At 69.5% G+C, this 56394-nt stretch carries 50 protein-coding genes (1 of these 50 only partly in view); 21 read left to right on the top strand and 29 right to left on the bottom strand.

Features of this window, described 5'->3' with window-relative positions; genetic code table 11:
• A protein-coding gene (locus ACGFNP_RS59785) for a LacI family DNA-binding transcriptional regulator (RefSeq protein WP_358319360.1) crosses the window boundary here: on the bottom strand, positions 1-523 show its 5' portion. Its footprint begins 527 nt before the window's first position; 523 of the gene's 1050 nt are visible here — the first part of the coding sequence; the start codon lies at positions 521-523; its stop codon lies beyond the left edge, outside the window.
• 224 nt (positions 524-747) lie between these two features.
• Here ACGFNP_RS59785 and ACGFNP_RS59780 point away from each other — a divergent pair, with 224 nt between their 5' ends.
• Complete coding sequence (locus ACGFNP_RS59780) at positions 748-1335, top strand: TetR/AcrR family transcriptional regulator (RefSeq protein ID WP_219532557.1); 588 nt, start codon at positions 748-750, stop codon at positions 1333-1335.
• Between the two features lie 125 nt (positions 1336-1460).
• On the opposite strand, the gene bldC is transcribed toward ACGFNP_RS59780, so the two are convergent.
• Complete coding sequence (gene bldC / locus ACGFNP_RS59775) at positions 1461-1664, bottom strand: developmental transcriptional regulator BldC (RefSeq protein WP_013133571.1); 204 nt, start codon at positions 1662-1664, stop codon at positions 1461-1463.
• A 322-nt stretch (positions 1665-1986) separates the two neighbouring features.
• The gene (locus ACGFNP_RS59770; RefSeq protein WP_358319357.1) at positions 1987-2850 is read right to left on the bottom strand and encodes a hypothetical protein; all 864 of its coding nucleotides are present in this window, start codon (positions 2848-2850) and stop codon (positions 1987-1989) included.
• 111 nt (positions 2851-2961) lie between these two features.
• Between ACGFNP_RS59770 and ACGFNP_RS59765 the strand changes: the two genes are divergently transcribed.
• Both ACGFNP_RS59765 and ACGFNP_RS59760 read left to right on the top strand, forming a co-directional pair.
• Positions 2962-4041: a Leu/Phe/Val dehydrogenase gene (locus tag ACGFNP_RS59765; protein WP_393333919.1), complete on the top strand. Its 1080-nt coding sequence runs from the start codon at positions 2962-2964 to the stop codon at positions 4039-4041.
• Positions 4042-4192: 151 nt separating this feature from the next.
• On the top strand, positions 4193-4417 hold the full coding sequence (locus tag ACGFNP_RS59760; RefSeq protein WP_214643532.1) for a DUF3073 domain-containing protein: 225 nt from the start codon (positions 4193-4195) through the stop codon (positions 4415-4417).
• 231 nt (positions 4418-4648) lie between these two features.
• On the opposite strand, the gene purM is transcribed toward ACGFNP_RS59760, so the two are convergent.
• The 3 genes from purM to ACGFNP_RS59745 all read right to left on the bottom strand — a co-directional run bounded on the left by purM (position 4649) and on the right by ACGFNP_RS59745 (position 7638).
• Positions 4649-5674, bottom strand: coding sequence for a phosphoribosylformylglycinamidine cyclo-ligase (purM, locus tag ACGFNP_RS59755; RefSeq protein ID WP_358319352.1), 1026 nt, complete (start codon positions 5672-5674; stop codon positions 4649-4651).
• Entirely contained in the window at positions 5671-7104 is a 1434-nt protein-coding gene (purF, locus tag ACGFNP_RS59750) for an amidophosphoribosyltransferase (protein WP_358319350.1), read from the bottom strand. The genes purM and purF overlap by 4 nt, the downstream gene beginning before the upstream one ends.
• 129 nt (positions 7105-7233) lie before the next feature.
• Positions 7234-7638 (bottom strand): MarR family transcriptional regulator, encoded by a 405-nt coding sequence (locus ACGFNP_RS59745; protein WP_358319347.1) that lies wholly within the window; start codon positions 7636-7638, stop codon positions 7234-7236.
• A 141-nt stretch (positions 7639-7779) separates the two neighbouring features.
• On the opposite strand from ACGFNP_RS59745, the gene ACGFNP_RS59740 reads away from it, so the two are divergent.
• Positions 7780-8919 (top strand): hypothetical protein, encoded by a 1140-nt coding sequence (locus tag ACGFNP_RS59740; protein WP_393333914.1) that lies wholly within the window; start codon positions 7780-7782, stop codon positions 8917-8919.
• On the opposite strand, the gene ACGFNP_RS59735 is transcribed toward ACGFNP_RS59740, so the two are convergent.
• Entirely contained in the window at positions 8916-9353 is a 438-nt protein-coding gene (locus ACGFNP_RS59735) for a sterol carrier family protein (protein ID WP_393333911.1), read from the bottom strand. The genes ACGFNP_RS59740 and ACGFNP_RS59735 overlap by 4 nt on opposite strands.
• A gap of 167 nt (positions 9354-9520) precedes the next feature.
• On the opposite strand from ACGFNP_RS59735, the gene ACGFNP_RS59730 reads away from it, so the two are divergent.
• Positions 9521-11518: a PhoX family protein gene (locus ACGFNP_RS59730; protein ID WP_393334039.1), complete on the top strand. Its 1998-nt coding sequence runs from the start codon at positions 9521-9523 to the stop codon at positions 11516-11518.
• A 34-nt stretch (positions 11519-11552) separates the two neighbouring features.
• Positions 11553-13451, top strand: coding sequence for an ABC transporter ATP-binding protein (locus tag ACGFNP_RS59725; RefSeq protein WP_393333908.1), 1899 nt, complete (start codon positions 11553-11555; stop codon positions 13449-13451).
• On the opposite strand, the gene ACGFNP_RS59720 is transcribed toward ACGFNP_RS59725, so the two are convergent.
• On the bottom strand, positions 13448-14872 hold the full coding sequence (locus ACGFNP_RS59720; RefSeq protein ID WP_358319336.1) for an MFS transporter: 1425 nt from the start codon (positions 14870-14872) through the stop codon (positions 13448-13450). The two genes, ACGFNP_RS59725 and ACGFNP_RS59720, sit on opposite strands and share 4 nt — an antisense overlap.
• A 69-nt stretch (positions 14873-14941) precedes the next feature.
• Between ACGFNP_RS59720 and ACGFNP_RS59715 the strand changes: the two genes are divergently transcribed.
• Positions 14942-15595 (top strand): TetR family transcriptional regulator, encoded by a 654-nt coding sequence (locus ACGFNP_RS59715; RefSeq protein ID WP_358320798.1) that lies wholly within the window; start codon positions 14942-14944, stop codon positions 15593-15595.
• A gap of 10 nt (positions 15596-15605) precedes the next feature.
• Positions 15606-16352, top strand: coding sequence for a methylenetetrahydrofolate reductase (locus ACGFNP_RS59710; RefSeq protein WP_358319333.1), 747 nt, complete (start codon positions 15606-15608; stop codon positions 16350-16352).
• On the opposite strand, the gene ACGFNP_RS59705 is transcribed toward ACGFNP_RS59710, so the two are convergent.
• Genes ACGFNP_RS59705 through ACGFNP_RS59695 form a run of 3 tightly spaced genes read right to left on the bottom strand, consistent with a single transcriptional unit; the run spans position 16313 to position 20536 of the window.
• Positions 16313-17776: an MFS transporter gene (locus ACGFNP_RS59705; protein WP_393333905.1), complete on the bottom strand. Its 1464-nt coding sequence runs from the start codon at positions 17774-17776 to the stop codon at positions 16313-16315. The two genes, ACGFNP_RS59710 and ACGFNP_RS59705, sit on opposite strands and share 40 nt — an antisense overlap.
• Positions 17777-17822: 46 nt before the next feature.
• Positions 17823-18485 (bottom strand): Crp/Fnr family transcriptional regulator, encoded by a 663-nt coding sequence (locus tag ACGFNP_RS59700; protein WP_358319327.1) that lies wholly within the window; start codon positions 18483-18485, stop codon positions 17823-17825.
• Between the two features lie 32 nt (positions 18486-18517).
• The gene (locus tag ACGFNP_RS59695) at positions 18518-20536 is read right to left on the bottom strand and encodes an adenylate/guanylate cyclase domain-containing protein (protein WP_393333902.1); all 2019 of its coding nucleotides are present in this window, start codon (positions 20534-20536) and stop codon (positions 18518-18520) included.
• A gap of 230 nt (positions 20537-20766) precedes the next feature.
• On the opposite strand from ACGFNP_RS59695, the gene ACGFNP_RS59690 reads away from it, so the two are divergent.
• Positions 20767-21684, top strand: coding sequence for a hypothetical protein (locus ACGFNP_RS59690; protein ID WP_393333900.1), 918 nt, complete (start codon positions 20767-20769; stop codon positions 21682-21684).
• Between the two features lie 53 nt (positions 21685-21737).
• Here ACGFNP_RS59690 and purL read toward each other — a convergent pair whose 3' ends face one another.
• The 4 genes from purL to purS all read right to left on the bottom strand — a co-directional run bounded on the left by purL (position 21738) and on the right by purS (position 25655).
• Positions 21738-23942 carry a phosphoribosylformylglycinamidine synthase subunit PurL gene (purL, locus tag ACGFNP_RS59685; protein WP_393334035.1) on the bottom strand — a complete coding sequence of 735 codons (2205 nt, stop codon included), beginning with the start codon at positions 23940-23942 and terminating at the stop codon, positions 21738-21740.
• Positions 23943-23986: 44 nt separating this feature from the next.
• The gene (gene purQ / locus ACGFNP_RS59680) at positions 23987-24664 is read right to left on the bottom strand and encodes a phosphoribosylformylglycinamidine synthase subunit PurQ (RefSeq protein ID WP_358319318.1); all 678 of its coding nucleotides are present in this window, start codon (positions 24662-24664) and stop codon (positions 23987-23989) included.
• 136 nt (positions 24665-24800) lie between these two features.
• Entirely contained in the window at positions 24801-25187 is a 387-nt protein-coding gene (locus tag ACGFNP_RS59675; RefSeq protein WP_219532620.1) for an ATP-binding protein, read from the bottom strand.
• Positions 25188-25409: 222 nt separating this feature from the next.
• Positions 25410-25655: a phosphoribosylformylglycinamidine synthase subunit PurS gene (purS, locus tag ACGFNP_RS59670; RefSeq protein ID WP_358319312.1), complete on the bottom strand. Its 246-nt coding sequence runs from the start codon at positions 25653-25655 to the stop codon at positions 25410-25412.
• A 226-nt stretch (positions 25656-25881) separates the two neighbouring features.
• On the opposite strand from purS, the gene pdhA reads away from it, so the two are divergent.
• From pdhA to ACGFNP_RS59655, 3 genes are read left to right on the top strand one after another with little or no spacing between them, the layout of a single operon-like run.
• The gene (gene pdhA / locus ACGFNP_RS59665) at positions 25882-26973 is read left to right on the top strand and encodes a pyruvate dehydrogenase (acetyl-transferring) E1 component subunit alpha (protein ID WP_358319309.1); all 1092 of its coding nucleotides are present in this window, start codon (positions 25882-25884) and stop codon (positions 26971-26973) included.
• Positions 26970-27950, top strand: a complete 981-nt coding sequence (locus ACGFNP_RS59660) for an alpha-ketoacid dehydrogenase subunit beta (RefSeq protein WP_358319306.1) — start codon at positions 26970-26972, stop codon at positions 27948-27950. Before pdhA ends, ACGFNP_RS59660 begins: the two co-directional genes overlap by 4 nt.
• An 11-nt stretch (positions 27951-27961) precedes the next feature.
• The gene (locus ACGFNP_RS59655) at positions 27962-29464 is read left to right on the top strand and encodes a 2-oxo acid dehydrogenase subunit E2 (protein ID WP_393333894.1); all 1503 of its coding nucleotides are present in this window, start codon (positions 27962-27964) and stop codon (positions 29462-29464) included.
• Between the two features lie 108 nt (positions 29465-29572).
• On the opposite strand, the gene ACGFNP_RS59650 is transcribed toward ACGFNP_RS59655, so the two are convergent.
• Positions 29573-30538 (bottom strand): tyrosine-type recombinase/integrase, encoded by a 966-nt coding sequence (locus ACGFNP_RS59650; RefSeq protein WP_393333891.1) that lies wholly within the window; start codon positions 30536-30538, stop codon positions 29573-29575.
• A gap of 304 nt (positions 30539-30842) precedes the next feature.
• Here ACGFNP_RS59650 and ACGFNP_RS59645 point away from each other — a divergent pair, with 304 nt between their 5' ends.
• Positions 30843-31394 carry an RNA polymerase sigma factor gene (locus tag ACGFNP_RS59645; RefSeq protein WP_393333888.1) on the top strand — a complete coding sequence of 184 codons (552 nt, stop codon included), beginning with the start codon at positions 30843-30845 and terminating at the stop codon, positions 31392-31394.
• Positions 31391-32251, top strand: coding sequence for a hypothetical protein (locus tag ACGFNP_RS59640; protein ID WP_393333885.1), 861 nt, complete (start codon positions 31391-31393; stop codon positions 32249-32251). The genes ACGFNP_RS59645 and ACGFNP_RS59640 overlap by 4 nt, the downstream gene beginning before the upstream one ends.
• A 144-nt stretch (positions 32252-32395) precedes the next feature.
• Here ACGFNP_RS59640 and ACGFNP_RS59635 read toward each other — a convergent pair whose 3' ends face one another.
• Genes ACGFNP_RS59635 through ACGFNP_RS59620 form a run of 4 tightly spaced genes read right to left on the bottom strand, consistent with a single transcriptional unit; the run spans position 32396 to position 36099 of the window.
• Positions 32396-33574, bottom strand: coding sequence for an adenylosuccinate synthetase (locus tag ACGFNP_RS59635; protein WP_393333882.1), 1179 nt, complete (start codon positions 33572-33574; stop codon positions 32396-32398).
• Positions 33571-34506: a hypothetical protein gene (locus tag ACGFNP_RS59630; protein WP_393333880.1), complete on the bottom strand. Its 936-nt coding sequence runs from the start codon at positions 34504-34506 to the stop codon at positions 33571-33573. Before ACGFNP_RS59630 ends, ACGFNP_RS59635 begins: the two co-directional genes overlap by 4 nt.
• A 10-nt stretch (positions 34507-34516) precedes the next feature.
• Positions 34517-35371, bottom strand: a complete 855-nt coding sequence (locus ACGFNP_RS59625) for a molecular chaperone DnaJ (RefSeq protein ID WP_393333877.1) — start codon at positions 35369-35371, stop codon at positions 34517-34519.
• Positions 35368-36099: an NUDIX domain-containing protein gene (locus tag ACGFNP_RS59620; protein WP_393333874.1), complete on the bottom strand. Its 732-nt coding sequence runs from the start codon at positions 36097-36099 to the stop codon at positions 35368-35370. The genes ACGFNP_RS59625 and ACGFNP_RS59620 overlap by 4 nt, the downstream gene beginning before the upstream one ends.
• Positions 36100-36242: 143 nt before the next feature.
• Here ACGFNP_RS59620 and ACGFNP_RS59615 point away from each other — a divergent pair, with 143 nt between their 5' ends.
• Together ACGFNP_RS59615 and ACGFNP_RS59610 are read left to right on the top strand one after the other, a co-directional pair.
• Positions 36243-39497 (top strand): fibronectin type III domain-containing protein, encoded by a 3255-nt coding sequence (locus tag ACGFNP_RS59615; RefSeq protein ID WP_393333872.1) that lies wholly within the window; start codon positions 36243-36245, stop codon positions 39495-39497.
• 4 nt (positions 39498-39501) lie between these two features.
• Positions 39502-39795 carry a Dabb family protein gene (locus ACGFNP_RS59610; RefSeq protein ID WP_358319281.1) on the top strand — a complete coding sequence of 98 codons (294 nt, stop codon included), beginning with the start codon at positions 39502-39504 and terminating at the stop codon, positions 39793-39795.
• Here the strand turns inward: ACGFNP_RS59610 and ACGFNP_RS59605 are convergent.
• Both ACGFNP_RS59605 and ACGFNP_RS59600 read right to left on the bottom strand, forming a co-directional pair.
• Positions 39785-40744 (bottom strand): CU044_5270 family protein, encoded by a 960-nt coding sequence (locus ACGFNP_RS59605; RefSeq protein WP_393333868.1) that lies wholly within the window; start codon positions 40742-40744, stop codon positions 39785-39787. The genes ACGFNP_RS59610 and ACGFNP_RS59605 overlap by 11 nt on opposite strands.
• Positions 40744-41277: an RNA polymerase sigma factor gene (locus tag ACGFNP_RS59600; protein WP_358319275.1), complete on the bottom strand. Its 534-nt coding sequence runs from the start codon at positions 41275-41277 to the stop codon at positions 40744-40746. The genes ACGFNP_RS59605 and ACGFNP_RS59600 overlap by 1 nt, the downstream gene beginning before the upstream one ends.
• Before the next feature lie 199 nt (positions 41278-41476).
• On the opposite strand from ACGFNP_RS59600, the gene ACGFNP_RS59595 reads away from it, so the two are divergent.
• Positions 41477-42400, top strand: a complete 924-nt coding sequence (locus tag ACGFNP_RS59595; protein ID WP_393333865.1) for an NAD-dependent epimerase/dehydratase family protein — start codon at positions 41477-41479, stop codon at positions 42398-42400.
• 22 nt (positions 42401-42422) lie between these two features.
• Here the strand turns inward: ACGFNP_RS59595 and ACGFNP_RS59590 are convergent, their stop codons facing one another.
• The 3 genes from ACGFNP_RS59590 to ACGFNP_RS59580 form a co-directional block, all read right to left on the bottom strand.
• Positions 42423-42647 carry a hypothetical protein gene (locus tag ACGFNP_RS59590; RefSeq protein WP_358319270.1) on the bottom strand — a complete coding sequence of 75 codons (225 nt, stop codon included), beginning with the start codon at positions 42645-42647 and terminating at the stop codon, positions 42423-42425.
• Between the two features lie 67 nt (positions 42648-42714).
• Positions 42715-43659, bottom strand: a complete 945-nt coding sequence (locus tag ACGFNP_RS59585; RefSeq protein WP_393333860.1) for an MBL fold metallo-hydrolase — start codon at positions 43657-43659, stop codon at positions 42715-42717.
• Positions 43660-43777: 118 nt separating this feature from the next.
• A complete protein-coding gene (locus ACGFNP_RS59580; protein ID WP_358319264.1) occupies positions 43778-45583 on the bottom strand; it encodes an acyl-CoA dehydrogenase in 1806 nt (601 codons plus the stop codon).
• Between the two features lie 102 nt (positions 45584-45685).
• Here ACGFNP_RS59580 and ACGFNP_RS59575 point away from each other — a divergent pair, with 102 nt between their 5' ends.
• Positions 45686-46495 carry a class I SAM-dependent methyltransferase gene (locus ACGFNP_RS59575; protein ID WP_393333856.1) on the top strand — a complete coding sequence of 270 codons (810 nt, stop codon included), beginning with the start codon at positions 45686-45688 and terminating at the stop codon, positions 46493-46495.
• Positions 46496-46567: 72 nt separating this feature from the next.
• A complete protein-coding gene (locus ACGFNP_RS59570) occupies positions 46568-47020 on the top strand; it encodes a hypothetical protein (RefSeq protein ID WP_358319258.1) in 453 nt (150 codons plus the stop codon).
• On the opposite strand, the gene ACGFNP_RS59565 is transcribed toward ACGFNP_RS59570, so the two are convergent.
• Positions 46986-47903: a zinc-binding dehydrogenase gene (locus ACGFNP_RS59565; RefSeq protein WP_393333853.1), complete on the bottom strand. Its 918-nt coding sequence runs from the start codon at positions 47901-47903 to the stop codon at positions 46986-46988. The two genes, ACGFNP_RS59570 and ACGFNP_RS59565, sit on opposite strands and share 35 nt — an antisense overlap.
• A 57-nt stretch (positions 47904-47960) precedes the next feature.
• On the opposite strand from ACGFNP_RS59565, the gene ACGFNP_RS59560 reads away from it, so the two are divergent.
• On the top strand, positions 47961-48419 hold the full coding sequence (locus ACGFNP_RS59560; RefSeq protein ID WP_393333850.1) for a GNAT family N-acetyltransferase: 459 nt from the start codon (positions 47961-47963) through the stop codon (positions 48417-48419).
• On the opposite strand, the gene ACGFNP_RS59555 is transcribed toward ACGFNP_RS59560, so the two are convergent.
• Positions 48398-50422, bottom strand: coding sequence for a molybdopterin-dependent oxidoreductase (locus tag ACGFNP_RS59555; RefSeq protein WP_393333847.1), 2025 nt, complete (start codon positions 50420-50422; stop codon positions 48398-48400). The genes ACGFNP_RS59560 and ACGFNP_RS59555 overlap by 22 nt on opposite strands.
• A 139-nt stretch (positions 50423-50561) precedes the next feature.
• On the opposite strand from ACGFNP_RS59555, the gene ACGFNP_RS59550 reads away from it, so the two are divergent.
• Positions 50562-52997 carry a lysylphosphatidylglycerol synthase transmembrane domain-containing protein gene (locus ACGFNP_RS59550; RefSeq protein WP_358319247.1) on the top strand — a complete coding sequence of 812 codons (2436 nt, stop codon included), beginning with the start codon at positions 50562-50564 and terminating at the stop codon, positions 52995-52997.
• Here ACGFNP_RS59550 and mgrA read toward each other — a convergent pair.
• Both mgrA and ACGFNP_RS59540 read right to left on the bottom strand, forming a co-directional pair.
• Positions 52966-53964 carry an L-glyceraldehyde 3-phosphate reductase gene (mgrA, locus tag ACGFNP_RS59545; protein ID WP_393333844.1) on the bottom strand — a complete coding sequence of 333 codons (999 nt, stop codon included), beginning with the start codon at positions 53962-53964 and terminating at the stop codon, positions 52966-52968. The two genes, ACGFNP_RS59550 and mgrA, sit on opposite strands and share 32 nt — an antisense overlap.
• Positions 53961-56009: a S9 family peptidase gene (locus tag ACGFNP_RS59540; protein WP_358319241.1), complete on the bottom strand. Its 2049-nt coding sequence runs from the start codon at positions 56007-56009 to the stop codon at positions 53961-53963. The genes mgrA and ACGFNP_RS59540 overlap by 4 nt, the downstream gene beginning before the upstream one ends.
• Positions 56010-56394: the final 385 nt, after the last annotated feature.

Raw genomic sequence — 56394 nt, 5'->3', positions numbered from 1 at the left:
CCTCAAGCTCGATGTCACGTTCCCCTACGACGACCGTGGGCGTGTAGGAGGTCGCCTCGATCAGCGTCTCGCTGGTCGGCGCGATGCCGAGCAGCACCAGCCCGTCGACCCTGAGCTCCAGGAAGGCCTCCACGGCCTCGTCCTCGAACGCGGGGTCCCACTGGCTGTTGCCGATCAGCATGCGCAGTCCGTCGCCGTGCAGGCTCTCCTGCAGACCGTCGAGGAACTCGGCATAGAACGGGTTGTGCAGGTCGGCGACGAGCGCGCCGACGAGGTGGGTACGGCCTTCGACGAGGCTCCGCGCGACCGCGTTGGGCCGGTAGCCGAGCTCGCGGGCCGCCTGCAGTACAGCTTGCCGCCGGTGCTCGCTCACGTGCGGGGATCCGCGCAGTACGAGTGAGACCAGCGATTTCGAGACGCCGGCTCGCTCGGCGACGTTGCGGATGGTGGGTCTTGGCCGAGGCACCGCGTCTACCTCACGGAGCTCGGCGATAGTTGAAGTGTTGACGGGTGGTCCTGACATGTGTCTCCCCCGCGATGCGAAGTTGGGCACCTGTCTGACCAAACGATCGAGTTCGCCACAGGGTACGGCTTCAGGTTAGGGAAGGCTGATATTGACCGGTTGGCTACATGTCCGCTATTAGGCAGGGGGTCGGATACTGTGCAGTTGTGACACTCGGGAAGTCAGCCGAAGCGGCCCGACCGGCTCGGCGCAGGCTCAGCGTGGATCGCCGTCGCGAGGAGCTCATGGCCGCGGCACTCGAGCTCTTCAGCACACGCGACGCGGAAGACGTCTCGATCGACGACGTGGCCTCGGCCGCCGGCGCTTCGCGAGCACTGGTCTACCACTACTTCGGTGGCAAGCAGGAGCTGTACGTGGCGGCGCTGAAGAGCGCGGCCGAGCAACTGGAGTCACGGCTGCGCCCGCAGGGCGGCGGCAGGCCGCTGGACGAACTCGCCTCGGGGCTGCGGCGCTACTTCGACTTCGTCGAGGAGCACGCGGCCGGCTTCGCGGCGCTGCTGCGCGGCGGTCCCGCCAACCGGGCGGGAGAGATCGGGGAGATCGTCGACGGAGTGCGGCAACGCCTCTTCCGGCTGATCCAGCGGCAGATGCGGGTCGAGCGGCCGAGTCCGGTGCTGCGTACGACGCTGAGATCGTGGATCGCGTCGGTGGAGACCGCGGGCCTGGACTGGCTGGAGCACCGCGACATCGAACGCGCGACGCTGGAGAAGATGCTCGTCGATCACATGGTGGCGCTACTCAGAGTAGCCGCCGGCTATGACGCGGAGGTCGACGGATTGCTGGATCTACTGACCAGGGAACAGCTCGCCTAGGGAAGGATGGCGCCGGGCGGGCGGCGCCAGCTTCCCACTACGACATGACGTCGTCACCTGGGTGGACCGGGCTGTCCAGCACGGCCCACCATTCAACCCCCCTGAGGTTCGTGACGACCCCGGCACTACTCCGAACGCTGCTGCGGAATGCCCGCCAGCAGTGCCCGGACCTCGGTCTCCCGGTAACGCCGGTGACCGCCGAGGGTACGAATCGACGTCAACTTGCCTGCCTTCGCCCACCGGGTAACGGTCTTGGGGTCGACCCTGAACATGGTCGCGACCTCAGCGGGCGTGAGCAGCGGCTCGGCCTCGGGTGTACGAGCTGACATTTGTGCGGCCTCTCCTCCGTGTGGACCGGCTCAGCGATCCTGTGACTCCCTTTGCGCGTGTCACGGATGTCCCCCTATAGCCCAGAGCGTGCGGCTTTTCTGAGCCATATGCGGCATCACCCGAAGTGACCATACCGCCACGCAGAGCGATTTGCGAGCCCTTCTTTGACCCAACTGCCCGCTCACATGGCGATGTCACGCTCGGTGATTCTAGCGACACGTTTCGTGGTATCGCAGTGAAAACGGCAAACTACTCAGTTCGCAGAAGAGAGCAGCCGCGAGTCATGACCTACTTATGCAGGTCAGACGGTTGTATTGGGGCTCAGTTGGCAGATTCCAGAAGTTGCATTGACTTCCAGCGCAGGATCACCCTCTGATACATGGCGTAGGCAAGCTCTTCTTGACCCGTGTCCAGCCCCGTGAGGGCCGCGGAGAGCTCCGCGACGGACTGATCCGCTTGCAGAGCGTCATCATCCATAAGGCGTACCAACCCGCCGTAATCGAGCTCGACCAGCGAGTGCGGATGGAACTCCTCAAGCCACCTGGCCACGTCCTCCACGTCGAGGTTGGCCGACACCTCGCCCAGGTGCCTGCGCAGCACCTGCAACGCCCGCGCGGAACGCCTCCTGGCCTGGGCCATGGAGGTGACGTAGATGAGGTTGCGTCCCGTCGTGGTGGTCACGTCCTGTCCCGGGGTCGAGGAGCCGAGCACCAGCCAGCGCTCGTTCCCGTCAAAGGGCACGAACCACGCGGGTGGCACGTGCCAGGCCGTGGTGCGGATGTGGGTCCGGAGCGCGGAGGAGCCACCCGTGCGCTTGTACCTGTCGAAGTCGTCGACGGTCTGCTCGGCGATCGCCTTCGGGACAAACCGGTCCATGAGCTTCACAGGAGTGCTGCCACGCAGCCTTGAGAACGCCAGCCACGAGCGCAACCGCGTCTGCCACGGACAGACATAGAGCCGGTCCTCAACGCGCCGCAGATAGGCGTTGGGGCTCTCCTGCGCGGGTGCCGGGTGGGGCGGCATGCCGAGCAGGCGCCTGACGGCCTCGTCGTGCTCGGCGTTGAGCGCGGTGGCCCGGCGGGGGCGGTCGCGCGATTCGGCGTACTCGGCCCAGACCTTGCGCTCGGACTCGGCGAACGCGGTCAGCGGCTCGTAGACCCGGAGGTAAGCGGCATAGGGCAGCACGGAGGCATCGTGTCATGAAGACAACCTGCTCGCACCGTCGCGGCTATTACGCTGAGAAGCGATATCCGTCGCGACGGAGCGACGGAGTGTAACGGACAGGGAGTCACTACCGTGACCGATGTCTTCGGTTCGTCCCACAAGGACGTCCATGAGCAGGTCGTATTCTGCGCGGACGAGCAGAGCGGCCTGCGCGCCATCATCGCCATCCACAACACCGCACTCGGGCCGGCCCTGGGAGGCACCAGGTTCTACCCCTACCCGGACGAGCAGGGGGCCCTGGCCGATGTGCTCAACCTGGCCAAGGGCATGGCCTACAAGAACGCGCTGGCCGGTCTCGACCTCGGCGGCGGCAAGGCCGTCATCATCGGTGACCCGGGCCGGGACAAGAGCGAGGCGCTGCTGCGTGCCTACGGCCGCTTCATCGAGTCGCTCGGCGGGCGCTACATCACCGCCTGTGACGTGGGCACGTGCAGCGAGGACATGGACGTCATCGCAAGGGAGTCGCGCTCCGTGGTCGGCCGCACGCTCGCCCACGGCGGCGCCGGCGACTCCTCGATCCTCACGGCGTTCGGCGTCTTCCAGGGCATGCGGGCCTCGGCCGAGCGCGTGTACGGCACGCCGTCGCTGCTCGGCAGGCGGGTCGGCGTCGAGGGCGTCGGCAAGGTCGGCCACCGGCTGGTGGGCCTGTTGCGCGAGGACGGGGCCGAAGTGGTCGTCTGCGACGTCGACCCCAAGGCGGTCGAGCGCGTACGGCAGCGCCACCCCGAGGTGGACGTCGTGGCCGACGCGGCGGCGCTCACCACGGCCGACATCGACGTGTTCGCCCCGTGCGCGCTGGGCGGGGCGCTCGACGACCAGGTCTCGGCCACGCTCCGGGCCAGGATCGTCTGTGGCGCGGCCAACAACCAGCTCGCCCATCCCGGGGTCGAGAAGCAGCTAGCGGAGCGCGGCATCCTCTACGCGCCCGACTACGTGGTCAACTCGGGCGGCGTGATCCAGGTCGCGGACGAGCTCGAGGGCTTCAACATGGAGCGTGCCAGGGCCAAGGCGACCCAGATCTATGACACGACTCTGAAGATCTTCGCGATCGCGACCGAGGAGGGCGTACCTCCGGCGGTCGCAGCAGATAGGCTGGCCGAGCGCAGAATGTCGGAAGTCGGGCGTATTAGGGGCATTTGGCTGGGCCACTGATGCCCCACGCCCATACGACGTACCGAGCTGGGCACAAAACAGGTACGGTAATAGGCGAACGATAGGCTGACGCCCAAAGTCAGGCGGCGTCAGTGTGTGGTGCGTTAGCGACGAGGGGTCGGGGACGACCCCACACGAGGGGGTCGAGCCAATGGGGCGCGGCCGAGCAAAGGCCAAGCAGGTCAAGGTTGCTCGCCAGCTGAAGTACAACAGCGGTGGCACGGATCTTGATCGTCTTCGCGATGAACTCGGGGTCGGAGACTCCAGCGACAATGACGACGCCGACGACCTCAGCGATGAGCTGGCGGATCGCTATGCCGATTACGCCGATGACTACAGCAACAACGACGACGATCGTTCGTCTGGGCGTTCGTAGTCGTTCTTCTGGTTGAGCGAAGTCCACCCCACGGCACCCACCCGTGGGGTGAATTTTCTTTTTGTGGGTTACGGCACGGCCAACCTGGCCGCCACCCGCCGTCCAGGGCTGGGGGCCTCCAGGAATACGGCCGCTGAGCCCGCACATGGCCGGGCGCCGTAACAAGACGGTGCGACCATCTGGGTGGTGAATTGGCGGCAGGTGTCGCTAGGGCAACCCCTGCCACCCGTGTCAGCGGTAGCTGGCCTTGCCGGTGCCTTCGGTGATTTCGCCCAGGACCCAGGCTTCCAGGCCGCGGTCGGTCAGGAGGCGTAGGGCCTCGTCCGCAGACTCTTGCGCCACGATGGCGGCCATGCCGATGCCCAGGTTGAAGGTCTTGTCCATGTCCTTCTGCTCGATGTTGCCGTGGCCGGACAGGACCGAGAAGATCGGTGGTGGGGTCCACGACGAGCGGTCGAGGGTGGCGTCCAGGTGGTCGGGGAGTGAGCGGGACAGATTGCTCTCGATGCCGCCGCCCGTGATGTGGGCGTAGGCGTGCACGTCCACCGCGCGGGCCAGCTCCAGGCAGTCGAGCGAGTAGATCCGGGTGGGCTCCAGCAGCTCGGCGCCCAGTGGCCTGGCCAGCTCGGGGAGGTCGGCGTCGAGCGACAGTGACGACTCGCGCAGCACGTGGCGGACCAGCGAATAACCGTTGGAGTGCACTCCCGACGACGCCAGGCCGAGCACCGCGTCGCCGGCCCGCACGCGGGAGGCGCCGAGCATCGCCGACGCCTCCACGACGCCGGTGCCCGCGCCGGCCAGGTCGTATTCGTCGGGCCCCATGGCTCCCGGGTGTTCGGCGGTCTCGCCGCCGAGCAGGGCCGCCCCGGCCAGCCGGCAGCCCTCGGCGACGCCGCCCACGATCTCGGCGATTCGCTCGGGCACCACCTTGCCGCAGGCGATGTAGTCGGTCATGAACAGCGGCTCGGCGCCGCACACCACCAGGTCGTCGAGGACCATGGCGACGAGGTCGATGCCGATCGTGTCGTGCTTGCCGTATCGCTGGGCGAGCATGACCTTGGTGCCCACGCCGTCGGTCGAGGTGGCCAGCAGCGGGCGCTGGTAGCGCAGCAGGGCCGAGGCGTCGAACAGGCCGGCGAAGCCGCTGGCGTCGTCGACCACCTCGGGCCGGCGCGAGCGGGCCACCTTCGCCTTCATCAGCGAGACGGCGCGCTCGCCCGCCTCGATGTCGACTCCGGCGGCCTCGTACGTCGTCACGCCTTGCTCTCCAACACGAACTTGCCCACGTTGTCCTGGTCGATGGGGATGGGATAGGAACCGTCGAAGCAGGCCCGGCACAGGCGTTCGGCGGGGATGGTGGTGGCCTTGGTCAGGCCCTCCAGCGAGATGTAGCCCAGCGAGTCGGCGCCGAGCGAGGCGCGGATCTCCTCGACGGTGAGCGAGCCCGCGATGAGCTCGGCCCTGGTGGCGAAGTCGATGCCGTAGAAGCACGGCCAGGCCACGGGCGGCGAGGAGATGCGTACGTGCACCTCTTTGGCGCCGGCCTCGCGCAGCATCCTGACGATCGCGCGCTGGGTGTTGCCCCGGACGATGGAGTCGTCCACGACGACGAGGCGCTTGCCCTCGACGACCTCGCGCAGCGGGTTGAGCTTGAGCCTGATGCCGAGCTGACGGATGGTCTGCGAGGGCTGGATGAAGGTGCGGCCGACGTAGGAGTTCTTCACCAGGCCCTGGCCGTAGGGGATGCCGCTCTCCTGCGCGTAGCCGACGGCGGCGGGCGTGCCGGACTCGGGCGTCGGGATGACCAGGTCGGCCTCGACAGGGTGCTCGCGGGCCAGCTCGCGGCCGACCTCGACCCTGGTGACCTGGATGCCGCGCCCGGCGATGGTGGTGTCGGGGCGGGCCAGGTAGACGTACTCGAACAGGCAGCCCTTCGGCTCGGCCAGCGCGAACCGGCGCGACCTGACGCCGCGCTCGTCGATGGTGAGCATTTCGCCCGGCTCGATCTCGCGGGTGAAGGTGGCGCCCACGATGTCGAGTGCGGCCGTCTCGGAGGCCACCACCCAGCCCCGCTCAAGACGGCCCAGGACCAGCGGGCGGATGCCCTGTGGGTCGCGGGCCGCGTAGAGGGTCTTCTCGTTCATGAACACCAGCGAGTAGGCGCCCTTGACCTGGGGCAGCAGATCGGCCGCCGCGTCCTCGATGGACCGGTCGTCCTGGGCGAGCAGCGTGGTGAGCACGTCGGTGTCGGTGGTCGCCCTGGTCGTCCCGGGCTCCAGCCGCAGGGCCAGCTCCGGGGTGTTGATCAGGTTGCCGTTGTGGGCGAGCGCGAGGCCGCCGACGTCGGTGGAGCTCAGCGTGGGCTGCGCGTTCTCCCACACACTGGAGCCGGTCGTGGAGTAGCGGCAGTGGCCGATGGCCAGGTGCCCTCTGAGGGTGCCGAGCACCGACTCGTCGAAGACCTGGGAGACCAGACCCATGTCCTTGTAGACGAGGATGCGGCTGCCCTCGCTGACCGCGATGCCCGCGGACTCCTGTCCGCGGTGTTGCAACGCGTACAGTCCGTAGTAGGTGAGTTTGGAGACTTCCTCGCCTGGCGCCCAGACTCCGAAGACGCCACAGGCGTCCTGCGGAGCACGGTCTTGGGGGTCCAGGTCATGGCCGAGCCGGCCGTCGCCTTTCAGCACGTGCTTCAGTCTAGGTCGGCCGCTCCCCTGCTCGCGCACCCGGGGGCCAGATCAGCGGGCATGCGCCGACCGGCCGGCGTTGGATCCGCCGCGCTCCGCGAGGCGGTTTCGCTGGGAGTGAAAGGGCCGTTAGGTCATGGCACGCAGCAGGCGAGCGAACACGTCGCGCTCCTCCGCGTCGAACGCGCCCAGCAGTTCTTCGTCCATCCGGGCCCAGATCTGTTCCACGGGCTCGCGGACGGCCTTGCCCGCGTCGGTCAGCCAGACGCGGCTCACCCGCGGCCGGTCGGGGTCGGGTGCGCGGTGCAGGAAGCCGGCCCGTTCCAGGCGCTGGACGGTCTTGGTGACGGTCGGCGGCTCGACGCCCAGCTTGCCGATGAGCTCGCTCTGGGTGCGGCCGTCCTGCTGCCATAACTGGTTGAGCAGCAGTTCCTGGCCGCTGTGCAGGCCCAGGGGGACCAGGGCCGCCGCCATCCGGTGGCGTTTCGCCTTCATGACCATGATCAGCGCGTAGGTCAGGGTCTCTTCCAGCATGCCCTCATCCTGCCGCCGCCTGCCGGTTTGGCGCATGGTGACCCAAGGATGAGGGGGGTTTTACCGTGTCGTGCGGTTTCGGTGGTGGCATGCGCGAAAGGGTGAAGTATCCGGCATGCTGACCCGTCGGGAGACGCAGACGTGACCACACCTGGAGATCCGAACCACCCCCGGCCGAACGACGGCGACGAGCCCGGCCGGCCGCCGCAGGAGGGCGAGCCCACCGGCAGGGCGCCCGGCGACTCCGGCACGGGCGCCAACGGGGAGGGCGGGGAGCCCGAGGAGCCGATCACGCCCGCGCCGCCGGTGGTTCCCCGGGAGGAGCCGCCGCGTCCGGGTGGGGAGCCGCTGAGGCCGTTCCACCCCGACCTGCCCACCTCACCCGAGACGCCGGGTCCGGCCGCGGCCCAGGAGCGCGACGCGGAGGAGACCCAGGCGTTCCCGATGCCCGGGGCGCGGCCGCCCTATCCGGGCTGGGAGCGCGACGGCGGGGAGCCCGGCGAGCCGAGGGCCACGACACCGTCGCGCTACGAGCCGGCGACCACGCCGCCGGAAGAGCCGCCGCCGTCATCGCAGGACGAGCGGCCGTCGTTCGCGCCTCCGGGTGCGCCGCCGCCGTCCGAGGGGACGCGTCCGCCGACGCCGCCTGGTGAGGGCGCCGGCCCGGCGTACGGGGAAGGCCGCCCGCAGCCCTCTGAGGAAGGTCCCGAGTGGCCGTTCGAGGAAGCCCGCCCGCGGCCGTCCGGTGAGGGCGCCGGGCCGCTGTACGGGGAAGCCCCTCCGCCCGGGTCGCCGTACGAGGGCGGGCCCAGGGCATACGGCGAGCAGCGGGACATTCCACCGAGGACCGAGCCCATTCCCGCCGTTCCTGGCACTTCGCCCTCCAGCCCGTACGGTGGCCCGCCCGGCGGCGGCGGTCCCCCCTACGGCCCGCCCCCGGGATACGGCCCCTACCAGACCGGCCAGCCCATCAAGCCGGGCAGCGGTCTGGCCACGGCCTCGCTGGTGCTGGGCGTCGCCAGCCCGTTCCTCGTCTTCGTCTGTTTCACCGGCCTGCTCACCGCGATCCTGTCGATCGTCTTCGGCAGCGTCGCGCTCAGCAGGGGCGTGGGCAAGGGCCGCGCCATCACGGGCATCGCGATCAGTGTCGTCGCCCTGATCATCTTCGCCATCGTGGCCATCTGGTTCTGGAATGTGGTCCAGGAGTGCGGCCACCTTCCCGGCCAGCTCGCCGACAAGTGCTTCGAGGACAAGTTCCCCTGGATGCGGCGTAACCCTTAGAGGGGGAGATGGCCGGACAGGTCGGCACGGGCGCCGCTCGCCGAGACGGCGCCCTTCGCCATGGCCTCGGCCCACGTGAGGCGGCCCAGCGCGAGCTCGATCCAGGTGCGGCCGTCCGTCTCCACGACGTTCGGGGGAGTGCCGCGCGTGTGGCGTGGCCCCGCGATGGCCTGTACGGCCGCGTAGGGCGGCACGCGCACCTCCACCGTCCTCCCGGGTGCGGCGGTCGCCAGCCGGTCGAGCAGGTAGCGCACGGCCTGCCGGGCCGCGTCCCGCTCGGGCCGCAGGTCCCGCTCGTACGCGGCGAGCACGGCTGAGACCAGCGCACCGGCCAGTGCCGACGGCGGCCCGTCGAAGGGCGGTTCGTCCAGCGCCACGAGCTGGGCGTCCAGTGCGGCTCGCAATTTGTCTGGGTCCGGCTTCCTCGATGGCACCCCACCATTGTGTCCCCAGGAAGCGTTCATCGCGCTGGCGGTCGTCGTTCATCTGCGGTTTCGATGACGGTCGTAGCGTCCCCGCCGGAAGACCGTACATTTTTGGAGGACCTGTGGCGAACCGGCTGCAACCGCTGCTGCCCACGCATACATCTGGCCGATCGGCGATGACCTGCCGGTTCCGCTGCGGCAACGCTTGCGCGCACGACGTGGCCAACACCAGTGACAACCCCTACTTCGGTGACGTGGTCGCGCAGGCGATCTCCCGCAGGGGCATGCTCCGCGCCGGCACCCTGGGCGCCCTGGCCGCCGGGGTCGCCGGGGTCGGCCTCGCCGGAGCCGTGCCCGCCCTGGCCGAGCCCACGGAGCCGGAGGCCGAACTCTTGGGGCACTCCTCGGGGGACATCCGCTTCACCCCCGTGCCGCCGAACAAGGAGGACGCGCTGCGCGTCCCCGACGGTTACACCTCGGCCGTCGTCGCGCGCTGGGGCGACCCCGTGACGGCCGACGCGCCCGCGTTCGACTTCGACCACCAGAGCGCCGAGGCGCAGTCGAAGCAGTTCGGGTACAACTGCGACTTCGTCACGCACTTCCCGATGGGCGCCAACCGCGGGCTGCTGTGGGTGAACCACGAGTACACCAACGAGAACCTGATGTTCCGCGGCTACACCACCGGCGCCGCCGCCACCGAGGAGCAGATCAAGATCGCGCTGGCCGCGCACGGCGGCTCGGTCGTCGAGATCGAGCGCGTACGCGGAACCGGCCAGTGGAAGCTGGTCACCACCGGCCGCAGGCGCTACAACCGGCGCGTCACCGCCCAGACGCCGATGCGCTTCAGCGGTCCCGCCGCGGGCAGCGACCCGCTCAAGACCGCCGCCGACCCGGAGGGCCGCACCCCCGTCGGCATGCTGAACAACTGCTCCGGTGGATCGACGCCGTGGGGCACGGTGCTGACCGCCGAGGAGAACATCGACCAGTACTTCGTCAACGGCGACAAGGTCCCGGCGGCGCAACTGCCGTACATCTCCCGCTACACGATCACCACCGGCACCCCGGCGAGCAGCCGCCGGTTCGACCGCGTCGAGGAGCGCTTCGACCTGGCCAAGCACCCGAACGAGGCCAACAGGTTCGGCTGGGTCGTGGAGATCGACCCGTTCGACCCCGACTCGACGCCGGTCAAGCGGACCGCGCTGGGCCGCCTGAAGCACGAGGCCGCCAACACCACGCTGGCCCGCGACGGCCGCGTGGTCGTGTACATGGGGGACGACTCCCGCTTCGAGTACATCTACAAGTTCGTCTCGAAGAACCGCTACATCCCCGGCAACGACCGGCACAACCGGAACCTGCTCGACGAGGGCACGCTCTACGTCGCCAAGTTCACCGGTGACAGCCCCGCCGCCGAGATCGACGGGTCGGGCAAGCTGCCCTCCGACGGCGCCTTCGACGGCTCCGGCCAGTGGATCCCGCTGGTCTCGGGCGACAGGTCGTACGTGGACGGCATGACCGCCATCGAGGTGCTCGTCTACACCCGCGCCGCCGCCGACAAGGTGGGGGCGACCAAGATGGACCGCCCCGAGGACATGGAGCGCAACCCGGTCACCGGCGGCGTGTACGTGGCGCTGACCAACAACACCAACCGCACCGCGGCCCAGGTCGACGAGGCCAACCCGCGCCCGTCCAACAAGCACGGCCACGTGTTGGAGATCGTCGAGCGGCGCGACGACGCGGGAGAGAAAACCTTCGCCTGGTCGCTCCCGCTGATCTGCGGCGACCCGAACGACCCCGCGACCTACTTCGCCGGCTACGACAAGACGAAGGTCTCGCCGATCTCCTGCCCGGACAACGTGGCCTTCGACCGTGACGGCAACCTCTGGATCGCCACCGACGGCAACCAGCTCGGCAGCAACGACGGTATGTTCGTCATGCCGGTGCGCGGCAAGGAGCGCGGGCACCTGCGCCAGTTCCTCACGGTCCCGCTCGGCGCTGAGACCTGCGGGCCGATGGTCACCCCGGACCAGCGCAGCGTGTTCGTCGCGGTGCAGCACCCGGGCGAGCTCGACGGCGCCACCCCGGACAAGCCGGCCAGCCACTGGCCCGACGGTGACCAGCCGCGTCCGTCGGTCGCCGTCGTCTGGCACGCCAAGGGACAGAAGGTCGGCGCTTGACCTGAAGTTAAGTTGAGCTCCTAAGCTGCCATGCATGAGCATGGAAATGACCGCATGGCATCAGCTGTACTCGCTGAACAATCAGACGGAGCGTCGCCCGCTGTCCAGGGCGACGCTCCGTCGCGTCGCCGCGTTCGCCCGCCCGCATCGGCGAAGAGTGGTGCTCTTCCTGGTGTTAAGCGTGGTGATGGCGGCCTTGGCGGTGGTCTCGCCCGTTCTCGCGGGGCGGGTCGTCGACGCGATCGTCAAGGGTGAGACGTTCGGCCTCGTGGCCGGGCTGGCCGGATTGATCGCGGTGCTCGCCCTGGCGGAGGCCGGGCTCGGGCTGCTGACCAGATGGCTGTCGGCGGGGCTCGGCGAAGGGCTGATCCTCGACCTGCGCACCGCGGTCTTCGACCACGTGCAGCGGATGCCGATCGCCTTCTTCACCAGGACCCGCACGGGCGCCCTGGTCAGCCGGTTGAACAACGACGTGATCGGCGCCCAGCGCGCCTTCACCGACACCCTGTCCAGCGTGGCGGGCAACGTCGTGACGCTCGTGCTGACCCTCATCGTGATGATCGGGATCTCCTGGCAGATCACGCTGCTCGCGCTGGTGCTGCTGCCGGTGTTCGTCCTGCCCGCCCGGCGGATGGGTACCAGGATCGCCCGGCTGAGGCGTGAGGCGGCCGACCACAACGCGGCCATGGGCACGCAGATGACCGAGCGCTTCTCCGCGCCAGGCGCGACGCTGGTGAAGCTGTTCGGCCGGCCCGCCCGTGAGTCGGCGGAGTTCGCGAGCCGGGCCAGGCGGGTGCGTGACATCGGCGTGCGTACGGCCATGACCCAGTCGGTCTTCGTCACCGCGCTCACCTTGGTCTCCGCGCTGGCCCTGGCCCTCGTGTACGGCCTGGGCGGCTTCTACGCCCTGCGCGACCAGCTCGACGCCGGCTCGGTCGTGGCGCTGGCGCTGCTGCTCACCCGCCTTTACGCACCGCTGACCGCGCTGGCCAGCGCCCGGATGGACGTGATGAGCGCGCTGGTCAGCTTCGAGCGGGTCTTCGAGGTGCTCGATCTCGAACCGCTCATCAAGGAACGGCCGGATGCGGTCCGTGTCCCCGACGGGCCGGTCTCGGTGGAGTTCGACGACGTGCGCTTCGCCTACCCCTCGGCCGACAAGGTCTCGCTCGCCTCGCTGGAGGAGGTCGCCGTGCTCGACACGCGCGGCGGGGCCGAGGTGCTGCACGGCGTCTCCTTCACTGCCGAACCGGGCCAGATGGTCGCCCTCGTGGGCTCCTCGGGCGCGGGCAAGTCGACGATCGCCCAGCTCCTGCCGAGGCTGTACGACGCCGACTCCGGGTCGATACGGATCGGCGGCGTGGACGTGAAGGACCTGACCGCCGACTCGATCCGCGACACGCTCGGCATGGTGACCCAGGACGGGCACCTGTTCCACGAGACGATCAGGGCCAACCTGCTGCTGGCTCGGCCCGAGGCCGACGAGGACGAGCTGTGGGAGGTGCTCGGCCGGGCCAGGCTGGCCACGCTGATCGAGTCCCTGCCCGACGGCCTCGACACCGTGGTCGGCGAGCGCGGCTACCGGCTGTCGGGCGGCGAGCGCCAGCGGCTGACGATCGCCCGGCTGCTGCTGGCCAGGCCCAGGGTGGTGATCCTGGACGAGGCCACCGCGGCGCTCGACTCCACCTCGGAGGCGGCCGTGCAGGAGGCGCTGGGCGAGGCCCTGCAGGGCAGGACCGCCGTGGTGATCGCGCACCGCCTCTCCACGATCCGCGCGGCCGACGTCATCCTGGTGATCGAGGACGGGCGGGTGGCCGAGCGGGGCACGCACGCCGAACTGCTCGCCGCCGGGGGCCGTTATGAGGAGCTGTACCGGACCCAGTTCGCCGACCCGCTGATCGAGGAGGTCATCGGTGAGCCTGTCGCCGCAGGCTAACCGGTTGTCACGCGCTCCTGCCGGGCGGCCCGGGGCTGGTCCGTCCGGCCGCTCGTACGGCGGGTGCGCAGGGCGTACAGGCTGACCGGGACCGCCGCCAGGACGAGCACGGCCGCCAGCACCAGCGTGAACTGGTAGGCGTCGAGGAAGGCGATCAGCGGCGGCCGGTCGCTGGCGCTCTGCCTGGAGTTCAGGATGGCGCCCAGGACGGTGATGCCGAGCAGCCCGAACACCTCGCGTGACACGTTCAGGACCCCGGAGGCCACGCCCGACCTGCCCGCGGGCATTCCGGTGAGGATCGCCGAGGTCAGGGGCACCAGCAGGCCGCCGCCCAGGCCGTACAGGAGGAACCAGGGCAGGACGTCGCCGTACTCGCCGTCGGCGCCGATCCCGGAGAGCATGAGGATGCCGCCGCCCATCAGGGCCATGCCGAGCGCGACGGTCGGGCCGATGCCCAGCCGCGCGCTGATCCGCTGCGAAAGGATCGCCATGACCGCCATGAGCAGGGCCATCGGCACGAACGCGGCGCCGGCCTCGGTGGGGGAGAAGGCCAGCACGTTCTGCAGCCAGAGGGCGCTGAAGAAGTAGATGCCGAACACACCGAACGACCAGATGCCCATGGTGACCAGGCCGCCGCTGAACGCCCTGGCCCGGAACAGCGACAGGTCGATCATCGGCTCCGCGGCCCGCGCCTCGACGAGCAGGAACGCCAGCGCCGCCGCGAGCGAGAGGCCGAAGGCGGCCAGGATCTCCGGTGAGGTCCATCCGGCGCCGTCACCCTCGATCAGCGCGTACGTCAGAGCGAACAACGCGAGCGCCGAGGTGGCCAGGCCCGCCAGGTCGAGGCTGCGCCGTACCCGGGTGAAGGCGGGACGGACGGCCCAGAGCGCGAGACCCAGCGTGAAGCTCCCGATCGGCACGTTGATCAGGTAGATCCAGCCCCAGTGCAGGTGCTCGCTGATGAAGCCGCCGGTCACCGGGCCGAGCGCCATCGACAGCGCGCCGGAGGCGCTCCAGATGCCCACGGCCCGGCCACGCTCGCCCGGGTCGGGGAAGATCTGCGTCAGCAACGCGAGCGCCGTCGGCGTGAGCAGCGCCGCGCCGAACCCCTGCACCGCGCGGGCGGCGATCAGCGTGGTGCCGTCACCGGCCAGCCCGGCGGCGAGGGACGACAGCGTGAAGATCACCAGGCCGGTCGTGAAGACCCGCCTGGCGCCGAACACGTCTGCCAACCGGCCGCCGACCAGCATGAGCCCGGCGAACACCAGGATGTAGCCGCTCACGATCCACTCCAGGCCGGAGATCGTCAGCCCGAGCTCTCGCTGGATCGTCGGCAGCGCGACGTTGGCGAGGTTGTTGTCGAGGTAGGTCATGAATGTCCCGAGCGTCACCGCGGTGAGCGCCCACCAGCGCCGGTCCATGTTCGTCTCCTATACGCCGTAATTGTACGTCGTATAGTGAACTTGTACGGCGTATAGTTGTCAACCGTGATGGGAAAACTGACCGCGAGGGCCATCGTCGAGCGGGCCCTGGAGATCGGCGACGCCGAAGGACTCGACGCCGTGACGATCAGGCGCCTGGCGGCCGACCTGGGCGTGACGCCGATGGCCCTCTACTGGCACTTCAAGAACAAGGACCAGCTGCTCATCGGCATGGCGGACCACCTGATCCTGGACTTCGTGGTCAAGGACGGCGAGGACCGCCCGTGGCGCGACCGGCTGAGAGAGCTGGTGGAGGGCCTGGTCCGGGTCCTGCGCACCCACCCTTGCGCGAAGAACGTGCTGGAGCAGGTGGACCAGGGCGCGGTGCCCAGCTTCCTCGCGGTCTGGGACCAGGCACTCGGCCTGGCTCGGACGGCGGGGTTCACCGTGGAGGAGTGCTGCCTGATCTCCAAGTATCTGCTGCAGAGCGCCATCTCCATCGCCGACGCCCCGGTCCACTTCCGGTCCGGCCACACCTCCGAGGAGATCGCCGAGATCGTCCGGGTGAAGCGCGTGGGCCTGCAGTCACTGCCGGCGGAAAAGTACCCGAACCTGGTGGAGATGGCGGGCCCCATGGTCGAGGGGATGACCGCCGACTTCTACGACTCGTTCGGCGTGGACCTGGTGATCGGCGGCGTGGAGGCGCTGGCGGCCAAGCGTTAAGGTGCTGACCATGGCATTCGAGCTGGTCTGCGAGATCGAACCCCCCACGAAGCCTGATCTGAAGCACGTCCGGCACCAGATCGGCACGATGAGCAAGATCGCGCACTCGTTCCTCATCCCCGACAACCACATCGGCCGGGCGACCGTGTCCAGCGTGGCCGTCGCGCACGAGGTCGAGGCGATGGGCGGGCGGAGCATCGCCTGCCTCAACTCCCGTGACCGCAACCTGCTCGGGTTCCGGCGCGACCTGCTGACGGCTGCGGCCTATGGGGTGGACCAGTTCCTGTTCGTCTACGGTGACAAGCCGGCGAGCGGCGGCCGGACCAGTGACCTGACCGTGCGTTCGATGATCGACGAGGCCAGGGACTTCGACGCCGGGTTCCGCGTCGGCGCGGCGGCCGGGCTGCGTCCGCTGCCCGCCTGGAAGCGCGCGGCCGACTTCCTGTTCCTCCAGGTCGGTTTCTCATTGGAGGCCCTGCTGCGCTGGCGCGAGGCCAACCAGGTCGACGTGCCGGTCTACGCGGGCGTGATGGTCCTGGCCAGCGAGCGCCACGCCGGCGCCCTGGCCGCGGCCATCCCCGACATCGCCATCCCCGACCGGCTGATCCGCGCGGTGGCCGCCGACCGGATGGCGGGCGTGGAGGCGGCCTGCGAGCAGGTCCTGGCCATCCGCGACTCGGGCGCCTTCGACGGCGTCCACCTGATCCCGGTCAGCCGCTACCGCGACGTCGAATCGAGGCTGGCCACCGCGCTCTGAGACCGGGCCAGGGAGGCGAACAACGTGCCGGTCAGGGCGACGGCGAACAGTAGCGCGTACGTCCGCTCGAACCCGTGCATCACCTGCCCCACCGCCACCGGCGACAGCTTGGCCAGCGTCCCCGCGTACACCTGGGCCCGTTCGACGGGGCCGACCGAGCCGGCCAGGACGCTCAGGGACGCGCCCACGCTGATCACGATCCCCATGTTCATGATCATCACCCGGAACCCGTTCACCACCCCCAGACTGCCGCGCGGCAGGGCCCGCATGACCTGCGTGGTGTTGCCGGTCAGGAATGTGCCGCTCCCGCACCCGGCCACGAACAGACCGACCCCGATGATCCAGTACGGCGTGGCGGGATCGGCCGTCAGCATCAGGATGCCGAGGCCCAGGGCGCTCATCAGCGTGCCGCCGATCGACAGGAAGTACGGGGAGATCTTCAGCGAGCCCGCGAGCGGCGAGGCCAGGGCCATGCCGACCGGCACCGGCAGCACGCTCAGCCCGGCCGTGAAGGCGTCCACGCCCCTGGCCGCCTGGAAGTACAGCGCCACGACCAGGATCAGCGCCGCGCGGGCCAGCGCGTTGCAGAAGGAGGCCAGGTTCGCGAAGGCCAGCAGTCGCCCGCCGAACAGCCGCAGGTCGAGCACCGGATGCGCGGCCCGGCGCTCCACCAGCACGATCAGCGGCACCAGCACCGCGAACACCGCCGCCCCGATCAGCACGGCAGGACTCGACAGCCCGGCGGAACCCGCCTCGGACAGGGCGATCAGCGCGGCCGAGAGCGCGGCGAACAGCAGCGCGTTGCCCAGCGCGTCCACCGGTTCACGTGGGCCCCGGGGCATCTTGCGCAGGACGACCGCGCCCCAGCTCAGAGCGATCAGGCCGGCCGGCACGTTCACCCAGAAGATCCACTGCCAGCCGGCCGTCTCCGCGATGAGGCCGCCCAGCGTCGGCCCGGCGAGCTGTGCCACGGACAGGGTGCCGATGTAGACGCCCATGCCCTGGCTAAGCCGGTCGGGCGGGAACGCGTCGGTGATGATGACCGTGCCGTTGGCCAGGATCATCGCGGCCCCGATCGCCTGCAGCACGCGCATGGCTACCAGGAACCACACGCCCGGCGACAGCCCGGCCAGCAACGAAGCTACGGTGAACAGGGCGAACCCCGTCAGGTAGATCTCCCGCCTGCCGAGCAGGTCGGCCACCCGCCCGAAGAACACCAGGCTCGCGGTGTTGACCAGCAGGAACGACAGCAGGATCCAGCCCGACTCGAACGCGCCGGCGTGGAAGTGCCGCACCACCGAGGGGAGCGCGACGTTCAGCGTGCTGCCGGCGATGCCGATGAGGACGAGCCCCAGGCTCGTCACGGAACACACGCGCCAGGCATAGCGGAGACGGCTGTCGTAATCGGGGGAGACCGCGACCATGCCCTCCACTATGACGTACGACGTACGTCCGATTTGTCGCAGGTGGTCACCTGGCCCGCTTGCGCAGCCCTTCGAGATCGTGGATCACCACGCGCCGCCGCCCGGTCTCGATCAGCCCGCGGTCGCGCAGCGTCCGCAGCGCCTTGCTGACCGCCTCGCGCGAGGCCCCGGTCCACCCGGCCAGCTCGTCCTGCGAGAGCGGCAGCGCCACGCGTACGCCGCTGTTGGTCTTCTCGCCGTAGCGCTCGGCCAGCTCGATCAGCCTGGTCGCCACCCGGCCCGTGGTGTCGAACGCGCCGTACTCGATCCGCTTCCTGTCGGCGTCGCGCAGCCGCCCCGTGACGAGCTGCATGAGCAGTACGGCGATACGCCCGTGATCCTGCAGGAACGCGGGGAAGTCGCGGATCACCATGCCCGCGATCGGTTCCAGCGCGGTGACCGTGGCCGAACGCGGGGAGCCGTCGATGGCCGACATCTCACCGAGCAGCGCGCCCGGCCCACGTACGGCCAGCACGACCTCGGTGCCGCTGCTCGTGTGCGACGACACCTTCACCCGGCCCTCGGTCAGTACGAGCACCCAGTCGGAGGTGTCGCCCTCGCTCATCACGGTCGTTCCGCGATCCCACCTGCGCGGACGTCCCGCGGTGCGCATCTCCTCGACATCGTCGGCTGTGAGCATGGAGAGGAACTCGCCGGGATCTGGGTTCATGCGCCGATTATGTCGGTACGAACACCGCCCATCTAGGTCAATGACGTCAGAACGTAGGCGTCCACGAGTTCTTCCTTGCCCTTGAGGCTCAGCTTTCCCAGCGGGTTCACCGTGACGCCGACGCCCAGTTGCTTGCGGGTCGTCTCGCCGATCACCACCGTGCCCGGTTCGGCCAGGCCCTGCAGCCTGGCGGCCACGTTCACGCAGTCGCCCATCGCGTTGAAGCCGCGCAGCTCCGGGCTGCCGATGTTGCCGACCAGGGCGGGACCGGTGTTGACGCCGACGCGGAACGTCGGCCACGCCTCCGCGTCCTCCCGCTTCCAGGCGATCTCCTCGGCCACCTCGGCGGCGGCCTCCTGCATGGCCAGGGCCGCCCGGCAGGCCGCCCTGGCGTGGCCGGTCTGCGTGGCCGGGGCGTTGAACAGGGCGAGCAGCGCGTCACCGACGAACTGCACGATCGTGCCGCCGTTGGTCAGGATGCAGGGCACCGCGGCCGTGTGATAGCGGTTGAGCATCTCGACGATCTCGCCGGGCGTGACCCGCTCCGAGAACGTGGTGAAGCCCTTGAGGTCGGCGAAGAGCGCGGTGAGCTCCTTCATCTGGCCGCCGAGCGCCGCCTGGGCGGGGTCGGCGAGCAGGGCGGCGGCCACGTCGGGCGACATGTACTGCCGGAACAGCGTGTTGAGCTCCTGGTAGAGACGGGCGTTCTCGAGAGAGATCGAGAGCTGCCCGGCCAGGGTGGCGGCCAGCGCCTCGTCCTGCGACGTGCGGCCGACCGGCACCTCCAGCACGCCCGCCAGGTGGCCCTTGACGGTCAGCGGGAAGGCGAACAGGTTGTCGCGTCTGATCGGGGCGTCTCCGGAGAACTCGTACTCGCGCGAGCCGATCTGCGTCCTGCCGTCGGCGATCAGGCCGATCCGTACGTCGCCGTACGCCTGGCGGACGCGTTCCAGCGCGGTGGCCAGGAGGTCGGTCTCGGACTGGTGCACGCGGGTCTGGGCGCTCACCGCCACCAGGGCGCCTAAGCGCTGGGAGAGCTCGCGCTCGCTGGCCAGCGCCTCGCCGGCCCGGTCGAGAATCGCGGTCTGCCCCTCGGTGAGCCGGAACTTGCCCGACAGCCGGGTCGCCGCCAGCGGCTCGCCGCGCCGTACGTGCTCGACCAGCTCCTCCAGGACCTCGTCGTACTGCCGCTGGATGCGGGCCACGGTCGCCGACAGCGCCACCGAGTCGAACAGGCCGGCGCTCGACCCCTCACGCATGAACTGCAGGTACGCGCTGTAGGCCACGAAGACGAAGGCCAGCGTCAGCAGGATGTGCCACTCCCACCAGGACAGGTGCCAGTTGAGCTGCGACATCCCGGCGATCATGGCCTCGGCGAGCAGCGCGTAGGCGGTGATCAGGCTGACCAGCATGGCCGACGGCCGCTGCCTGTGCAGCTGGTACATCATCACGCTCGCTGCCCCGTACAGGCCCAGGCCCGGCAGCGACAGCCAGACGAGCCAGTCGACCGGCTCCTTGAGAGGCGGCTCGCTGAGCGGCGTCAGCCCGGGGATCAGCGAGGCCACTCCCCAGAGGATCATGAACCCGAAGAGCACGCCTCGGATGACGTGCTGGGACTTCAGTATGGTCTGCGCCGCCCGCTCGCCCAGCGGAAAGGCCGAGACGAACGCGAACGCCGAGGCGATCGTGAGCCCGACCTGCTGCCCGAGGTCGAACCCCATCGATCCGGTCGGCAGGATGACCTGCGGCGTGGCCAGGCCGTGCAGGAAGAAGAACCCGGCGCTGGCCAGGAACACCATGGAGACCAGGAAGAGCCGGGCGTCCTGCCGTCTGCGCGACGCCTCGCTGATCATCGTGCCCAGCACCACGTTGATGCCGGCCACCGCGATGATCATCCAGAAGTGGCTGGAGTGGTGCTCCCACATGATGTTGAGGTGGTCCTGGGCCAGGAGCAGCCAGAGGCCGAGCAGTGGCAGGACCAGATGGATGGCCCAGACCACCCCGCGCACCGGCTGCGTGGCAGGAGGGAGGTAGGTACTGGCGGTCGGCAAGGTCATCCTCCGTGGAATACGTGCGCCCCCGAACAGTCCCGATTATCCACGGCCGACAAGGCCCGCCAATGCGTCCTTTTACCCACAGCCGACTTTCATGACTCGTCAAGTAGCGTCATACGCATTGTCGCGTGATGAACACGTTATGTAGTTCTTGTCATCCTTTGGAACGTTTGAAACGTGAATCTCATGCTCACCCTGAGCAACACACGTTCCTCGGAGGAAAACCCGTGGCCATCAAGATTCGCGGTGGGCGCACGCTCACCCTCGCCACTGTCGGAGCGCTGGCCGTCTCGCTCCTCGCCGTCGGCGGAGTCGCCACCGCGTCGTCGGCGGAAGAGGTGTACGCCTGCGTGCACAAGAAGTCGCGGTACGTCCGCATCGTCAACCCCACCACTCCGTGCAAGAAGACGGAGATCCGGATGGTGATCGGCGGCGGCGGTCAGTCGACGACCACGATCACGGAGGGCACCAAGGGCGACACCGGCCCGCAGGGCCCGAAGGGTGACACCGGCCTCCAGGGCAGGCAGGGCTTCCCCGGCAAGAACGGCAAGAACGGCCTGCCGGGCAAGGACGGCCTTCCGGGTAAGAACGGCATCGACGGCAAGGACGGCCTCCCTGGCAAGGACGGCAAGGACGGTCTGCCCGGCAAGAACGGCACCGACGGCATCGATGGCAAGGACGGCAAGGACGGCCTTCCGGGCAAGGTCGGCGCCGACGGCAAGGACGGCAAGGACGGCCTGCCTGGTAAGGACGGTAAGGACGGTAAGGACGGCGTCGACGGCAAGAACGGGCTGCCGGGCAAGGACGGCGCCGATGGCAAGAACGGCAAGGACGGCCTGCCCGGTAAGGACGGCAAGGACGGCAAGGACGGTGCCGACGGTAAGGGCATCACCTACACGACCTACACCCGTTCGAGCTCCTTCAGCTCGGGCAGCGGCTCCGTCTCCTGTTCCAGCGGCGACGTGGCGACCGGCGGCGGCTTCACCATCAGCGGCAGCGGCAACGTCACCAGCAGCGCCCCCAGCGGCGGCTCGGGCTGGTCGGTCACCGCAGTCAAGGACGACAACAACAACATGGCCACCCAGAACAGCGGCAACCACGGCATAAGTGGCACCGTCTACGTGGTCTGCCTCAAGAAGTCCTGACTGAACGACGAGGGCCGGTACGGCAGCACCCCGTACCGGCCCTCGCGGAAACCTCAGCCGAACAGCGCGGGCAGCGTGCCGGAGTGCGTCTCGCGCAGCTCCGCGACCGGCACCTCCAGCACCCCCTCCACCACCAGCGACGTGCCGCCGGTGGTGCCGAGGCCGTAGCAGGGCACCTCGTGGTCGGCGCAGAGCGCGGCGAACCGGTCGAACGCCTCCGGCCGGATCACCACCAGCGCGCGCGCCGACGACTCGCTGAACAGGCCGGTGAACGCGTCGCCGCTCAGCGCCACCGTCGCTCCGATGCCCCGCGCCAGGCAGGACTCGGCGAGCGCGATGGCCAGGCCACCGTCGGACAGATCGTGGGAGCCCTCGACGAGCCCCAGCGCGGCGGCCTCCACCAGCACGGTGGCCATGGCCTGCTCGGCCGCCAGGTCGGCCTCGGGCGGCAGGCCACCGAGGTGGCCGTGGGCGACGTGCGCCCACTCCGAGCCGCCGAACTCCTCCTTCGTCTCACCGAGCAGCGCGATGCGCAGGCCCTCGGCGACGAACCCGGTGGCGACCCGCTTGGCCACGTCGTCGATCACGCCGAGCACGCCCACGACCGGGGTCGGGTGGATCGGGGTCGAGCCGGTCTGGTTGTAGAAGGAGACGTTGCCGCCGGTGACCGGCACGCCGAGGGTCCGGCAGGCGTCGGCGAGCCCGCGTACGGCCTCGGCGAACTGCCACATGACCTCGGGGTCCTCGGGCGAGCCGAAGTTGAGGCAGTTGGTGACGGCCAGCGGGCGGGCCCCGGTGACGGCGACGTTGCGGTAGGCCTCGGCCAGCGCGAGCTGGGCGCCCGCGTAGGGGTCGAGCCGCGCGTAGCGGCCGTTGCCGTCGGTGGCCAGGGCGATGCCCCTGGTCGTCGGCTCGGCCCCGGCCATGATCTCGGAGATGCGCAGCATGCCGGCGTCGGCGGGCTGGGCGAGCACGGTGTTGGACCGGACGTAGCGGTCGTACTGGGAGGTCACCCACTCCTTCGACGCCAGGTTCGGCGAGCCGAGCAGCTCCAGGAGGGTGGCGCGCAGGTCGGCGGGCCGGTCGAGGCGGTCGGGGGTGTCGGCGTTGAGCGCCTGCTGCCCGGCGGGCTCGTGGAACGGCCGCTCGTAGACCGGGCCGTCGTCGGCGGCGGTGCCGGGCGGGATGTCGACGATCGTCTCGCCGTCCCAGGTCATCACCAGCCGGCCGGTGTCGGTGACCTCGCCGATCACGGTGGCCGGGACATCCCACTTCTGGCAGATCGCCATGAACGCCGAGATGTCCGACGGCCGGACCACGGCCATCATCCGCTCCTGCGACTCGCTCATCAGGATCTCCTCGGGCCTGAGCGAGGGATCGCGGAGCGGGACCAGGTTGAGGTCGACGTGCATGCCGCCGGTGCCCTTGGCGGCCAGCTCGGTGGTCGCGCACGAGACGCCGGCCGCGCCGAGGTCCTGGATGCCCACGACCACGTCGGCCGCGTACAGCTCCAGGCAGCACTCGATGAGCAGTTTCTCCATGAACGGGTCGCCCACCTGCACGGCGGGCCGCTTGGCGTGCGACTCGTCCTCGAAGGTCGCCGAGGCGAGCACCGACGCGCCGCCGATGCCGTCGGGCCCGGTCGAGGCGCCGAACAGCACCACCTTGTTGCCCGGCCCCGGCGCGGTGGCCAGCTTGATCTGGTCCTTGCGCAGCAGGCCCACGCAGAGCGCGTTGACCAGCGGGTTGCCGATGTAGCAGGGGTCGAAGACGACCTCGCCGCCGATGTTGGGCAGGCCCAGGCAGTTGCCGTAGCTGCTGATGCCCTCGACCACGCCGGGCAGCACGCGCCGGGTGTCGTTCTGGTCGGCCCCGCCGAAGCGCAGCGCGTCCATGACCGCGATCGGGCGGGCGCCCATCGACATGATGTCGCGGACGATCCCGCCCACGCCGGTCGCGGCGCCCTGGTGCGGCTCCACGTAGGACGGGTGGTTGTGCGACTCGATCTTGAAGGTGGCGGCCCAGCCGTCGCCGATGTCGACGACGCCGGCGTTCTCGCCCATGCCGACGAGCAATGCGTCGGACTTGGGGGCCTTGGTGGCGAACTGCCGCAGATGCACCTTGGACGACTTGTACGAGCAGTGCTCGGACCACATGACGCTGTAGATGGCCAGCTCGGAGCCCGTGGGACGGCGGCCGAGGATCTCCTTGACCCGGTCGTACTCCTCCTGCTTCATCCCCAGCTCGGCGAACGGCATCGGCTCGGCGGGTGTCTCGACGGCCCGCTTGACGCTGTCGGTGCTCACGCGTTCACCAGCTTCTTGAGGATGGAGGTGAAGAAGCCGAGCCCGTCCGTGCTCGGCGCGCCGACCAGGTTTTCGACGGCGTGCTCGGGGTGCGGCATGAGGCCGACCACGTTGCCCGCCTCGTTACGGATGCCGGCGATGTCGTTGAGGGAGCCGTTGGGGTTGCCGAGGTAGCGCACGACCACGCGGTTGTCCGCTTCGAGCGCGGCGAGCGTCTCGGGGTCGGCGACGTAGCGGCCTTCGCCGTGCTTGATGGGTAGCACGACCTCCTGGCCGGGCTCGAACGAGTTGGTCCAGGGCGTGCCGGTCGCCTCGACGCGGAGCCGCTGGTCACGGCAGACGTAGTGCAGCGACGCGTTGCGCGTCAGCGCGCCCGGCAGCAGGTGCGCCTCGCACAGGATCTGGAACCCGTTGCACGTGCCGAGCACGGGCAACCCCTCACGGGCCGCCGGGACGAGCTCCCGCATCAGCGGGGCGAACCGGGAGATGGCGCCACACCGCAGGTAGTCACCGTAGGAGAAGCCGCCGGGCAGGAAGACGGCGTCCACACCCTTGAGGTCGTGGTCGGCGTGCCACAGCGGAACGGCTTCCGCGCCGGACAGTCTGATCGCTCTGGCGGCGTCCTGGTCGTCGAGAGTTCCTGGAAAGGTGACTACCCCCACGCGGGCGCTCATGTCTTGCGTCTCCTCCAGCGTTTCGTGGTGTGCACAGCAAGGCTATCTGGTGCTCGTCCATGCCACTCAACGGCGTCATCACACCCACGCGTGGAGACGGGCCGTCGGGACGGCCCGTGGCGGGGTTGAGAGTCGGCTAGACCGCGGCCAGCTCGCGGGAGCGGCGGTTCGCCGTTTCCTCCCAGGCGAGGGTCTTGCGGAGGTGGACCGTGGTGCCACGGCCGGGAGTGATGCCGAAAGAGATCTCATCCACGACCGAGCGCATGATCAGCAGGCCGCGGCCGTTCTCGGTGTCGGGGGGTGGAAAGGTCAGGGGCATCGAGGGGATGCCGACCCCGTTGTCGACAACGCGTACATCGCAGCGGCCGGAGCCGATCGAGGCCGTGACCTCGTAACGGTTGGCCGGGCCGCCGTGGCGTACCGCGTTGGAGCACGCCTCGGAGACCGCGAGCAGCATGTCGGAGATGCACGCCTCGCTCACGTTGAGCGAACGCATCGCATCTCCCAGCACTCGCCTGACCATCGGTATGCCGATCGCATCCCGGGGCAGCGCCAACGAGAACTCAATATCCACCGGACTCCTCCGGGCTCCGGAATGTCACCTGGAGTAGGTTTCCCCGTGAAATCGGGGCTAACCGCAAAATCACGTTGTTGTTATTTACTGTTGGCAAGCTCGTGGCATTGTGGCACGCCCGAACCCGACTTTAGCCGGTCGCGGGTATTTCCAGGCGTCAAATGTGCCGTTCTACTGTTCGACGCGCACGGTGTAGTCCTCGATGACGGTGTTGGCCAGCAGGGTCTCGGCCATCTTTCGGACGTCCGCGAGTGCCGCCTCGTCGGCCGGCCCCTCCAGGTCGACCTCGAAGCGCTTGCCCTGGCGTACGGCTGCGACTCCGGAGAAGCCCAGCCTGGGCAGTGCGCGGGCGATGGCCTGGCCCTGCGGATCGAGAATCTCGGGCTTCAGCATGACGTCTACGATGACGCGCGCCACTGCGTTCCTCCTGGGTGCGGCGGGAGATGGGAAAGCCAGCCTACCGGCGCGTGTGGCAGGCAACACAACGGGAAGTGGGAGGGCATGGGGCTTGCGCGAAGGGCCGTGACGTCTGCCACCATGTCCCCAAACGCGTACGAACCACCACCACATGGTCCGACGCTCGAAAGGCTGGCCTAAGGTGGCAACCCCATCGACCCCGGCCCTGACCGCACAGGAGTGGCACGTGACCGTCGACGCCTCTCGTGGTGCCCAAGCACCCCCGGAGCTCGTCCAGCTCCTCACCCCGGAGGGTGAGCGGGTCGAGCACCCCGACTACGACATCGATCTCAAGCCAGAAGAGGTCAGGTCCCTCTACCGCGACCTCACACTCGTCCGGCGCATCGACCTGGAGGCCGTCGCGCTGCAGCGGCAGGGCGAGCTCGGCATCTGGGCGTCGCTGCTCGGCCAGGAGGCCGCGCAGATCGGCTCCGGCCGGGCGCTGACCGACGCGGACATGGCCTTCCCCACCTACCGCGAGCACGGTGTGGCCTGGTGCCGTGACGTCGACCCGGTGAAGCTGCTCGGTCTGTTCCGCGGGGTGAACCATGGCGGATGGGACCCCAAGGAGCACAACTTCCACCTGTACACGATCGTGATCGGCAGCCAGACCCTGCACGCCGTCGGGTACGCGATGGGGATCCAGCGCGACGACGCGACCGCGGCCGTGATCGCCTACTTCGGCGACGGAGCCACCTCCCAGGGCGACGTGAACGAGTCGTTCATCTGGGCCAGCGTGTTCAACGCGCCGATCGTGTTCTTCTGCCAGAACAACCAGTGGGCCATCTCCGAGCCGCTGGAGAAGCAGAGCCGCATCCCCCTCTACCGCCGGGCCTCCGGGTTCGGCTTCCCCGGTCTCCGGGTCGACGGCAACGACGTGTTCGCCTGCCTCGCCGTGACCAGGCAGGCGCTCAAGAACGCCCGCGAAGGCCAGGGCCCGACGCTCATCGAGGCGTTCACGTACCGGATGGGCGCCCACACCACCACGGACGACCCGACGCGCTACCGCGTGGCGAGCGAGCTGGAGGCGTGGAAGCTCAAGGACCCGATCGAGCGGGTCAAGGCGTACCTGTTCAAGAACGAATTCGCCGACCAGGCCTTCTTCGACTCGGTCGAGGGCGAGGCCGACCAGCTCGGCGCCGACCTGCGCAGGCGCTGCCTGGCGATGCCCGACCCCGGACCGCTCGACATCTTCGACCACGTGTACGCCGAGCCGCACGCGCTGATCGACGAGGAACGCGCCCAGTACGCCGCCTACCTGGAAGGCTTCGAGTCATGAGCGTGCTCAGCCTGTCCAAGGCGCTCAACGAGGGCATGCGCAAGGCGATGGAGGACGACTCCAAGGTCCTCATCATGGGTGAGGACGTCGGCAAGCTCGGCGGCGTGTTCCGCGTCACCGACGGCCTGCAGAAGGACTTCGGCGAGGACCGGGTCATCGACACCCCGCTGGCCGAGTCGGGCATCATCGGCACCGCGATCGGCCTGGCGCTGCGCGGCTACCGGCCGGTGTGCGAGATCCAGTTTGACGGCTTCGTCTTCCCCGCGGCCGACCAGATCATCACCCAGCTCGCCAAGATGCCGATGCGCTCGCTCGGCGCGATCAAGCTGCCCGTGGTCGTCCGCATCCCCTGCGGCGGCGGCATCGGCGCGGTCGAGCACCACAGCGAGTCCCCCGAGGCCTACTTCACGCACACCGCCGGGCTGCGCGTGGTCGCCTGCTCCAACCCGGCCGACGCCTACACGATGATCCAGCAGGCCATCCGCTGCGAAGACCCGGTCATCTTCTTCGAGCCCAAGCGGCGCTACTGGGAGAAGGCCGAGGTCGACACCGTCGACACCGACTGGTGGCCACCCCTCGACCGGGGCCGGACCGTGCGCCAGGGCACCGACATCACGCTGATCGCCTACGGCCCGATGGTGAAGACCTGCCTGGAGGCCGCCACTGCCGCCGAGGCCGACGGGCGCTCGGTCGAGGTCATCGACCTGCGCTCGCTCAACCCGCTCGACACGCCGCTGGTCATGGACTCGGTACGCCGTACCGGCCGGGCCGTGGTGGTGCACGAGGCGCCGGTCAACAGCGGCTTCGGCGCCGAGCTGGCGGCCCGGATCACTGAGCAGTGCTTCTACCGGCTGGAGTCACCGGTGCTGCGCGTCGGCGGCTTCTCCACGCCCTACCCCCCGTCGAAGCTGGAGGAGCACTACCTGCCCGACCTGGACAGGGTGCTCGACGCCGTCGACCGTGCCTTCGGCTACTGAGGAGGGGCCTCATGCGACGTGAATTCAAGCTCCCCGACGTCGGCGAAGGCTTGACGGAGGCGGAGATCGTCCGCTGGCACGTCAAGGCCGGCGACGCGGTCAAGGTCAACCAGATCGTCGTGGAGATCGAGACGGCCAAGTCCATCGTCGAACTGCCGATCCCCTGGGACGGCGTGGTCTCCGGCCTGATGGCCGACGAGGGCCAGACGGTCGACGTCGGCCTCCCGATCATCGCCGTCGACACGGACGAGGCGGATGACGCCTCCGGCCAAGCGGCCGACACCTCCGGCCGGGCGGACGACGTTTCCGGAGAGGAGGCCGGCCGGATCGAGGCGCTGGCGGACGACCTGGTCCCGCGACCCCCGGCCGAGGGGGCCGTCGAACCCGGCGCCCACGGCAGCCCCGCCCCCAAGGAGGAACGCCAGGCGGTCCTGGTCGGCTACGGCGTCAAAACCGGCGCCACCAAACGCCGCCCCCGCAAATCCCGCCCCGACAAGCCCTCCGGCTCCGGCCAGTCGCCGGTGATCCCGGCCACTCCGGTCGCGAACCCGTCCCGCGTCGAGGTCTCCGCCGCACCTGGTGCCACTCCGGCGGGGATCGGCGCGCCTCGGGGTCCCGTGGGGGGCGGCGCGGCCCGCACGGACCTCAGCCCGTCGCAGGTCGCCGTCCTGGCCAAACCGCCGGTCCGCAAGCTGGCCAAGGACCTGGGCGTGAACCTGGCCGGCCTGGCGGGTTCGGGCCCCCACGGCTCGATCACCCGGGACGATGTCCACGCCGCCGTGGCGGGGCCCGCCCCTCAGGCGGCACCCCAGCAGGGCGAGGAGCGCATCCCCGTCAAGGGCGTCCGCAAGATGACCGCCCAGGCCATGGTGGCCAGCGCCTTCACCGCCCCGCACGTCACCGAGTTCCTCCAGCTCGACGTCACCGAGACCATGGACGCGGTCCGGCGTCTGCGCACTCTCCCGGACTTCGCCGAGGTCAAGGTCTCGCCGCTGCTCCTGGTCGCCAAGGCCGTGCTCACGGCCGCCAGGCGGCACCCGATGATCAACTCCTCGTGGGACGAGGCCGCTCAGGAGATCGTGGTCAAGCACTACGTCAACCTGGGCATCGCCGCCGCCACCCCGCGCGGTCTCGTCGTCCCCAACATCAAGTCCGCCCACCAGCTGTCCCTCCCCGAACTGGCCGCCGAACTGGGCCGGCTGGCGGAGACCGCCAGGGCGGGCCGCACCCAACCGGCCGAGATGGCGGGCGGCACGATCACGATCACGAACGTGGGCGTGTTCGGCGTCGACACCGGCACCCCGATCCTGAACCCGGGCGAGGCCGCCATCCTCGCCTTCGGCCAGATACGGGACATGCCGTGGGTGGTGGACGGCGAACTGGCGGTACGCAAGGTCACGACCCTGGCGCTCTCCTTCGACCACCGGATCGTGGACGGCGAGCTGGGGTCGCTGTTCCTGCGCGACGTCGGCGCCATGCTGGAGGACCCGCTCCGCATGCTCGCCTGGAGCTGAACCGGGGCGGGCGCGAAGGCCCGTTCGTCTGTGTGAGGACGGGCTTGTCCAGGAGGCTCAGTAGCAATGCGGGCGGCCGCGCACAGACGTAGGTCACGGCAGCTGAGTTCAGCGGGGACGGCGGGGCTGGATGGGGCCGGCTTCGGCGGTGACGCGGGCGGAGGTCTCTTCACCGGGGCGGACGTAGCGGTCGAGGCTGGCCAGGTGCTGGTGGCGGCTCTTGGCCCGCAGTTCGGGCGCGGTCCGGCCGGCGTGGGCCAGATGCTGCAGAGCACTGTGGCGGAGCTGGTGCAGCGTCCAGCCCTGCCGGTGCGGGTCGAGCTGGGCTGAGGCGGTCTTGAACAGGTACTCGGCGCGCGGATAGGACAGCCGCCCCCGCCCAGTGGCGGGGTCGATGTCGGCGGATGCAGGGGCGCGCGGGCCAGAGACGGGCGCACGCCGGTCGGCCAGGAACAGCGGCCCGGTGGTGCGGCCGGCCAGCAGGCGGGGCAGTAGCCGGGCGGTGGGGGTGGCCCAGTGCACGTACTCGATGGCGCCGCCCTTGGAGACGACGCGGGCGCGGCGGAACTCCAGGTCGAGGTCCTCGACGTTGAGGGAAAGGATTTCCTCGGCGCGGGCGGCCGTGTCGTACAGCAGCCGCCACAGCAGTCGTTCGCGCAGGGCGTGGGCGGGGTCGTTGAAGAGCGTCTCCAGCCGGGTGCGCGGGACGGAGCGGTCGCCGCGGCGGGCGGGTGTGCGGCGCTGCAGGCGCCGGGCCGGGTTGGTGTCCAGCAGGTCCTGGCGCTGGGCCCAGGTGGTGAAGGAGCGCAGGGCGGACAGGTGCCGGTTCCAGGTGGCGGCGGCCGCGGTCTTCCAGCGGTCCATCACCGCGGCGTAGTGCTCGGGGGTCAGGTCGGCGACCTGGTGGTGGGGGCCGGTCGCGGCGGTCAGCCGGGCGAGTGTTTCGGTGTAACCGGCGCGGGTGGTGGCCGTGGTGATGGAGTCGAGGAAGCGCCCGGCCGCCGACTCGATGCCGGCCGCGGTCGTCGCGTCGGCGGCTGGGCCGGGTTGGCTGGGGAAGGCCACGACGGACACGGGCACCCTCCTGGCAGGCAGTGTGACACATAATGTGGCCGAGTCGCCCTCACAGCGGCGAACGCCGATATGGGCGGACACGACCCGATGGCCAGCAGTGTGACAGATAATTCAAATTCTGTGTCGTATGTGAGTGGATGGCGGAGGACGTGATCTGGCGGCGCGCTCCGTGTTTCCGCATGTCAGGCTCACGGTCCACGCCGATCGGCTCAACTGCCATACCCTGCCGGAAATTTTGCCGTCGCCCGCGGACACGTAGGAGTTGAAAGCCCTCAGCGTACGGAAGGTCTGACGAGGATGACGCGTGAGTGAACATGATGAGCGGTCCTGGTTCGAGGCGGTGTACCGGCGAACCTATGAGCAGATCCTCGGATATGCCGTGCGGCGGTGTTCCTCGCCCGAGGACGCCGCCGACGTTGTGGCCGAGACCTACGTGATTGCCTGGCAGCGGATTGCCGAGTTCCCCGACGGCGAGGCCGGCAAGCTGTGGCTGTACGGCGTGGCCCGGCGAGTTCTGGCCAATCACCGCCGTAGCGAGCGGCGCAGGCTCACCCGGCACACCGAGCTCACCGACGAGATCCAACAGCTCTACGCCGCCCCCTCTCGCCACGGTGAGCAGCACGGCGTGGACGAGGCCATGGGCATGCTCGCCGACAGCGATCGTGAGCTGCTGGCCCTGGCTCTCTGGGAGGGGCTCGACCCCGGAGAGATCGCCACAGTGCTGGACTGCTCCCGCAACGCCGCCAGGATCCGCCTGCACCGGGCCCGCAAGCGCTTCGCCAAGGCCTTGGAAAAGACCCGCCCATCGGCCGCCGGTTTCGCGTCGCGGCCGCTCATCCAGAAGGAGTCAGGGTGAACAACGACCAGATTTTCAAGGACCGGGCGAGGGCGCTGGATGCGGACCTGGCCGGCAGCGCGTCCACCGCGGGGGCGGACGCGCTGCTGGTGCAGATCGTCTCGCTGGAGCGCGTTCCGGCCCGACGACGGCTCTTGCCCTCTCCTCGCCGCGCCCTGCTCGGCATGGCCGCGGTCGCCACCCTGGTGGGAGCCATCGTCGTCGGGCCGTCCCTGTTCGAGGCCTCCGAGCAGGTGTACGCCAGCCAGGCGGTGACGATCGACCGCGTCGGAGATGACTACGCCTTCTACTTCACCGATGGAGATCCTGACCCCGCCGAGCTGAAGAAGGCCTTCCACAAGGTCGGCCTGGACAACCTCACGGTGACGCTGACCCCCGTTTCGCCGCGGCAGCCGGGCACCGTCTTCGGTTTCGAGAAGTCCGACCCCGACGCACATGCGCTATTCACCGGTGAAAACTGCCCTGAACGGCTCCCAGGCTGCATTACGTCCTTCATCGTCACCGCGGATATCAAGGGCCCCGCAGAGGTCAGCCTGGGCCGCCCGGCGAAGCCCGGTGAGAAGTACTCCTACCCCGCCGATGCGAGCTGGCCGGGGGAGGCGCTGGCCGGGGTGAAACTTCAGGGACGTCCGGTGTCCGAGGCGGTACGCGTCGTGCGCGAGCGTAACTTGAAGGTGGCCTACGAGTTCGACTGGCCGCTGCGGAACGGTGACGAAGGCGTTCGTTACGAGGAGAACGTGTCGGCTTCCCGCATCGATCCCGGCGCGTCGGTGGCGCGCGCGGATTCCTACAACGACGGCGTGATCGTCCTGCACGTCGTGCCGGACCCGGCCGCGACTCCGCCGCCCGGATTCTGAGCAGCCCGGTGTGATTTATCGGCCCACTCGGACATGACGTCCTTCAAGAGTGAGGCTGGGCCGGACCAGGTGGGTAGTCGTTCGCGCGCACGGCTGCCCACCTCGCCAGGGTGTTCTGCGGGGAAGCCGCCGACCACTTGCCGTCTAGGCGAGGGTGGGCGCGAGGACGCGCTTGTCGGCCGAGGTCGGCCCGTATGACCCGACCCAGACGGGCGCGCCCAGAGCGTCCGCCACCGCCGCGGGCCAGTCGGTGACGGCGTCGCCGTACACCGGCTTGGCCCGCAGCAGGCGCGCGGTGAGTGTGGCCCGGTCGCCATGCCAGAGGTCTGTCTCACAGCCCTCGTACGCGTGACACAGCCGAGACACCGGCGCGTCCAGGTGCGTGAGCGCCAGCCCGTCGACACCCCCCGCCACCGCCACCGCGTACCGATGCGCCACGGCGTCGAAGTGCCCCACCCGGAACGGCCCCTGCCACGGCCCGGTGCCGTTGTGCCGCTCCGGCAGCTCCAGCGTGGGGTCCTCGGTGACCAGCGGCCCCGGCCCGTGCCGGGGCGTGTAGGTCCGCAGCACGCCGAGCCGGACGGCCCCGGCCCCGCCCAGCAGCTCCAACGCGTTCGCGAACGTCGTGGTGCTCCAGGTCGTGTACGGGTCGAACCCGTGGTTCTCGTCCAGCAACACCCCCTGCGCCCCCTCGAACACCACCGGCCCCCGCCTGAGCAGGCCATCAGTGGAATCCACCAGCCGGACCCGCGACGCGAACCCCCGGTAGGCCGCCACGCAGTCCGCCACCGGCGGCCCGTCCACACCCAGCGCCTCCCGCAGCACGCCGAGCTTGCGGGTCAGCGTCGCGGGAGAGTCGCCCGCGCGCGGGGCGAGCGAGCCGTTCGCCAGCGCGTACGCCATCGTCTCGCCGACGCCCATCCCGCACGACCCGTGCCGCTCCGCCCCCCGGGCCAGCTCCCGCTGACGGCCCGCCTCGATGTGGTACGGCGTGGCCAGCAGGCAATCCCGATGGACCGTGAGCAACCCGAACGGATCCGGCACGCCGAGCCGTGCCAAATGGGCGGCTTCGGCGGAGAGCGCCAGCGGATCGACCACCACGAACCTCGACAGATGCGTCGGCACACCCCGCAACGTCCCCGAGCCGAACTGCGCGAACGTGTGGTGCCGGCCATCCGGCAGCACCACGTTGTGCGCCGCCTGCGCGCCGCCGTTGAAGCGGATCACCGCGTGGACCGGCCGGGTGGCGCACAGCCAGTCCACGACGGTGCCCTTGCCCGCGTCGCCGTACCCGAGGTCGGCGACGATGACGTGTTCGCTCACGCGTCCAGCCCGTCGAGCGGCTCCGACACCACGAGCGTGCCGCGGTCGAGTTTGGCCAGTGCCTTCGACACCGAGGCGCCGGCGCGTGAGCCGAGCCCGGCCAGGTCGTCGAGGCCCTCGTCGAGGCCGATGGCGTCCTCGCCGAGCCCGACCGTGAGCGCGATCGTCTCGCAGACCGCGTCCAGGTCGTCGAGCTCCAGCACGTTCTGGCCGAGCAGGCCGCGCCAGGTGCTCAGCACCTTCGCGTTCCCGGCGTAGCTGGCCCCGGCGGGCAGGATGTAGTAGACGTCGTACTTCTGGGTCAGCTCGGCGACCATCGTCGCGACGTCGATGTCGCGCTGGCGCGGGTCGCCGATCAGCTTGTGGACGGCCTTCCCGCTGACCCGCGGATAGGGCAGCTCGTCGCCGATCATGAACAGGTATCCCCGCTTGCCGCGCTTCTCGTAGCAGTCGATCGAGGTGTGCCGGGCCATGAAGTACATGGCCAGCTCGTACGACTCGGTCATCTGGCCGCCGCCCCCGCCCTCCAGCAGGATCTGGCCGAGCTGTTCGTCCATGCGGTTGTCGGACTCGAACTGCCCGACCTGGAGCGGTGCCCGGTCGCAGGTGGCGTCGCCGATCGCGCCGAACATGATCTGCGGATCCGTGGCGTACCCCTTGCGCAGCAGCAGCCCGAGCAGGTCGGGCAGCTTGGCCTGCAGCGTGCGTGGGACGTTGCCCATCGATCCGGTGACGTCGAAGAGCACGGCGACGGCCAGCGAGTCCGGGTGCTCGTCGGAGTCGCGGCTCTCCCGCGTGACGCCGAAGGGGTCGAGGTCGGGGTGGGTGGTGGAGGCGCCGCTGTCGCTGTAGGCGAAGGCGCTGGCGCCGGTGGCGGCCCGGTAGCGGGCGGCCGAGCTGTAGACGTCGGTGGACCAGATTCCGCTGCCCATGATCTTCTCCCTAGAGGTGAAGGGGCCGGTAGGTACGCGGCCCGTAAAGGTCTTCGAGGAGCTCGTCGAGCTCGGCGAGCAGTGCCCACGCGTCGGAGGGCGGGCGCCGCAGGCAGCCGCCGACGAAGGCGCGCATCGCCCGGGGGTGGTCGCCGAGCAGGCCGGCGACGCATCGGGTGACGCCCAGGACGTCGCCCGAGGCGTCCTTCGAGGCGTCGGTGAGATACGACCGGCACCAGTCGACGAGGACGAGTCCGTGGTCGATGGGGTGGACGAGTACGTGGCGGGGGAGCACGGCGCCGTGCGTGACTCCGGCCCGGTGCGCCAGGCCGGTGGCCACCAGCAGCCGCCGCCAGATCCAGGCCACGTCCCGGGGGTCGAGGCCGGTGCCGAGCCGGGTCAGGGTGACGAAGCCGCTGGGTGCCCGGCTGAGGACGTTCGCCTGCCGTACGGTGCGCCCAGCTTTATGCCGAAATTTCGAGACAAGGCGGGGGATGTACGGCAGGAAGCGCGGGTCCGCGTCCGAGGCGATCTGAGTGAGTGCGGCGGCCTCCCGCACCAGCAGGTGGTTGTCGGCCGGGTCACGCGGCAGCTTGAGCAGCGCGTCGTCGTCGGCCGGGTACAGGACGGCGGTGCCGCCCCGATGCAGGATCGGCCCGATCCGATAAGGCCCCACCCGCTGACCGCGGTTGTGGTCGGACCACAGCTCGGCCAGCCGGGCGAACGCCCCCGCGGTCCCGGGAGACACGTCCGGGTGGAGTAACCGGGCCAGGCGCCGGTAGACCCGCGCGGGGGAGTCGCCCGCGAAGAGGTCGCCGGCCGAACGCGCCCCTGTGACGATCGACGCGGCCTCCTCGGCATTCACCGGATCTCCTCCTCCCGTGAGGGCCGCAGCAGGGCGGGATGCAGCAGCCGGGCGTCGCCCGCGCGGTACAGCTTGGCCCGCGGCCCGCCCTTGGGCCCGCCGGTCTGCGTGGTCTCGCCGGTGCCCTCCACGAACCCGGGCACCGACAGCACCTTGCGGTGGAAGTTGCCCGCGTGCAGCGGCGTGCCCCACACGCTCTCGTAGATCAGCCGCAGCTCGGAGACCGTGAACGTGTCGCCGGCGAAGGCCGTGGCCAGCGGGGTGTACTCCAGCTTCGACCGGGCCCGCTCCACGCCGTCGGCCAGGATGCGCTGATGGTCGAAGGCCAGCCGCGGCACGTCGTCGACCGGATGCCACACGGCCGCCGCCGCGTCGGTGCCCGCCCGGGGGTCGGGCAGGTCGGGGGCGAAGGCCAGGTACGAGATCGACACCACGCGCATCCGCGGGTCTCGGCCGGGGCCGCCGTAGCTGGCCAGTTGCTCGATGTGCGCGGGCGCGGCGTCCAGCCCGGTCTCCTCGGCCAGCTCGCGTACCGCCGCCTCGGCCAGGTCCTCGTCGGGCCGGATGAAGCCGCCGGGCAGTGCCCAGGCGCCCTCGTACGGCTCGACGCCGCGCTCCACGATCAGGACGTGCAGCCGCCGGTCGCGGATGGTCAGCGCCACCACGTCGACCGTCACCGCGACCGGCGGGTATCGCCGCGGGTCGTAGCCGGCCAGGAACTCTTCCATCGCACGTCCTTCTCACAGTGAGTCAATCTCTCTCTGAGAATAACCAGCCGTCCTCAACATGTCCACAAATTTGGGCATTTACGAGATCGCGTTTAGTTGTTAAGAAGGTTTATTAACAAACTCCATCGAGCTTGCGAGGACCCATGGCCCGCTCCCGGCTCATCCTCATCCTGCTCTGGACCTGCACTTTGCTGGTCAGCGCAGGGGGTGTCGCCCTGGCCGCACCGGCGGCGACCGCTTCCTCCACAGCCCTCTCCGGCTACAAGATCCAGTCATCCGCCAAGGTGTCGGACTCCGGCACCGCGATCTCCACTCCCGGCTACGCGGCCTCCGGCTGGTATCCGGTCGGCCCACGCTCGACCGTCCTGGCCGGGCTGCTGGAGAACAACGTCTACTCCGACCCGTTCTTCTCCACGAACATGCAGTCGATCCCGACCGCCGACTTCGACGTCCCCTGGTGGTACCGCTCGGACTTCACCCTCGGCTCCGAGACCGGGTTACGCACGTTCCTCGACTTCAGCGGCGTGATGTCGAGCGCCGACGTGTGGGTCAACGGCACCCAGGTGGCCACCGCCGCCCAGGTCGCCGGTGCCTACACCCGGCACGAGCGCGACGTCACCGCGCTGGTCCACCCGGGCGTCAACTCGGTGGCCTTCCGCGTCAACGCCAACAACCCGAACAACCACCTGACGATCGGCTGGATCGACTGGGTGCAGGTCCCGCGCGACGACAACACGGGCATCTTCCGTGACGTGCTGATCAGGCGCAGCGCCGACGTCTCCTTACGCGACGCGCACGTGATCACCAACCTGGCCGTGCCCGCCCTCGACCGCGCCGACCTCACGATCAAGGCCGACGTACGCAACGGCACCGGCAGCGCGGTGACCACCACGGTCAGCGGGACGATCGGCTCGCTCACGTTCTCCCAGAACGTCTCGCTCGCGGCGAACGAGACGAAGCGCATCACGTTCAGCCAGACGCTGACGAACCCGCAGGTCTGGTGGCCCTACCAGATGGGCGCCCAGCCGCAGTACGACCTCAACCTCACGGCGACCGTCGGCGGAGCGGTGAGCGACACGCTGACCCAGCGCTTCGGCGTCCGCAAGGTCGAGTCGGCCAAGAACGCCAGCGGCCGCCGCTTCTACAAGATCAACGGCCGGTCGATCCTGATCAGGGGCGGCGGCTGGTCACCGGACATCTTCCTGCGCAAGGACCTGCGCTACCTGGAGGACAAGATCCGGTACGTCAAGGACCTCGGCCTGAACACCATCCGGGTCGAAGGCCACCTGGACACCGACGAGCTCTACGACCTGGCCGACAAGTACGGCATCCTGACCATGCCCGGCTGGGAGTGCTGCAACAAGTGGGAGGGCTCGTTCGCCACGGCCGACTACCCCATCGCCAAGGCGTCGATGCAGGCGGAGGCCACCAGGCTGCGTAACCACCCCAGCGTGATCTCGTTCCTGATCGGCTCCGACAACCCGCCGACGGCCCAGAAGGAGACCAACTACCTCGACGCCCTGACGGCCGCCGAGTGGCCGCTGCCGATCGTCTCCGTGGCCTCGGACAAGTCCAGCCCGCAACTGGGCAACTCCGGCCTGAAGATGCCGGGCCCGTACGAGTGGGTGCCGCCGAACTACTGGTACAACAAGCGCGAAGGCGGCGCGTTCGGCTTCAACTCCGAGACCAGCGCGGGCCCGGACGTCCCGACCCTCGACTCGCTCAAGCGGATGATGACCACCGCGCAGATCAACTCGCTCTGGCAGAGCCCGAGCGCGACGCAGTATCACCGCTCCCCGTCGAGCACGTTCAACAACCTGACGATCTATCACAACGCCCTCAGAGGCCGGTACGGCGTGCCGTCCAGCCTGACGGACTACGTGAAGAAGGCGCAGCTCGCCCAGTACGAGGCGGTCCGCGCGCAGTTCGAGGCGTACGGCCGCAACTTCACCGACTCCAGCAACCCCTCGACCGGCGTCATCTACTGGATGCTCAACAGCGGCTGGTCGTCGCTGCACTGGCAGTTGTTCGACTACTACCTCGACCAGGGCGGCTCCTACTGGGGTGCCCGTGAGGCGAACAGGCCGCTGCACGTCCAGTACTCCTACGACAACAAGTCCGTCGTCGTGGTCAACTCGGGCCCCTCGGCGGCCTCGGGCCTGACGGTCAAGACCGACGTGTTCAACATGGACGGCACCTCGAAGTACACCAACACGGCCACGGTCACCGTCCCCGCCGACGGCGGCAAGGCCACCGCGGTCACCGTCCCGTCGATCAGCGGCCTGTCCACGACCTACCTCGTCCGGCTGAGCCTGCTGCGGGGCGGGGAGGAGATCGACCGCAACGTGTACGCGCTGTCCACGGCGAGCGACGTCATCGACTGGGACAACAACGACTGGTACTACGTGCCGACCACCAGCTACGCTAACCTGACCGGGCTCAACAGCCTGGCCCAGGCCCCGATCACCGCCACCGCCACGTCGCCGTCCCCCGGGACCGTCGCGGTGACGATCAGCAACACTGGCACGGGCAAGATCCCCGCGTTCATGCTCGACGCGCACGTCGTGGACGCGTCCGGCAAACCGGTGCTGCCGATCCAGTGGTCGGACAACGCGATCAGCCTCTGGCCGGGCGAGTCGAAGACCCTGACCGCCACCTACCGGGCCGCCGACCTGAGCGGCGCGGCGAGCGTCCGGGTGTCCGGCTGGAACACCGCGACGCTCACCGTCCCGACCGGCCCGCCGGACACCGAGAAGCCGACCGCGCCGGCGAACCTGCGCAGCACCGCCAAGACGTCCTCCAGCGTCACGCTGGCCTGGGACGCCTCCTCCGACAACACCGGGGTGAGCGGCTATGACGTCTACAACGGCACGACCCTGGCCACCACGGTCACCGGCACGACGGCCACGGTCTCGGGCCTGACGGCCGCCACGTCGTACACGTTCACGGTCAAGGCCCGCGACGCGGCCGGCAACACCTCGGACGCCTCGAACGCGGTGACCGAGACCACCGGCAGCGGCCCGGTCGTCTACCAGGCCGAGGACGCGACGATCTCGCAGGGCGCGGCGGAGTCGAACCACGACGGCTACACCGGCACCGGGTTCGTCAACTACGACAACGTGACCGGCAGCTACGTCGAGTGGACGGTCAACGCCCCCGTGGCGGGACCGGTCACTCTGGAGCTGCGCTACGCCAACGGCACCACGGTGAACCGGCCGATGGCCATCGCGATCAACGGCGGCACGGCGGTCAACCGCGACTTCAACGGCACCGGCGACTGGGACACCTGGCAGACCTCCACCCTCACCATCAACCTCACCCAAGGAGCGAACAAGATCAGAGCCACCGCCACCACGGCCAACGGCGGGCCGAACGTCGACCGGATCTCGATAGGCTGACCTCATGATTCGCCACGTCGTGCTGTTCACCTGGACCGAAGACGCCACCGAGGAGCAGAAGGCCACGGTCGCGACAGAGTTGCGCAAACTGCCGGGGATCATCCCGGAGATCCGGTCCTACACGGCGGACGCCGACGCGGGCATCAACCAGGGCAACCACGAGTTCGGGGTGGTCGCCGACTTCGACAACGTCGACGACTACCTGGTGTACCGCGATCACCCTCAGCACCAGAAGGTGATCGCGGAACACATCAAGCCGATCATCGCGAGCCGGGCGGCTCTGCAGCTCAGTCTTTAGGAGCTTCGTCGGTCCACCCGAGCTTCTTGATCACGTTGCTGTCGACCAGCTCGCCGACCGGCGAGCCGTCGGACCTCGTCGGTGTGCGCTGAATGGCCAGCAGGTCGCCGCTCTCCCGGTCGATGATGATCTGCTGGAGTACCTCCGGGCTGTTGAACAACAGCCCGAGTCCGGTACGTCCGTCGAGGTCCGTGACCCCGTCGGCCACCCGCACGCCGGGCAGCTCCGTGAGCATCCGGTAGAGCGCGGCACGCGTGCCCGGCGTGGTCTCGGCGTCCTCCAGCAGCTGACAGGCGACGGTCCAGAGCCAGGTTTCCCGGTTGTCCCGGGGGTCGGAGTAGCGCTTGAGCAACTCGGTTTCGAGCGCCTCCGCGTCGGTGGGCAACCCTGTCACGGGCTTGAACTCCGACAGCTCCACCGGCCCGTAGAAGGTCTTGCCGACCTGGCAGCCGCTCTTGGAGTCGCAGAGCGGTGGCGATCCCGCGTCCTTCCATGCCTGCTCGTCGGCGCGCGTCACCGGTGCGGCGGTGAGATCAAGCTTCTTGATCCGCTGCACACCGTCTCGGCTGATCCACATCACCTCAGGATTGCGATACTCGACGGTGTAGTGGGGGGTGGCCTTCCTCGTGATCCGCACCATCTCGCGCCGCCACCAGGCGCCCTCACCGGGCGGCTGGGCGGCCAGCCGGTCCGCCGCCGTGGCGAGCGCCTGGGCCGGGTCCTCCTGAGTCGCGGCGGTGTCCGGGCCCCCGCCCAATCCTGGCACCACCACGAACCCGCCGATCAGCACCAGGGCGACGGACGCCGCCGCGAGCGCCACCCGGGACCAGCCGGGCAGACGTCGGCGCGGGGCATCGTTCAGCATCCGGGCGCGGACCGCCATCACCCGCGCGTGGTCGGCCGGCGGCACGTCCGGCATCACGTCGTCGATGAGCTGGAACTCCTTCATCAGACCTCAACTCCCAGCGCGTCACGTAGTTTGGTCCTGGCTCGGCTCAGCCGGGAGGCGACGGTGCCGTTGGCGATACCGAGCGCCGCGGCCACCTCGTCGTAGATCAGCCCGCCGTACGCGACGAGCAGCAGCACGTCGCGCTCACCGCGCGACAGCCCGGCCAGCGCGGCCGAGAGCTTCTGGACGGTCACCCCGGCGGCGACCCGGTCCACGACTCGCTGGTCGTGGCCGCCGTCGTCGCCTGGTGGCCCGGACCTGGCCAGTGCCCGGTAGCGCCGCATCTCGGCCCGCCGGTGCTTGCCGATGAGGTTGGTGGCGATGCCGTACAGCCATGGCCTGACGCCGCCCTTGGCGGCGTCGAAGCTGTCGCGACGGCGGAACGCGACGAGGAAGGTCTCGGCGGCGAGGTCCTCGGCGATGTCGAGGTCGAGGCGGCGGCCGATGTAACGGCGGATCTCCTCGTAGTGCGCGTCGAAGACCGTGGCGAACCGCTCGGGATCGGCCACCGCTCCGTCAAGAGACGTGATCATGCAAGGGTCTCCCTTGCCGGGGAACAGGGACACCTGTGATTACCCGCTCCCGGGAGACCCTTCCATCAGATTGCCCGCAGGATGGTCGACATTAGATGAGATCGGCGACCTGAAATGAGAGCACTGCTCTTGACTTGACCGCCACCTTGAGAGAGCATTGATCTCGTAAGAGAGCGGCGCTTCAAACGGAGGAGACATCATGGGCAAGCACGTCATCGCAGGAGCGGGACAAGTCGGCAAGCACCTTGCCGGGCACCTGCTCGCACAGGGGCACCAGGTCGTCGTGGTCACCAGGTCAGGCAAGGGCCCAGCCGGCGTCGAGTCCGTCGCGGCCGATCTCACCGACCGCGACCGGCTCGCCCGGATCGTCAAGGGCGCTGACGCCCTCCACAACTGCGCGGGTCCCGCCTACCCCCGCTGGGCACAGGACTGGCCGCCGCTGGCTTCCGCGTTGCTGGCCGCCGCCGAAGCCACCGGCGCGGTGCTCGTCACCGCCGGCAACCTCTACGCCTACGGACCCGTGACCACGCCGATGGTCGAGGATCTCCCCCTCGCCGCCCCCGGCGTCAAGGGCCGTGTCCGCGCCAAGATGTGGACCGACGCGCTGGCCGCGCATCAGGCCGGCCGTGCCCGCGTCACCGAGATCCGCAGTTCCGACTACTTCGGCCCGGGCGCCAGCGACCAGACCCCCGTCGGCACCCGCTTCGTGCCTTCGCTGCTCGCCGGCAAGAGCACTTCCTTCCTCGGCGACCCCGACCAGCCCCACTCGTGGACCTACCTGCCCGACGTGGCCGCCGCGATGGCCATCGCCGCCACCGACGAGCGCGCCTGGGGCCGTGCCTGGCACACCCCCAGCAACCCGGCGCTATCGGCCCGCGCACTGGCCGGGCGGCTGTGCGAACTCGCCGGAGCGCCCGCACCGCGCCTCAACCGCCCCCCGGCGCCGATCCTGTTCGCACTCGAGCTGATCAACCCCGTCATCCGTGAGCTGAAAGAGACGCGCTACCAGTTCGACCGACCCTTCGTCGTCGACTCCTCGGCGTTCGAGAACACCTTCGGCATGACCGCGACTCCGCTCGATGCCGCCCTCAAGGCCACCATCGCCGCCGCACCCACCACCTGACGTCGCAGGTGGCGGCGTCGAATCAGACTTCCGGCGGGTTGTTCTCGCGGTGCATCAGCTGGTTGTCGGAGGTACGGCCCCGCCTCGGGGCCAGCACGATGCTCAGGACCACGCCCACCCCGCCGACGATCATGAAGATGACGCCGATCGTGTCCATGTGCACACTCTGGCCGAACACGTCCGGCTCGATGGCGAATCGCAGGATGGCGCCGAGCGTGAGGAAGAAGATGCTGACCCCGACACCCATGACGACCTCCACAAAGGCAAAGAGCACGTACGCCCTCGGTCATACCCGAGTATGCGTGATCACACGCTCAGGCGAGACAGGAGAGTGGCTTTCCGCCATTAAACGTGATCATGTCGGTGATGGCGGCGACAAGGTCGATCTGGCCGCCCCGAGGCAGTCCGTCCAGCTCGGCGTAGGCGCGGTGCAGGTTGCCGACGATGCGCTCGGCGTCGAGCAGCTCGCCCCACTCGCCCAGGTCGGTCTCGCGGGCCGCCTCCAGCGGGGTCAGTCCCGCCGCCCGGCCGCGCTCGGCGGTCGCCAGCACGAACTCCAGGTAGCCCCGCACCCGGTCGAAGACCTCGGGCCCGCACACGTCACCGTGCCCTGGCACGACCGTCTCCGCGCCCAGCTCCTTGAGCTGGTCGAGCGCCTCGATCCCGCCCGTCACCGAGCCCATCAGCACGAACGGCGTGCCGCCGTTGAAGGCCAGGTCGCCCGAGAACAGCAGCCGCCGCTCCGGGATCCAGACATAGGAGTCGTTGGTGGTGTGCGCGGCGAATCCGACATGCCGCACCTCGCACCGCAGCTCGTCGGAGTAGACCGTGATCCGGTCGCTGTAGGTGAGGAACGGCGCCACCGCCTCCAGATGGCCCCACTCCACGTCCGGTGACCAGGCGAACGTCCGATACTCCGGGATGCCCTCGGCCAGGATCAGCTCGCGGGTCCGCTCATGGGCGACGATGGTGGCCTCGGGGAAGAGGTAGTTGCCGAACGTGTGGTCGCCGTGGTGATGAGTGTTGATCAGCGTGGTGATCGGGCGGGCGCTGACCTCGGCGATGGCCCGCCGGTACGTCCGCGTGCGCCGCTCGGTCGAGCAGGCGTCGATGGAGATCACCCCGCGCCGCCCGGCCAGGAAGCCCGTGTTGTTGATCCACCAGCTCCCGTCAGGCTGAATGTAGGCGTAGATGCCTGACGAGACCTCTTCCAAACGGGGTGGCGGCAGAGGCTGGTCGTCGTGGTGAGAGGCACTCATGTCGCGAACGTACCGCGTGCGAGCCGTTCGGAGAGAGCGTTTTCCAGCAGAACGCCCGCTCCACAGCGGAGCGGGCGTTCGGCGGGAGGCGGATCCGGCGGCGGATCCAGAGGCAGGTCTAGAAGGCGGCCTCCGGGAGGTCCATCAGGTCCTGGCCGGTGGCGGTGAGCACCCGGCGCTCGGCGGCTAGGCGGGGCAGTACGGTCGCCGCGAAGAACGAGGCGGCGGCGACCTTGCCCTGGTAGAAGGGGTCCTCGCCGTCGGCGAGCCGGGCCAGCGCGATCTCGGCCTGGCGCAGCAGCAGCCAGCCGATCACCAGGTCGCCCAGGCCCAGGAGCAGCCTGGTCGTGTTGAGCCCGACCTTGTAGACCTCCTGCGGCGTCTCGAGCGCGCCCAGCGCCCAGCCGGCCATCGTGTCGCCCATGGCCTTGATGTCGGCGGCGGCCTCGGCGAGCAGCTTGCGCTCCTCCTTGAGGCGGCCGTTCCCGGCGTCGGAGGAGGCGAAGGCGTTGATCTCGGCCAGCAGCGAGTTGATGGCGGCGCCCTGGTTGCGCAGGATCTTGCGGAAGAACAGGTCCAGGCCCTGGATCGCGGTGGTGCCCTCGTACAGGGAGTCGATCTTGGCGTCCCGGATGTACTGCTCGATCGGGTAGTCCTGCAGGTAGCCGGAGCCGCCCAGCGTCTGCAGGGACCGGGCCAGCAGCTCGTACGAGCGCTCCGAGCCGACCCCCTTGACCAGGGGCAGCAGCAGGTCGTTCATGTCGCGCGCGTGCCGGTCGTCGGGGTTGACCTGGATGGTGTCCTGGAACGTGGCCGTGTAGAGCACCAGCGCGCGCATGCCCTCGACGTACGACTTCTGCAGCATCAGCTCGCGGCGTACGTCCGGGTGGTGGGTGATCGGCACCCGGGGAGCGGACTTGTCGGCCATCCTGGTCAGATCGGCACCCTGGGCGCGGCTCTTGGCATACTCCAGGGCGTTCAGGTAGCCGGTGGAGAGCGTGGCGATGGCCTTGGTGCCGACCATCATGCGGGCGTGCTCGATCACCATGAACATCTGCCTGATGCCCTCGTGCACCTCACCGACCAGCCAGCCGATGGCCGGGTGCTTGTCGCCGAAGGTGAGCTCGCAGGTCGTGGAGACCTTCAGGCCCATCTTCTTCTCGACGTTGGTGACGTAGACGCCGTTGCGCTCGCCCAGCTCACCCGTCTCCAGATCCACGTGGAACTTCGGCACCAGGAACATCGACAGGCCCTTGGTGCCGGGTCCGTGCCCCTCGGGGCGGGCCAGCACCAGGTGGAAGATGTTCTCGGCCATGTCGTGCTCGGCGCTGGTGATGAAGCGCTTGACGCCCTCGATGTGCCACGTGCCGTCGGGCTGGCGGATCGCCTTGGCGCGGCCCGCGCCGACGTCCGAGCCCGCGTCGGGCTCGGTCAGCACCATGGTGGCGCCCCAGTTGCGCTCGATGGCCAGCTCGGCGAAGCGCTTCTGCTCGTCGGTGCCGACCTCCCACAGGGTGTAGGCGAAATTGGGGCCGGCCGCGTACATGTAGAGGCCGGGGTTCGCGCCGAGGATCATCTCGGCCGTGGCCCAGGCCAGGCTCCGCGGGATGCCGGGGCCACCCAGCTCACTCGGCAGGTCGAGATGCGCCCAGCCGCCGTCGACCAGCGCTCTGAACGACTTCTTGACGCCCTCCGGCATGGTGACCGAGTTCGTGGCGGCGTCGAAGACCGGCGGGTGGCGGTCGCCCTCCTCGAACGACTCGGCCATGACGCCGGTGGCCAGTTTGTTGACCCCGTCCAGAAGGCCGCGGGCGATCTCCTCGTCGATGTCCGCATACGGCCCTGTGCCGAGGATCTCGCCTCGCCCGAACACCTCGAAGAGGTTGAACTCCAGGTCACGCACGTTGCTCTTGTAGTGGCCCATGGTGTCGATCTCCTTGAACCGGGGGCGTTATGTACTGGCGAGTAACCTTACTCGAAATGCTACCCGCGAGTAACCATGAATATGCGTGGCATGCTCATCTCCATGGACGCCGAAGAACTCGCCGCCCGGTGGCGAGAGCGACTGGACTCCTGGGCCATCCCCGCCGAGATCATGGCCAAGGCACCGGTCGACCCGTGGGGTCATTCCCCGGCGCGCTTCGCCACGCGCACCGACAGAGCGCTCGCGGAGCCCGACGACGGCCCCACCGCGACGCACCTCATCGAGGCGCTGGGCGAGCGCGCCACGCTGCTCGACGTCGGCGCGGGCGCCGGCGCCGCGTCGCTGCCCATGCACGATCGCCTCTCCACGCTGTACGCGGTCGACACTTCGGCCGGGATGCTCGACGAGCTCAGCCTCAGGGCGGACAAGCTCGGCGTCCCGCTCACCGCGGTCCAAGGCCGCTGGCCCGACGTGGCCGACCAGGTGCCGGTCGCCGACGTGGTGATCGCCGCGCACGTCATCTACAACGTGCCGGACCTGGCCGACTTCCTCCGCGCGCTGAACGACCACGCCCGGCGCCGCGTCGTGCTCGAACTCCCGCACCGCCATCCCATGAGCTGGATGGAGCCGCTGTGGCAGCACTTCCACAACGTGGGCCGCCCGGTCAGGCCCGTCGCCGAGGACTGCGTGGCACTGGCGGCAGCGCTCGGCTACCGCGTACGGGTGGAGGAGCGCGAGGCGCCGCTGAACCGGTACAACTCCCTGGAGGAGCTGGCGGAGAGCGTCTGCCAGCGCGTCTGCCTCGACCCGTCGCGCTCGGCGGAGGTCGGCGCGACGGCCCTCGAACTCGGCATGTGGCCGCTCCCGCGCGAACGCTGGGTCACGATCTGGTGGGATCGACCCACGCGCTGATCCAGCATGTCAGGGATGGCTCAGGGTAGGTCCCCGATGCCATCGGGGGGTCTCAAAAGGCACTCTGAGGACATGAACGAAATCAGTCGACGCGATGAGGTCTCGTTGTCCGGCGCCGCGCTGCGCGGCGCCCCCTGGAGGGCCGCCGCCATCGGCGGTGGCGCGACGGCCGCCGCCAGTTTCGGGCTGGGCGTGATCCTGCCCGGCTCCGCCGACCTGGTGTGGGCGCTCGGCCTGGGGATCAGCGTCTTCGCGCTGGTCGCCGCCATCGGCGCGGTGTCCAAGCCGAACGAGGGCGACCGGGTGACCCGCCAGGCGCGCCTGTGGGCGCTGAAGCACCCGTGGCGGTTCGCGCTGCTGCCCGCCGCGATCACGGCGGTCCTGGACTATCCGGTGCAGCTGGTGCTCGACGGGGAGGGTGTGTTCGGTTCGGCCTTCGAGTCGGTCTGGCACGGCGCCCTGGTATATCTGATCGCCGGCGTCCTGACGCTCACGATGCAGGGACGAGCACGATCTTCCCAGTGACCCGGCGGTTGATCAGATCGTCCATCGCCCGCCCGGCCTCCTCCAGGGGCCTTGCCTCCGGTGGCGCCGGGTCGATCCCGGGCATCGTGAGCAGCTCCTGGAGCATCAGCCGGTTGGCGGCCGCGTGGCTCATCGACCACGCGCCCCAATCCACCCCCACCACCGCCCGGTTGCGCAGCAGCACCTGGTTGGCCGGTAGCCGCGGAATGCCGCCCCCGGCGAAGCCGACGACCAGGAGCCGCCCGCCTTCGCGCAGCGAGCGCAGCGCCTCCTCGGACAGTTCGCCCCCTACGGGATCCACCACCACGTCCACGCCCCAGCGCCTGGCGGCGGCCTTCAGCCCCTCGTAGCCGATGACCTCGTCCGCCCCGGCCCGCGCCGCGCGCTCGCGCTTCTCCGGCGTCGACGCGGCCGCCAGCACGGCGGCCCCCAGCGCCCTGGCCACCTGGATGGCCGCCAGCCCCACTCCACCGCCCGCGCCGAGCACCAGCACCCGCTCGCCGCGCCGCAGCCCGGCCCGCTCCTTGAGCGCGTACCTGGCCGTGCAGTAGCTCTGCGCGAACGCGGCCGCCGTCCGCGGCTCGAAGCCCTCCGGCAGAGGTACGGCCTGCGCCTCCGGGACGACCACGTGCGTCGCGTAACCGCCGATCCCGGTGATGGCGAGCACCCTGGTGCCGTCGGCCAGCCGCCCGGCCACCTCGTACCCCGGCGTGAACGGCAGCGGCGGCCTGATCTGGTAGGTGCCACCGACCATCAGCCCGTCGACGTAGTTGACCCCGGCCGCCTCGACCTCGACCACCACCTGGCCGGGACCCGCGACGGGATCGGGCCGCTCGACGAGCTCGACCGGCTTGCCGTACGCGGTGCAGACGACTGCCTTCATCCGGACAGCCTCTCCGATAGAACATCATTCTGGCAAGCGCTCCGGCATGATGCGGGCATGGACGAAAACTGGACAATCCGCCCTGCTCGCGCCGACGACGTGCCCGCCGTCGTGGCGATGCTGGCCGACGACCCGCTCGGCGCCAAGCGCGAGGGAGACCCGGCCGATGAGCGGTACCTGGCGGCATTCGCCCGGATCGACGCCAACCCCTACGACGAGCTGATCGTCGCCGAGCGTGAGGGCAAGATCCTGGGGACGATGCAGCTCACCTACCTGGCCGGGCTGTCGCGGCTCGGCGCCGAGCGCTGCCAGATCGAGGCCGTCAGGGTCGACGCCACGACCCGGGGCCAGGGTCTGGGCCGGGAGATGATGCGGTGGGCGATCGACCGGGCGCGCGCCCGGGGCTGCGCGATCGTCCAGCTCACCTCGGACAAGACGCGCGTCGACGCGCACCGGTTCTACGACTCGCTCGGCTTCAAGGCCTCACACGAGGGCTACAAACTGTCGCTGAGCTGACAAGGGCTGACCTCCACCAGGTTGTCGTGGTACGAGGGGCCCCGGCCCATGTCGGCGTCGCGTTCCGCCACGACCGTGTTGGGGTTCGCGCCGCCGGGGTTGTGCTTGGGCCAGCTCCCCTTGGGCGAGGCCACCACGCCACGCGCCACCCGGTCGCTCACCTCGACGTCGGCCAGGAACTCGCCGCCCTCGTTGTGCACCCGCACCCGCTGCCCGCTCACCAGCCCGCGCGCCTCGGCGTCGGCCGGGTTGACCAGCACCACGGGGTCCTTGGCCCGGCGCCTGAGCTCCGGGTTGTTGCCGAAGATCGTGTTGAGGAAGGTGTGCGCCGCCGGTGTCACCAGGGTCAGCGGGTACGGTGAGGCGCCGGCCGTACGCAGGGAATGGGGTGGCACGTACGCCTTGCCGTGCGGCGGGAAGCGGAGCCGCCCCGAGGCGGTGGGGAAGCCGTCGGCGAACGGGGTGAACGGCCGGGGGTAGTTCATCCGCACCCAGCCCTCCTTGCGCAGCCGGTCCAGCGTGACGCCCTCCAGCGACGGATGGCCGCTGCTCAGCAGCTGCTCGGCCAGCTCCAGGTCGGAGTCGTACAGCGACTGCTCCGTCATGCCCATGTGCGCGGCCAGGCGGCGGAACGTCTCGGCGGTGGACAGGCACTCGCCGGGCGGCGCCACGGCGGGCTCGTTCCAGAGGAGGTAGAGATGGCCGTATCCCGCGTGCAGGTCCATGTGCTCGGTCTGCATGGTCGCGGGGAGCACGATGTCGGCGTAGTCGACCGTGTCGGTGGGGAAGTGCTCCATGACCACGGTGAACAGGTCCTCGCGGGCCAGTTGCCGCCGGATCCTGTTGGTGTCGGAGGTCGAGCCGACCGGGTTGGCGGCGTAGACCCAGAGGCACTTCACCGAGTCGAGCTCGGAGGCCAGCCGGGTCATGGTCAGCGTACGGACGGGCTTGGCCAGCAGGTCGTCGCGGGTGTCGATGTCGAGGTGCACGTGGCCGCTGGTGGAGTAGGCCAGGCCACCGCCCGGATGGCGCCAGTCGCCCGTGACACCGGGGATCGCGCCGATCGTCCGCAGCGCGGTGCCGCCGCCCGCGTGCCGCTGGACGCCCATCGTGGCCCGGATCGCGGTCGGCCGGGTGTGCGCGACCCGCATCCCGAGCTCGCGGATGTCGGCGGCGGGGATGCCGGTGATCTCCGCGGCCCGCTCGACGGGATACTCCAGGATCTCCGCGCGGAAGGACTCCCAGCCCTGGGTGTGCTCGGCGAGGAATTCCTCGTCCTGGGCGCCCTCGGCGAGCACCACGTTCAGCAGCCCGAGCGCGAGCACGGCGTCGGTGCCCGGCCTGATCGCCAGGTGCTGGTCCGCCTGGTCGGCGGTCCTGGTGCGGATCGGGTCGATGGCCACCACGTGGGCACCGGCGGCGCGGGCGTCCTGGATGAACTTCCACAGGTGATGCCCGCTGGTCAGCGTGTTCGTGCCCCACAGCAGGATGAGCTTGGACAGCGCGAGGTCCTCGGGGTCCATGCCTGCGGGCGTGCCGTTGGTCAGGGTCAGCCCGGCGCCGCTGGCCGTGGCGCAGATGTTCAGCCAGTGCTTGGACGCGCCGAGCATGTTCCAGAACCGGCGCCCGGCGACGCCCTCGGCGCCCTGGATGTAGCCGAGCGAGCCCGTGCCCACGTACGGCCAGATCGCCTCGCCGCCGTGCTCGTCGACGATGCTCCGCAGCCTGGACCCGATCTCGTCGAACGCCTCGTCCCAGGTGATGCGCTCGAACTGCCCCGAACCCTTGGGTCCGGTACGGCGCAGCGGATACAGGATGCGGTCGTCCGCCTGGGTGTGCTCCAGATACCGGTTGACCTTCACGCACAGCGCGCCCCTGGTGTAGGGCTGCTCCGGGTTGCCGCGCATCTTCACGGCCTTGCCGTCCTCGACGGTGACGATCCAAGAGCAGGTATCCGGGCAGTCCAGTGGACATGCTCCCAAAACCCTCAATTCACCCGACATGCGACACAGCTTACGTGTCACTCCACCGGGCGTTATGGGACGCCACGGCAGGCTCCGACTCGCGGTAGAAATCAAAGGTGAAGGATTGGCAGGACCCAAAGATCGTACGGTCGGTCGGGAAGGTGCAGAATCTCTGTCGGTGGCCGAAATCAGGGAACGTGATGACGCGGAGGACCTCGCGGAGGGGGATCCAGCCGTGGACGAAGCGCGCGCTCACCCGGACGTCTACGTAGTCGAGCCGCTGCTGCCGCAGCGCCTGCGCCGGCCCTCGGACCTGCTGCGCTTCCTGTCCACGCTGGTCGTGCTCGCCGCGGTCGTCCTCATCGCCCTGGTCGCCAAGCAGACGCTCAACGGCCTCGAAGCGGACGTCAAAGAGGGCACCACCCTCGTCCCCGATCTGCTCAGCCGCGTCGCGACGTTCCTCGGCGGCGCGGCCGTGCTCATCGTGCCGGTGGCCTTCGCCGTCGAGCGCGTCTTCCATCGCGACGGCCTGCGCGTCGCCGAGGGTCTGATCGCCGCGATCATCGGCATGGTCGGCTCGTTCCTGCTCGGCCAGTGGCTGATCGGCGGCAGCGTCGAGGACCTGCGCATGCTGCTGACCGGCGGGCGGTCCATCGAGCCGCTCAACACGCTGCTCACCTCTGTGGTCGCCTACGCCACCGCCGTGCGCATCTCGCGCCGCCCCACCTGGCGCATGCTCATGTGGACGGTGATCGCGCTCGACATCTTCGCCCTCTTCTCCGGCCGGCAGATCACGCTGCCGGGCGCGATCGTGCCCGTCCTGGTCGGCATGGCCGTGGGCTATGGCACCTTGTACGGCGTGGGCAGCCCCAACACCCGGCCGCCCGGCAACGCGGTCATCGCCGCGCTCCGCAAGCTCTCCTTCTCCCCGGTCTCGGCCCGTCGCATCGAGGACGACCACCAGGGCAGCCGCCGCTACGCCATCGGGCTCAAGGACGCAAGCCGCCTCGACGTCACCGTGCTCGACCGCGACCGGCAGGTCGCCGGCCTGCCGTACCGGCTCTGGCGGCGGATCCGGCTCAACTCCGAGACCAGGCGCAGGGCGATCAGGTCGCTCCGCGCCGAGCTGGAGCGCGAGGCGCTCATGGCCTACGCCGCGCAGGCGGCGGGCGCGAGCACGCCGCGCCTGCTCGGCACCAGCGAGATCGGCACCGAGGCCGCGCTGCTCGCCTACGAGCACCTTGAGACGCGCCCGCTCGACGACGTGCCCGACGCCGACATCGACGACGCCCTGCTCGCGCAGATCTGGGAACAGGTCGCGCTGCTGCAGATCCAGCGGCTCGCCCACCGTCGGCTGACCGGCGACAGCATCCACCTCGACCAGGCCGGCCGGGTCGTGCTCACCGACGCCCGCAGCGGTGAGATCGCCGCCGGCGACCTGCTGCTCCGGCTCGACGTCGCGCAGCTGCTCACCTACCTGGCGCTCCGCGTCGGCGCCGAGCGATCCGTCAGGGCCGCCGCCGCCGTCATGGGTTCCGACGCGCTGGCCGCCGCGATGCCCCTGCTCCAGCGCATCGCCCTCACCCGCGAGACGCGATCGGCGCTGTCGAAGGACAAGGGCGCGCTCGCCGCGCTGCGCGAGCACATCGTCGCGCTCAAGCCGCAGGGCAAGGTCGAGGAGATCCGGCTGGAGCGGTTCCGGCCGCGCACCCTGGTCACGATCATCGCCAGCACGCTGGCCGCCTACTTCCTGCTGTCGCAGCTCAGCCAGGTCAACCTGATGCGGGTCATCACCACCGCCAACTGGGCCTGGTCGGGGCTGGCGCTGGTCGCCTCGTTCGTCAGCTTCGTGGCCGCCGCGCTGATGCTCAGGGGCTTCGTACCCGAGCATCTGCCGCTCTGGCGCACGGTGCTCGTCCAGTTCGCGGCCTCGTTCGTCAAACTCGTCACGCCCGCCGCCGTCGGCGGCGTCGCGATCAACACCCGCTACCTGCAGAAGCGCGGCATCTCGCCGGCGCTCGCGGTGGCCAGCGTGGGCGCCTCGCAGCTCAGCATGATGGTCTTCCACATCGCGCTGCTGCTGCTGTTCGCCTACATCACCGGGTCCAACACCGCCACCGCGTTCAGTCCGTCACGTGGGCTGGTCGTGGTGATGCTGGCGGTGGCGGTGCTGGTCGTGGTGCTGTTCGGGGTGCCGCCGCTGCGCCGGTTCATCACCGGGCGGATGCACTCGCTGTTCGCCAACGTGCTGCCCCGGCTGCTCGACGTGCTGCAGACGCCGCGCAAGATGATCGAGGCCTGCGTGGGCACGCTGATGATCACCATCGCGTTCGTCGTCTGCCTCGACGCCTGCGTCGAGGCCTTCGGCGGCGAGATCGGCTTCACCACCGTCGCCGTCGTCTACCTCACGGCCAACGCGATCGGCTCGGCCGCGCCCACACCTGGTGGCCTGGGCGCGGTCGAGGGGGCGCTCACGCTGGGCCTGACCGTGGCCGGGCTGCCCGCCGAGCTGGCCACGTCGGCCGTGCTGCTGCACCGGCTGCTCACGTTCTGGCTGCCGGTGCTGCCGGGCTGGGCCTCCTTCACCTACCTCCAGCGGCACGAGGCCCTGTGACCTTGTCGATGGCGTCGAGCTCGTCCTGAGTGAACGCCGGGCCGTCGACGCAGGCCACGTTGTCCTCCAGCTGCTTCACGCTGCTCGCGCCGATCAGCACGCTGGTCACCCGCGGATCCCTGATCGCCCACGACAGCGCCATCTGCGCCAGCGACTGGCCGCGGCTCCCGGCGATCTCGTTGAGGTCGCGCGCTAGATCGAGGTCGATCCGGTCGGCGCTCAGGAACCTGCTGGTCGCCGCCCGCGAGTCGGCGGGCACGCCGTCGAGGTAGCGGTCGGTCAGCAGCCCCTGGGCGAGCGGTGAGTACACGATGCACCCCATGCCCGCCTCCTCCAGCACGTCGAGCAGCCCGTCCTCGATCCAGCGGTTGATCATCGAGTAGGACGGCTGGTGGATGAGCAGCGGCGTGCCCAGTTCCGCCATGATCCGCGCGGCCTGCGCGGTCTGCTCGGCGGAGTAGTTGGAGATCCCCGCGTACAGCGCCTTGCCCGAGCGCACCGCTCGGTCCAGCGCGCCCATCGTCTCCTCCAGCGGCGTCTCGGGATCGGGCCGGTGGCTGTAGAAGATGTCGACGTAGTCGAGCCCCATCCGCCCCAGCGACTGGTCGAGGCTGGCGAGCACGTACTTGCGCGACCCCCACTCGCCGTACGGCCCCGGCCACATGTCGTACCCGGCCTTGGTGGAGATGACCAGCTCGTCCCGGAAGCCGGCGAAGTCCTCGCGGAAGATCCCGCCGAAGTTCCGCTCCGCCGAGCCGTACGGAACGCCGTAGTTGTTGGCCAGGTCGAAGTGCGTGACGCCCAGGTCGAACGCCCGCCGCAGGATCGCCCGCGAGTTGTCGATCGGCCGGTTGTCGCCGAAGTTGTGCCACAGGCCGAGCGAGACGGCCGGCAACTTGAGGCCGCTCCTCCCGCTGCGGTTGTACGGCTGGCGCTCGTAACGGTTGTCGTCCGGCTGGTAGGTCATGCGGTGCCCCTCTCGATGATCCAGGAGAGCGCGAAGGCCTCTTCGCGCCAGGCGTCGTAGCGCCCGCTCCGGCCGCCGTGTCCCGCTCCCATCTCCGTCTTCAGCAGGAACGGCCCGCCACCGGCCGTCGCCCGGAGCCTAGCGATCCACTTCGCGGGCTCGTGGTACATGACCCGGGTGTCGTTCAGGCTGGTGATCGCGAGGATCGGTGGGTACGGGCGGCCGTCGACGTTCTCGTACGGTGTGTAGCTCTTCATATACGCGTAGACATCGGGGTTGTGCAGGGGATCGCCCCACTCGTCCCATTCGATCACAGTGAGCGGCAGCGACGGGTCGAGGATCGTGTTGAGCGCGTCGACGAACGGCACCTCGGCCACCACGCCCGCGAACTCCTCCGGCGCCAGGTTCGCCACCGCGCCCATCAGCAGGCCGCCGGCCGAGCCGCCCCTGGCGATGACCCGCTCGCTCCAGCCCGACGCCTTCAGGTGCCTGGCCGCCGCGACGAAGTCGGTGAAGGTGTTCTTCTTCCGGGTGAGCTTGCCCTCCTCGTACCAGCGGCGGCCCATCTCGCCGCCGCCCCTGATGTGCGCCACGGCGAAGATGAAACCGCGGTCGAGCAGGGACAGCCTGGGGACCGAGAAGCCGGGGTCGATGGAGGTCTCGTAGCTGCCGTAGCCGTACAGGACGGTGGGCGCGGGCTTCGCGGTGTCCTTCCGCTTGACGAGGGAGATCGGCACCCGCGTTCCGTCCTCGGCGGTGGCCCACTCGCGGAACTGCTCGTAGTCGGCCGGGTCGTAGCCGCCCAGGACCGGGCGCTGCTTGAGCAGGATCAACTCGTGGGTGGCCAGGTCGTAGTCGTAGACGCTGGCCGGGGTGATCATGCTGGTGTAGGCGAGCCTGAGCCGGCCGGTGCTGAACTCCGGGTTGCCCGCGGGGCCGACCTCGTAGAGCGGCTCGGGGAACTCGATCTCGTATTCGGCGGCCTCGCGCGGCAGGACGCGGATGCCGGTCAGCCCGTCGCGGCGGAAGTGGACGACGGCGTGGCCGGCGAACGCGTCGATCTCCAGGAGCCTGGTGTCGGCGCTGTGGGCGATCAGCGGCGTCCAGGTGCCGGGGTCGTCGAGCGGGGCGGTGGCCAGTTCGAAGTTCTCGGCGCCCTCGTTGTGGAGCACGTAGAAGAAGTCACCGGCGTGCTCGATGCCGTACTCGACACCCGTCTTCCTGGGGCGGACGACCTGGAACTCGCCCGTCGGGTCGTTCGCGTCGAGGATGCGCACCTCGCTGGTGATCTTGCTGCCCGCGCCGAGCACGAGGTACTTCTCGCTGCGGGTGAGCCCGATGCCGACCCAGTAGCGCTCGTCGGGCTCCTCGTAGACCAGGACGTCGTCGCGCGTGCCGAGCGTGTGCCGGTAGACCTGGAACGGACGCCAGGCGTCGTCGACGCGCGTGTAGAAGAACGCCGACCCGTCGGCCGACCAGGCGCCGCCGTAGAAGACGTTCTCGATCTCGTCGTCGAGCAACTCTCCCGTCTCGAGGTTCTTGAACCTCAGCGTGAAGCGCTCGTCGCCCTTGTAGTCGGTGGAGTAGGCCAGCAGTGTCCCGTCGGGCGTCATGGCGCTGGTGCCGACGGAGAAGAACGGGCTGTCGCCCGCCAGCTCGTTGCCGTCGAGGATGACCTGCTCCTGGTCGAGCCGCACGCCCGGGGTGACCGCAGGCGGGGTCTCGCCGTCCGCGGGCACGCGGCAGGAGACGGCGTACTGCTTGCCCTCCTCGGTGCGACTGAAGTACCACCAGGCGCCCTTGCGGCTCGGCACCGACAGGTCGGTCTCCTGGGTGCGCCCCTTGATCTCCTGGAAGACCTGCTCCTGGAGGTCGCCGAGGTGAGCGGTCTGGTGTTGGAGGAACGCGTTCTCCGCCTCCAGGTAGGCGATCGTGTCGGGATCGTCCTTATTGGTAAGCCAGGCGTACTCGTCGATCACGGTGTCGCCGTGATGGGTGCGCTCAGTTGGAGATTTCTTCGCCACAGGCGGTGTGTTGCTGCTCACGTGGGGAGTCTATGTTCCTGGCCGTGATCGTTCTGTGGCCGTTGATCGGAGTGAAGGCGTCTCGAGTGGTCGGAGGCGCTGCTAATCTTTAGAAGCCGCCAGGGTGCGGCGCAACCAACCTCTTCCACTTCGGTGGCTTTGATGTGCGTTGCGCTGTGCTGGGCGGCAGTCGCTTCGATTCGCTACCCGGTCTACGGGATGGTAAATTGAAGAGGCGGTCGACATTCTAAGCAAGTCCGGTCAGTTTGACAGAAAAACGGACTGGTGAAAGAATAGAGACACAACGAAAGAACGAAATGAGCGCCTCTCGCAGGTTGGGGAGTACGCGTCCGTTTCTTGAGAACTCAACAGTGTGTTAAAAGCCAGTGCATGATGCACAACCCCG

The organism is Nonomuraea sp. NPDC049269, from assembly GCF_043197155.1.
Lineage (GTDB): Bacteria > Actinomycetota > Actinomycetes > Streptosporangiales > Streptosporangiaceae > Nonomuraea.
The sequence above is the reverse complement of the archived record's forward strand: the minus strand, read 5'-3'. Positions and strand labels throughout refer to the sequence as shown.

Excerpts from the sequence above, each read along its gene's own strand:
- ACGFNP_RS59715 (WP_358320798.1), top strand. The coding sequence starts at position 14,942 with ATGGGAAAACTGACCGCGAGGGCCATCGTCGAGCGGGCCCTGGAGATC.
- ACGFNP_RS59620 (WP_393333874.1), bottom strand. The coding sequence starts at position 36,099 with ATGGAAGAGTTCCTGGCCGGCTACGACCCGCGGCGATACCCGCCGGTC.
- bldC (WP_013133571.1), bottom strand. The coding sequence starts at position 1,664 with ATGTCAGCTCGTACACCCGAGGCCGAGCCGCTGCTCACGCCCGCTGAG.
- ACGFNP_RS59575 (WP_393333856.1), top strand. The coding sequence starts at position 45,686 with ATGGACGCCGAAGAACTCGCCGCCCGGTGGCGAGAGCGACTGGACTCC.
- ACGFNP_RS59565 (WP_393333853.1), bottom strand. The coding sequence starts at position 47,903 with ATGAAGGCAGTCGTCTGCACCGCGTACGGCAAGCCGGTCGAGCTCGTC.
- ACGFNP_RS59630 (WP_393333880.1), bottom strand. The coding sequence starts at position 34,506 with ATGGGCAGCGGAATCTGGTCCACCGACGTCTACAGCTCGGCCGCCCGC.
- ACGFNP_RS59615 (WP_393333872.1), top strand. The coding sequence starts at position 36,243 with ATGGCCCGCTCCCGGCTCATCCTCATCCTGCTCTGGACCTGCACTTTG.
- ACGFNP_RS59560 (WP_393333850.1), top strand. The coding sequence starts at position 47,961 with ATGGACGAAAACTGGACAATCCGCCCTGCTCGCGCCGACGACGTGCCC.
- ACGFNP_RS59660 (WP_358319306.1), top strand. The coding sequence starts at position 26,970 with ATGAGCGTGCTCAGCCTGTCCAAGGCGCTCAACGAGGGCATGCGCAAG.
- ACGFNP_RS59675 (WP_219532620.1), bottom strand. The coding sequence starts at position 25,187 with ATGGTCAGGCGAGTGCTGGGAGATGCGATGCGTTCGCTCAACGTGAGC.
- ACGFNP_RS59555 (WP_393333847.1), bottom strand. The coding sequence starts at position 50,422 with ATGTCGGGTGAATTGAGGGTTTTGGGAGCATGTCCACTGGACTGCCCG.
- ACGFNP_RS59780 (WP_219532557.1), top strand. The coding sequence starts at position 748 with ATGGCCGCGGCACTCGAGCTCTTCAGCACACGCGACGCGGAAGACGTC.
- ACGFNP_RS59700 (WP_358319327.1), bottom strand. The coding sequence starts at position 18,485 with ATGAACCCAGATCCCGGCGAGTTCCTCTCCATGCTCACAGCCGACGAT.
- mgrA (WP_393333844.1), bottom strand. The coding sequence starts at position 53,964 with ATGACCTACCAGCCGGACGACAACCGTTACGAGCGCCAGCCGTACAAC.
- ACGFNP_RS59710 (WP_358319333.1), top strand. The coding sequence starts at position 15,606 with ATGGCATTCGAGCTGGTCTGCGAGATCGAACCCCCCACGAAGCCTGAT.
- ACGFNP_RS59655 (WP_393333894.1), top strand. The coding sequence starts at position 27,962 with ATGCGACGTGAATTCAAGCTCCCCGACGTCGGCGAAGGCTTGACGGAG.
- ACGFNP_RS59725 (WP_393333908.1), top strand. The coding sequence starts at position 11,553 with ATGAGCATGGAAATGACCGCATGGCATCAGCTGTACTCGCTGAACAAT.
- ACGFNP_RS59720 (WP_358319336.1), bottom strand. The coding sequence starts at position 14,872 with ATGGACCGGCGCTGGTGGGCGCTCACCGCGGTGACGCTCGGGACATTC.
- ACGFNP_RS59580 (WP_358319264.1), bottom strand. The coding sequence starts at position 45,583 with ATGGGCCACTACAAGAGCAACGTGCGTGACCTGGAGTTCAACCTCTTC.
- ACGFNP_RS59570 (WP_358319258.1), top strand. The coding sequence starts at position 46,568 with ATGAACGAAATCAGTCGACGCGATGAGGTCTCGTTGTCCGGCGCCGCG.
- purQ (WP_358319318.1), bottom strand. The coding sequence starts at position 24,664 with ATGAGCGCCCGCGTGGGGGTAGTCACCTTTCCAGGAACTCTCGACGAC.
- ACGFNP_RS59610 (WP_358319281.1), top strand. The coding sequence starts at position 39,502 with ATGATTCGCCACGTCGTGCTGTTCACCTGGACCGAAGACGCCACCGAG.
- ACGFNP_RS59600 (WP_358319275.1), bottom strand. The coding sequence starts at position 41,277 with ATGATCACGTCTCTTGACGGAGCGGTGGCCGATCCCGAGCGGTTCGCC.
- ACGFNP_RS59585 (WP_393333860.1), bottom strand. The coding sequence starts at position 43,659 with ATGAGTGCCTCTCACCACGACGACCAGCCTCTGCCGCCACCCCGTTTG.
- ACGFNP_RS59730 (WP_393334039.1), top strand. The coding sequence starts at position 9,521 with ATGACCTGCCGGTTCCGCTGCGGCAACGCTTGCGCGCACGACGTGGCC.
- ACGFNP_RS59760 (WP_214643532.1), top strand. The coding sequence starts at position 4,193 with ATGGGGCGCGGCCGAGCAAAGGCCAAGCAGGTCAAGGTTGCTCGCCAG.
- ACGFNP_RS59745 (WP_358319347.1), bottom strand. The coding sequence starts at position 7,638 with ATGCTGGAAGAGACCCTGACCTACGCGCTGATCATGGTCATGAAGGCG.
- ACGFNP_RS59590 (WP_358319270.1), bottom strand. The coding sequence starts at position 42,647 with ATGGGTGTCGGGGTCAGCATCTTCTTCCTCACGCTCGGCGCCATCCTG.
- ACGFNP_RS59705 (WP_393333905.1), bottom strand. The coding sequence starts at position 17,776 with ATGGTCGCGGTCTCCCCCGATTACGACAGCCGTCTCCGCTATGCCTGG.
- ACGFNP_RS59595 (WP_393333865.1), top strand. The coding sequence starts at position 41,477 with ATGGGCAAGCACGTCATCGCAGGAGCGGGACAAGTCGGCAAGCACCTT.
- ACGFNP_RS59605 (WP_393333868.1), bottom strand. The coding sequence starts at position 40,744 with ATGAAGGAGTTCCAGCTCATCGACGACGTGATGCCGGACGTGCCGCCG.
- purL (WP_393334035.1), bottom strand. The coding sequence starts at position 23,942 with ATGCCGTTCGCCGAGCTGGGGATGAAGCAGGAGGAGTACGACCGGGTC.